This is a genomic window from Halomonas sp. LMYGS-3 (assembly GCF_059509875.1).
Genome location: NZ_JCAKFQ010000029.1, coordinates 1 through 56,650, shown reverse-complemented (window position 1 = coordinate 56,650; position 56,650 = coordinate 1). Strand labels below are relative to the sequence as shown.

At 65.5% G+C, this 56,650-nt stretch carries 47 protein-coding genes; 14 read left to right on the top strand and 33 right to left on the bottom strand.

The window, feature by feature from the left end; all coding sequences use genetic code 11:
- Positions 1-143: 143 nt before the first annotated feature.
- Positions 144-413 (bottom strand): hypothetical protein, encoded by a 270-nt coding sequence (locus AC5W54_RS19445; RefSeq protein WP_495963753.1) that lies wholly within the window; start codon positions 411-413, stop codon positions 144-146.
- Positions 414-839: 426 nt separating this feature from the next.
- Between AC5W54_RS19445 and AC5W54_RS19440 the strand changes: the two genes are divergently transcribed.
- Entirely contained in the window at positions 840-1,646 is an 807-nt protein-coding gene (locus tag AC5W54_RS19440) for a helix-turn-helix transcriptional regulator (RefSeq protein ID WP_495963755.1), read from the top strand.
- A 62-nt stretch (positions 1,647-1,708) separates the two neighbouring features.
- On the opposite strand, the gene AC5W54_RS19435 is transcribed toward AC5W54_RS19440, so the two are convergent.
- The 7 genes from AC5W54_RS19435 to gyrA form a co-directional block, all read right to left on the bottom strand.
- Positions 1,709-2,083: a histone-like nucleoid-structuring protein, MvaT/MvaU family gene (locus tag AC5W54_RS19435; RefSeq protein ID WP_495963752.1), complete on the bottom strand. Its 375-nt coding sequence runs from the start codon at positions 2,081-2,083 to the stop codon at positions 1,709-1,711.
- A gap of 346 nt (positions 2,084-2,429) precedes the next feature.
- Entirely contained in the window at positions 2,430-4,106 is a 1,677-nt protein-coding gene (rpsA, locus tag AC5W54_RS19430) for a 30S ribosomal protein S1 (RefSeq protein WP_495963751.1), read from the bottom strand.
- 182 nt (positions 4,107-4,288) lie between these two features.
- A complete protein-coding gene (gene cmk, locus AC5W54_RS19425; protein ID WP_495963750.1) occupies positions 4,289-4,993 on the bottom strand; it encodes a (d)CMP kinase in 705 nt (234 codons plus the stop codon).
- Positions 4,990-7,374 (bottom strand): bifunctional prephenate dehydrogenase/3-phosphoshikimate 1-carboxyvinyltransferase, encoded by a 2,385-nt coding sequence (locus tag AC5W54_RS19420; protein ID WP_495963749.1) that lies wholly within the window; start codon positions 7,372-7,374, stop codon positions 4,990-4,992. Before AC5W54_RS19420 ends, cmk begins: the two co-directional genes overlap by 4 nt.
- A 2-nt stretch (positions 7,375-7,376) precedes the next feature.
- Positions 7,377-8,468: a prephenate dehydratase gene (pheA, locus tag AC5W54_RS19415; RefSeq protein ID WP_495963748.1), complete on the bottom strand. Its 1,092-nt coding sequence runs from the start codon at positions 8,466-8,468 to the stop codon at positions 7,377-7,379.
- Positions 8,469-8,662: 194 nt separating this feature from the next.
- Positions 8,663-9,778: a 3-phosphoserine/phosphohydroxythreonine transaminase gene (gene serC, locus AC5W54_RS19410; protein ID WP_495963747.1), complete on the bottom strand. Its 1,116-nt coding sequence runs from the start codon at positions 9,776-9,778 to the stop codon at positions 8,663-8,665.
- A gap of 50 nt (positions 9,779-9,828) precedes the next feature.
- On the bottom strand, positions 9,829-12,504 hold the full coding sequence (gene gyrA, locus AC5W54_RS19405) for a DNA gyrase subunit A (RefSeq protein WP_495963746.1): 2,676 nt from the start codon (positions 12,502-12,504) through the stop codon (positions 9,829-9,831).
- Positions 12,505-12,870: 366 nt separating this feature from the next.
- Here gyrA and AC5W54_RS19400 point away from each other — a divergent pair, with 366 nt between their 5' ends.
- The 5 genes from AC5W54_RS19400 to AC5W54_RS19380 all read left to right on the top strand — a co-directional run bounded on the left by AC5W54_RS19400 (position 12,871) and on the right by AC5W54_RS19380 (position 19,243).
- The gene (locus tag AC5W54_RS19400; RefSeq protein WP_495963745.1) at positions 12,871-13,803 is read left to right on the top strand and encodes a recombination-associated protein RdgC; all 933 of its coding nucleotides are present in this window, start codon (positions 12,871-12,873) and stop codon (positions 13,801-13,803) included.
- Positions 13,804-13,859: 56 nt separating this feature from the next.
- Positions 13,860-15,032 (top strand): 1-acyl-sn-glycerol-3-phosphate acyltransferase, encoded by a 1,173-nt coding sequence (locus AC5W54_RS19395; RefSeq protein WP_495963754.1) that lies wholly within the window; start codon positions 13,860-13,862, stop codon positions 15,030-15,032.
- 274 nt (positions 15,033-15,306) lie between these two features.
- Positions 15,307-16,494: a cation diffusion facilitator family transporter gene (locus AC5W54_RS19390; protein ID WP_495963744.1), complete on the top strand. Its 1,188-nt coding sequence runs from the start codon at positions 15,307-15,309 to the stop codon at positions 16,492-16,494.
- 90 nt (positions 16,495-16,584) lie between these two features.
- The gene (locus AC5W54_RS19385) at positions 16,585-17,292 is read left to right on the top strand and encodes a transglutaminase-like cysteine peptidase (RefSeq protein WP_495963743.1); all 708 of its coding nucleotides are present in this window, start codon (positions 16,585-16,587) and stop codon (positions 17,290-17,292) included.
- 34 nt (positions 17,293-17,326) lie between these two features.
- On the top strand, positions 17,327-19,243 hold the full coding sequence (locus AC5W54_RS19380) for an EAL domain-containing protein (protein ID WP_495963742.1): 1,917 nt from the start codon (positions 17,327-17,329) through the stop codon (positions 19,241-19,243).
- A 64-nt stretch (positions 19,244-19,307) separates the two neighbouring features.
- On the opposite strand, the gene AC5W54_RS19375 is transcribed toward AC5W54_RS19380, so the two are convergent.
- The 6 genes from AC5W54_RS19375 to AC5W54_RS19350 form a co-directional block, all read right to left on the bottom strand.
- The gene (locus AC5W54_RS19375; protein ID WP_495963741.1) at positions 19,308-19,649 is read right to left on the bottom strand and encodes a tryptophan synthase subunit beta like protein; all 342 of its coding nucleotides are present in this window, start codon (positions 19,647-19,649) and stop codon (positions 19,308-19,310) included.
- A gap of 96 nt (positions 19,650-19,745) precedes the next feature.
- Complete coding sequence (locus tag AC5W54_RS19370) at positions 19,746-22,814, bottom strand: retention module-containing protein (RefSeq protein ID WP_495963740.1); 3,069 nt, start codon at positions 22,812-22,814, stop codon at positions 19,746-19,748.
- 255 nt (positions 22,815-23,069) lie between these two features.
- Positions 23,070-23,693, bottom strand: a complete 624-nt coding sequence (locus AC5W54_RS19365) for a response regulator transcription factor (RefSeq protein WP_495963739.1) — start codon at positions 23,691-23,693, stop codon at positions 23,070-23,072.
- Positions 23,693-25,120, bottom strand: coding sequence for an HlyD family type I secretion periplasmic adaptor subunit (locus tag AC5W54_RS19360; RefSeq protein WP_495963738.1), 1,428 nt, complete (start codon positions 25,118-25,120; stop codon positions 23,693-23,695). The genes AC5W54_RS19365 and AC5W54_RS19360 overlap by 1 nt, the downstream gene beginning before the upstream one ends.
- Complete coding sequence (locus tag AC5W54_RS19355; protein WP_495963737.1) at positions 25,120-27,291, bottom strand: type I secretion system permease/ATPase; 2,172 nt, start codon at positions 27,289-27,291, stop codon at positions 25,120-25,122. Before AC5W54_RS19355 ends, AC5W54_RS19360 begins: the two co-directional genes overlap by 1 nt.
- Positions 27,292-27,293: 2 nt before the next feature.
- Complete coding sequence (locus tag AC5W54_RS19350; RefSeq protein ID WP_495963736.1) at positions 27,294-29,234, bottom strand: TolC family outer membrane protein; 1,941 nt, start codon at positions 29,232-29,234, stop codon at positions 27,294-27,296.
- A 423-nt stretch (positions 29,235-29,657) separates the two neighbouring features.
- Between AC5W54_RS19350 and AC5W54_RS19345 the strand changes: the two genes are divergently transcribed.
- From AC5W54_RS19345 to AC5W54_RS19335, 3 genes are all read left to right on the top strand, one after another.
- Complete coding sequence (locus tag AC5W54_RS19345; RefSeq protein WP_495963735.1) at positions 29,658-29,939, top strand: hypothetical protein; 282 nt, start codon at positions 29,658-29,660, stop codon at positions 29,937-29,939.
- A 189-nt stretch (positions 29,940-30,128) separates the two neighbouring features.
- Entirely contained in the window at positions 30,129-31,601 is a 1,473-nt protein-coding gene (thiI, locus tag AC5W54_RS19340; RefSeq protein ID WP_495963734.1) for a tRNA uracil 4-sulfurtransferase ThiI, read from the top strand.
- A 108-nt stretch (positions 31,602-31,709) separates the two neighbouring features.
- The gene (locus AC5W54_RS19335) at positions 31,710-34,877 is read left to right on the top strand and encodes a transglycosylase domain-containing protein (protein ID WP_495963733.1); all 3,168 of its coding nucleotides are present in this window, start codon (positions 31,710-31,712) and stop codon (positions 34,875-34,877) included.
- A gap of 101 nt (positions 34,878-34,978) precedes the next feature.
- On the opposite strand, the gene AC5W54_RS19330 is transcribed toward AC5W54_RS19335, so the two are convergent.
- Positions 34,979-35,395 (bottom strand): hypothetical protein, encoded by a 417-nt coding sequence (locus AC5W54_RS19330; protein ID WP_495963732.1) that lies wholly within the window; start codon positions 35,393-35,395, stop codon positions 34,979-34,981.
- Between the two features lie 256 nt (positions 35,396-35,651).
- Between AC5W54_RS19330 and AC5W54_RS19325 the strand changes: the two genes are divergently transcribed.
- Complete coding sequence (locus tag AC5W54_RS19325; protein ID WP_495963731.1) at positions 35,652-36,965, top strand: glycerophosphodiester phosphodiesterase family protein; 1,314 nt, start codon at positions 35,652-35,654, stop codon at positions 36,963-36,965.
- A 99-nt stretch (positions 36,966-37,064) separates the two neighbouring features.
- On the opposite strand, the gene AC5W54_RS19320 is transcribed toward AC5W54_RS19325, so the two are convergent.
- Positions 37,065-37,193: a hypothetical protein gene (locus AC5W54_RS19320; protein ID WP_495963730.1), complete on the bottom strand. Its 129-nt coding sequence runs from the start codon at positions 37,191-37,193 to the stop codon at positions 37,065-37,067.
- Positions 37,194-37,209: 16 nt separating this feature from the next.
- Positions 37,210-37,698 (bottom strand): VOC family protein, encoded by a 489-nt coding sequence (locus AC5W54_RS19315; protein ID WP_495963729.1) that lies wholly within the window; start codon positions 37,696-37,698, stop codon positions 37,210-37,212.
- A gap of 145 nt (positions 37,699-37,843) precedes the next feature.
- Here AC5W54_RS19315 and AC5W54_RS19310 point away from each other — a divergent pair, with 145 nt between their 5' ends.
- The gene (locus AC5W54_RS19310; RefSeq protein ID WP_495963728.1) at positions 37,844-38,515 is read left to right on the top strand and encodes a glutathione S-transferase family protein; all 672 of its coding nucleotides are present in this window, start codon (positions 37,844-37,846) and stop codon (positions 38,513-38,515) included.
- Positions 38,516-38,595: 80 nt separating this feature from the next.
- Positions 38,596-39,417: an alpha/beta hydrolase gene (locus AC5W54_RS19305; protein WP_495963727.1), complete on the top strand. Its 822-nt coding sequence runs from the start codon at positions 38,596-38,598 to the stop codon at positions 39,415-39,417.
- On the opposite strand, the gene AC5W54_RS19300 is transcribed toward AC5W54_RS19305, so the two are convergent.
- The 8 genes from AC5W54_RS19300 to AC5W54_RS19265 form a co-directional block, all read right to left on the bottom strand.
- Complete coding sequence (locus tag AC5W54_RS19300; protein ID WP_495963726.1) at positions 39,414-41,804, bottom strand: DNA polymerase II; 2,391 nt, start codon at positions 41,802-41,804, stop codon at positions 39,414-39,416. The two genes, AC5W54_RS19305 and AC5W54_RS19300, sit on opposite strands and share 4 nt — an antisense overlap.
- A 96-nt stretch (positions 41,805-41,900) precedes the next feature.
- A complete protein-coding gene (locus tag AC5W54_RS19295; RefSeq protein WP_495963725.1) occupies positions 41,901-42,140 on the bottom strand; it encodes a CDGSH iron-sulfur domain-containing protein in 240 nt (79 codons plus the stop codon).
- A gap of 101 nt (positions 42,141-42,241) precedes the next feature.
- On the bottom strand, positions 42,242-44,338 hold the full coding sequence (locus AC5W54_RS19290) for a putative bifunctional diguanylate cyclase/phosphodiesterase (RefSeq protein WP_495963724.1): 2,097 nt from the start codon (positions 44,336-44,338) through the stop codon (positions 42,242-42,244).
- Between the two features lie 318 nt (positions 44,339-44,656).
- A complete protein-coding gene (locus AC5W54_RS19285) occupies positions 44,657-45,388 on the bottom strand; it encodes an NYN domain-containing protein (RefSeq protein WP_495963723.1) in 732 nt (243 codons plus the stop codon).
- 62 nt (positions 45,389-45,450) lie between these two features.
- Positions 45,451-45,732, bottom strand: coding sequence for a DUF503 domain-containing protein (locus tag AC5W54_RS19280; protein WP_495963722.1), 282 nt, complete (start codon positions 45,730-45,732; stop codon positions 45,451-45,453).
- Positions 45,733-45,813: 81 nt separating this feature from the next.
- Complete coding sequence (locus tag AC5W54_RS19275; RefSeq protein ID WP_495963721.1) at positions 45,814-46,371, bottom strand: sugar O-acetyltransferase; 558 nt, start codon at positions 46,369-46,371, stop codon at positions 45,814-45,816.
- A 162-nt stretch (positions 46,372-46,533) separates the two neighbouring features.
- Positions 46,534-46,908, bottom strand: a complete 375-nt coding sequence (locus AC5W54_RS19270; protein WP_495963720.1) for a hypothetical protein — start codon at positions 46,906-46,908, stop codon at positions 46,534-46,536.
- Positions 46,909-46,944: 36 nt separating this feature from the next.
- Entirely contained in the window at positions 46,945-48,207 is a 1,263-nt protein-coding gene (locus AC5W54_RS19265; RefSeq protein ID WP_495963719.1) for a hypothetical protein, read from the bottom strand.
- A 243-nt stretch (positions 48,208-48,450) separates the two neighbouring features.
- On the opposite strand from AC5W54_RS19265, the gene AC5W54_RS19260 reads away from it, so the two are divergent.
- Positions 48,451-49,596, top strand: coding sequence for a phosphorylase family protein (locus AC5W54_RS19260; RefSeq protein ID WP_495963718.1), 1,146 nt, complete (start codon positions 48,451-48,453; stop codon positions 49,594-49,596).
- Entirely contained in the window at positions 49,589-50,479 is an 891-nt protein-coding gene (locus AC5W54_RS19255) for a hypothetical protein (protein ID WP_495963717.1), read from the top strand. Before AC5W54_RS19260 ends, AC5W54_RS19255 begins: the two co-directional genes overlap by 8 nt.
- A gap of 1 nt (position 50,480) precedes the next feature.
- Here AC5W54_RS19255 and AC5W54_RS19250 read toward each other — a convergent pair whose 3' ends face one another.
- The 8 genes from AC5W54_RS19250 to AC5W54_RS19215 form a co-directional block, all read right to left on the bottom strand.
- Positions 50,481-51,404: a LysR family transcriptional regulator gene (locus AC5W54_RS19250; RefSeq protein WP_495963716.1), complete on the bottom strand. Its 924-nt coding sequence runs from the start codon at positions 51,402-51,404 to the stop codon at positions 50,481-50,483.
- Positions 51,404-52,183 (bottom strand): hypothetical protein, encoded by a 780-nt coding sequence (locus tag AC5W54_RS19245; protein ID WP_495963715.1) that lies wholly within the window; start codon positions 52,181-52,183, stop codon positions 51,404-51,406. Before AC5W54_RS19245 ends, AC5W54_RS19250 begins: the two co-directional genes overlap by 1 nt.
- A gap of 474 nt (positions 52,184-52,657) precedes the next feature.
- The gene (locus AC5W54_RS19240; protein ID WP_495963714.1) at positions 52,658-53,143 is read right to left on the bottom strand and encodes a DUF1264 domain-containing protein; all 486 of its coding nucleotides are present in this window, start codon (positions 53,141-53,143) and stop codon (positions 52,658-52,660) included.
- 595 nt (positions 53,144-53,738) lie between these two features.
- The gene (locus AC5W54_RS19235) at positions 53,739-54,059 is read right to left on the bottom strand and encodes a DUF1801 domain-containing protein (protein WP_495963713.1); all 321 of its coding nucleotides are present in this window, start codon (positions 54,057-54,059) and stop codon (positions 53,739-53,741) included.
- 13 nt (positions 54,060-54,072) lie between these two features.
- Positions 54,073-54,375, bottom strand: a complete 303-nt coding sequence (locus AC5W54_RS19230) for a type II toxin-antitoxin system RelE/ParE family toxin (RefSeq protein WP_495963712.1) — start codon at positions 54,373-54,375, stop codon at positions 54,073-54,075.
- On the bottom strand, positions 54,363-54,620 hold the full coding sequence (locus AC5W54_RS19225; protein ID WP_495963711.1) for a type II toxin-antitoxin system Phd/YefM family antitoxin: 258 nt from the start codon (positions 54,618-54,620) through the stop codon (positions 54,363-54,365). The genes AC5W54_RS19230 and AC5W54_RS19225 overlap by 13 nt, the downstream gene beginning before the upstream one ends.
- Positions 54,621-54,742: 122 nt before the next feature.
- The gene (locus tag AC5W54_RS19220) at positions 54,743-55,255 is read right to left on the bottom strand and encodes an OsmC family protein (RefSeq protein ID WP_495963710.1); all 513 of its coding nucleotides are present in this window, start codon (positions 55,253-55,255) and stop codon (positions 54,743-54,745) included.
- Positions 55,256-55,914: 659 nt separating this feature from the next.
- On the bottom strand, positions 55,915-56,220 hold the full coding sequence (locus AC5W54_RS19215; RefSeq protein WP_495963709.1) for a hypothetical protein: 306 nt from the start codon (positions 56,218-56,220) through the stop codon (positions 55,915-55,917).
- Positions 56,221-56,650 lie beyond the last annotated feature (430 nt).

Here is a 56,650-nt window from a genome sequence, read left to right as displayed (position 1 = left end):
GGCGGAGCCAGGCTCCAGCCTTCGCCAAATGCCTTCGCCAACGCCTCCTCATGTCCTCCAGATCCGCGGTACGCAGGCCTCGCGGCCGACCAGCCTCGGCCGCAACACCTTCCAGGCCGCCTCGCGTGGCCAGCGAACACGCATCAGGCGATGCGCCCGAGGTCCTTGAGGGTCTGCAGCAGGTGGCTGACGCTCTCGGCGGGCTGGGCGTACTCGCTCATCAGCGTCTTGAGGCGTTGCTCGAAGGCCTGTTGACGGGCTTCTTCGTCCTGCTGCTCCTGGGCTTCCAGGGAACGCACGGGCGGCCCGGTGGGGATGTCGAGCTTGCTGTCGGGACTTTCGAGTTCGCGCAGGGCTTCGGCGAAGGCGTCGTCGAGTTCGCGAAACTTGCGCAGTTTCTCGCGCTCGTCCATGGGTTTTCGAGAAGTCTGATGTTTCATTCGCTACCAGTGGTGTCAGGAGGTCGACGGGGAGGGAAAGCAAACAGGGTCGACGCTCACGCTTGATGTCCTACCCTGAGTATACCGCCAATGGTGCCCATGGCGAAGGGCATTCTCCGCTCGCCCCGGGCCAGCTCCGCCGCACCGGGCCGTCGTTCCCGTCGAGAATGTGCCCAATCGATCATTATCCGGCAAGCAACTTGCCTTTGCTCGGTCATGGCAAGCATAAAGGCCTAATATAAAGGAACGGGACAATCGAACCGGTCGTTTCCCCGCAGGAGGTGTTCGGAGCGAGGCGCCCCCGAGCGGTGATGAGCACGGATTACCCGTCGGCGGGACCGGCAAGAGAGGCCGTCTCGTGAATGTACAGCAAGGATGAGGCCAGGCAGTGTGAACGACATGATGCGAGCCGAGATCTGGCTTCAGGAGACCCTCGAGAGCCAGCTTGGTATCGAGGACCTTACCACGCGACTGGGCTACTCCTCCTCCCAGATCCGGCGCCGCTTTCGTCAGTGCTTCGGCATGTCACCCGGGGCCTATCGCGACATGCTGCGCCTCGAGAAGGCCGCCCGCTTGCTGGTGCACACCCCTTACGGCATCAAGCAGATCGCCGAGCAGAGCGGGTATCGCAACCACTCGGCGTTCAGCCGCGCCTTCCTGCGACGCTACCAGTGCTCGCCGCGGGACTTTCGGCGTCGGGAGCGGCTGCAACTCCGCCGCGCCACCGCCGCCACGGAGGAGAGCTTTCGCGTCGAGCTGCACCGAACGCCGCCCCGGGAGGCGGTCGTGGCCCGGCTCTACGAGCCGAGCACGGCGATCGACGACCCGGCCCGGTGGCAACGCCAGCTGGAGGTCAGCGAGGCGCTGCCCAGCCGCCTGGGCGAGACCACGCCCATCGCCATCCTCTACGACCAGCCCCTGGCCAGCGACCTGCCGCGCACCGATCTCGGCGTCCAGGTAGCGCACGGCACCACCAACGACCTGGCCCTGCCCCTGCCCTTCCGGGTGATCGACCTGCCCCCCAGGCGCTGTGCCTGCGTCGCCTTCGACGACATGACGCAGTTGCCTTCGGCGATACGCTTCCTGGTCGGCCGGGCACTGCCCGAACAGGGCGAGCACATCAGCGGCGAGCCGGCCCGGCTGGTGCGATCGGCATCGGGCCTGCAGCTGCAGCAACCCCTGCTGGCGCAGAGCGCGCGCCCTTGACGCCCTTTACGACAGCGCCGCCTCGAGGGCGGCGCTTGACGTGTCACGGGTGAAACGGAGGATCACTCCTCGACGCGCACCAACCAGGACTCGACGGTGTCGTTACCGTACTCGTCCTTCCACGCCTTGAGCGTCTTCTGGTTGCCACCGCGAGTCTCGACCACTTCGCCGGTATTGGGGTTCTTGTAGATCTTCAGCTTGCGCTTGCGACGGCCAGCGGCGGCGGCAGACTTCGGCGCGGCGGCAGCGGTGGTCTTGGGGTCGAGCAGCGCGATGACATCGGCGGCACTCTTGTCGAACTCACGCATCAGCGACTCGAGTTTTTCCTTGAACTCGAGCTCGGCCTTCAGACGCTTGTCGTTCTGCAGCTTCTCCATATTCTCCTGGAGTTTCTTGAGCTGCTGTTCCATCTGCATGTATTCGCTGAGCAGTGACATGAATAGTTCCTTCTTTCGGGTTTCAGGATGCGGGTGTGATTATGAACTGTCGATTGCCGGATGACAACAGTGTGGATATAGACTTGTTTCATTTCAAGCGCCAGGTTTTCCAGGGCGGAAAACATATTGGCAGACGCTTGCTAGAAGTTATACCCGGCTTACCATCAGGACAAACGTAATGCTGGCCTGGATAACCCGCCTCGATAACCGGCACCGATAACGGTATTGGCGAACCGGGCAAACAAGTTTCAAGTCGAAAAAAAAACGCCGCCCTTGCGGGCGGCGTCTTTCATGGCTGGCGAGAGAACCGGAAGCGGGCCGTGGCCGGCTTTCCCGTTCCCGTGGCTCAGTCCTGACCCATCTGCTGCTTGATGAGGTCGCCGATGGTGGTCGGGCCACCGCTCTCGGAACTTTCTTCGCGCAGCTTCTTGAGGTTCTGGCGGGTGTCGTCCTGCTCCTTGGCCTTGATGGAGAGGTTGATCGCGCGGTTCTTGCGATCGACACCGATGATGCGAGCCTCGACGCTGTCGCCTTCGCTCAGGACGTTACGGGCGTCCTCGACGCGGTCGGCGCTGATCTCGGAGGCCTTGAGCACGGCGACGACATCGGTCGCCAGCTCGACGTGGGCTTCCTTGGCATCGACCTCGACCACGCGGCCGGTGACGATGGAGCCCTTGTCGTTGACGGCCAGGAACTCGGCGACCGGGTCGGTATCGAGTTGCTTGATGCCCAGCGAGATGCGCTCACGCTCCGGATCGATGGAGAGGATCACGGCCTCGGCCTCGTCGCCCTTCTTGAAGCCGCGCACGGCCTCTTCGCCGGTCTCGGTCCAGGAGATGTCGGAGAGGTGCACCAGGCCGTCGATACCGCCTTCGAGGCCGATGAAGATGCCGAAGTCGGTGATCGACTTGATGGTACCGGAGACGCGGTCGCCCTTGTTGTACTCGGCGTTGAAGGTCTCCCAGGGGTTGGCGGTGCACTGCTTGATGCCCAGGGAGATACGACGACGCTCCTCGTCGATGTCGAGGATCATGACGTCGACGTCGTCACCGACCTGCACGACCTTGGACGGGTGGATGTTCTTGTTGGTCCAGTCCATCTCGGAGACGTGGACCAGGCCCTCGACACCCTCTTCCAGCTCGGCGAAGCAGCCGTAGTCGGTGAGGTTGGTGACGGTGGCATGCACCTTGGTGCCTTCCGGGTAGCGATCCTTGATGTTGACCCAGGGATCCTCGCCCAGCTGCTTCAGGCCCAGGGAGACGCGATTGCGCTCGCGGTCGAACTTCAGCACCTTGACGTTGATCTCGTCGCCGACGGCGACGATCTCGCTCGGATGCTTGATGCGCTTCCAGGCCATGTCGGTGATGTGCAGCAGGCCATCGACGCCACCGAGGTCGACGAAGGCGCCGTAGTCGGTGAGGTTCTTGACGATACCGGTGATCTGCTGGCCTTCCTGCAGGGTGGCGAGCAGGGCCTCACGCTCGGCGCTGTTCTCGGCCTCGAGCACGGCACGACGGGACACGACGACGTTGTTGCGCTTCGGGTCGAGCTTGATGACCTTGAAGTCGAGTTCCTTGTTCTCGAGGTGCGTGGTGTCGCGCACCGGACGCACGTCGACCAGCGAGCCCGGAAGGAAGGCACGGATGGAGTCGACGTCGACGGTGAAGCCGCCCTTGACCTTGCCGTTGATCACGCCCTTGACGATCTCGTCCTTCTCGAAGGCCGCTTCCAGGATCTTCCACGCTTCGGCACGCTTGGCCTTCTCGCGGGAGAGGCGGGTCTCGCCGAAACCGTCCTCGACGGCTTCCAGGGCGACGTGGACCTCGTCGCCGACGGCGATGTTGAGTTCGCCGTTGTCGTCGCGGAACTGCGCCGCGGGGATCTGACCTTCAGACTTCAGGCCGGCATTGACGGTGACCCAGTCACCATCGATGTCGACGACGGTAGCCGCGACGATGGCGCCCGGCTCCATGTTGATGTCCTGGAGAGATTGTTCAAACAGTTCAGCAAAGCTTTCGCTCATGATGTTCCTACGTGATCAACGTTGAGTACGGCGTTGCCGCCTTCTCCGCACCACCAGCGAGTGCGGGCCTTATTCACCATGCCTCCGGAGATGTTAACGCTGGTTCGACCTGGCCAGGCTCACGGAAAGTCGAAATGCCGGACCACGTCATCACATCCTGCCGAAGGCGCCGCAAGGGAGTGTCAGGTGTCGGTAGCCAAACCCCGTTCGGTCAGCAGTTCCGTCAGCCGATCCACCACTTCCGGTATCGTCAGGCGCGTGGTGTCAAGCGTGATGGCGTCATCGGCCGGCTTGAGCGGTGCCACGCTGCGCTGCATGTCGCGCGCATCGCGTGCCTGAATCTCCTTTAAAAGACTCGATAGACTAGCATTCACGCCGCTCTCCTGCAACTGGAGGTGGCGCCGCCGGGCGCGCTCCTCGGCACTGGCGGTGAGGAAGACCTTGAGCGGCGCATCGGTGAAGACCACGGTCCCCATGTCGCGGCCGTCGGCCACCAGGCCGGGCGCCTTCTGGAAGTCGCGCTGGCGCGTGAGCAGCGCCTGGCGCACGGCGGGCAGCGCGGCGACCTGGGAGGCCGCGTCGCCGATCTGCTCGGTGCGAATGGTGGTGGTGGCGTCACACCCTTCCAGCAGCACGGTGGTGGCATCGCCCTCGGCGCGAAACACCACGTCGAGCTCGCGCGCCACCTCGGCCAGGCCGGCCTCGTCGTCCAGGGGCACCTCGTGCTTGGCGGCGGCCAGGGCCGTGAGGCGATAGAGGGCCCCGGAGTCGAGCAGGTGCCAGCCGAGCCGCTCGGCGATCAACCGGCTGATGGTGCCCTTGCCGGCCCCGCCGGGGCCGTCGATGGCGATCACGGGGGCTGCGTGTTGACGCGGCGTCGTGCTCATGGCACCTCCTCGCCCACTTCCTCGACCGGGCGCATGCCGACCTTGCGCGCCAGCTCCAGGAAGCCGGGGAAGGAGGTGGCGACGTTGGCGCAGTCGTCGATGACGATCTCGCCGCCGGCGCGCAACGCGGCCACGGCGAAGGCCATGGCGATGCGGTGATCGCCCAGGCTGTCGATGCGACCGCCGCCGTAGCTCGGGCCCTTGGCCTTGCCGCTGCCGACGATATCGATGCCGTCCGGGTAGAGGGTGTTCTCGACACCCAGCACGGTGAGGCCGTCGGCCATGGCCTGCAGGCGGTCGGACTCCTTGACCCGCAGCTCATCGGCGCCGCGCAGCCGGGTCGTGCCCTCGGCGTTGGCGGCGGCGACGAACAGCGCCGGGAACTCGTCGATGGCCAGCGGCACCTGCTCGACGGGGATCTCGATGCCGTGGAGCGGCGCGTGGCGGATGTGCAGGTCGGCCACCGGCTCGCCGCCCACCTCGCGCTCGTTCTCGAGGCGCAGGTCGGCGCCCATCAGCGTGAGGATGTTGATCACCCCGATGCGGGTCGGGTTGATGCCGACGTGCTCGAGCACCAGGTCCGAGCCCGGGGTGATCGCCGCAGCGACCAGGAAGAAGGTGGCCGAGGAGATGTCGGAGGGCACGTCGATGGGCGCGCTGGTGAGCCTGCCGCCGCCGCTGAGCCAGCAGGTGTCGCCCTCGCGGCCGACGTCATAGCCGAAGCCGGCGAGCATGCGCTCGGTGTGGTCACGGGTCGGCGCCGGCTCGCGCACCCGGGTCTCGCCCTCGGCGTAGAGCCCGGCGAGCAGCAGGCAGGACTTCACCTGGGCGCTGGCCATGGGCATGTCGTAGGTGATGCCCTGCAGCTGGCGTCCGCCCTTGATCTTCAGCGGCGGCCGGCCACCCTCGGCGGTGTCGATCTCGGCGCCCATGAGGCGCAGCGGGTCGGCCACCCGCCCCATGGGGCGCTTGGTCAGGGAGGCGTCGCCGGTGAGCTCGGTGTCGAACGCCTGGCCCGCCAGCAAGCCGGCGAACAGGCGCATGGCGGTGCCGGCGTTGCCCACGTAGAGCGGCCCGGCGGGCGCCTGGAGGCCGTGCATGCCGACCCCGTGGATGGTCACGCGGCCCTGGTGGGGCCCCTCGATGGCCACGCCCATCTCGCGGAAGGCCTGGAGGGTGGCCAGGCTGTCCTCGCCCTCGAGGAAGCCCTTGACCTCGGTGACGCCCTCGGCCAGCGCCCCGAGCATGATCGAGCGATGGGAGATCGACTTGTCGCCGGGCACGCGGATGCGGCCGGTGACGCCGCCACCGGGGGCGACCCGGTAGCGCAGCTTGCCTTGTGCTTGCATCTGGTATTCCGCCTGATAGCTGGTCTGGTTGAGCAGGGATTCGAAATAGTGTCGCGCATGGCTGGCGCGGTCGAAGATCGCCAGCATGGCGTCGCCGTCGCCAGCCTCCACCGCGCGCCGCAGCCGGGCCACGCCGGCCTCGAAGTCGTCGAGCGAGGCGAGCACGGCGTCGCGGTTGGCGACGAAGATGTCGCGCCACATCACCGGGTCGCTGCCGGCGATGCGGGTGAAGTCGCGAAAGCCGCCGGCCGCGTAGCGGAAGATGTCGAGGCGCTCGTCCTGGCGCGCCAGGGTATCGACCAGCGAGAAGGCCAGCAGGTGAGGCAGGTGGCTGGTGCGGGCGAGCACCTGGTCGTGGCGCTCGACGCCCATCTCCAGCACCTCGGCGTCGCACGCCTCCCACAGCGCGCGCACCCGGGCGAGCGCCGCGGGGTCGGTGTCCGGCTCGGGGGTCAGGATCACCTTGTGGTGGGCATAGAGGCGCGGGTTGGCGGCGGCCACGCCGCTCTTCTCGGAGCCGGCGATGGGGTGGCCGAGCACCAGGTTGGCCGGCACGCGACCGAAGGCGTCGACCGCGCAGTCGCGGATGGTGGCCTTGGTGCTGCCCACGTCGGTGATCACCACGTCCGGCGCGGCGTGCCCGAGGCACCCGGCCAGCTCGCGCATCACGCCCGCCATGGCCAGCACCGGCACCGCCAGCACGATCAGCGAGGCGTCCTCGACCAGCGGTGCGAGCCGAGTGTCGCCGCGGTCGATCAGCCCCCTCTCGATGCCCAGCGCGATCTCGTCGGGATCGGGGTCGCAGGCGAGGATGGCCCCCCCCTCTTTTTCCGCCCCGAACCCGGCGGCGCGCTCTTTAGCCGCCCCGAACCCGGCGGCGCGCTCTTTAGCCGCCCCGAACCCGGCGGCGCGCTCTTTAGCCGCCCCGAACCCGGCGGCGCGCAGGGCCGCGGCCAGCGAGCCGCCGATCAGCCCCAGGCCGACGATCAGGATCCGCGACTCCTCGACCTGCCTGTGCGATGTCTGCCCCATGCCTAGAGCACGCCCACCGGGTAGGAGCCGAGCACCTTGAGCTCGGCGGCACGCAGCTGGACTTCCTCCAGCACCGCGGCGACCCGGGGCTCCTCGCGGTGCCCCTTGAAGTCGATGAAGAAGACGTAGTTCCACACCCCGGTACGCGACGGCCGGGTCTCCAGGCGCGTCAGGTCGATCTGGTGGCGGTGGAAGGGCTCGAGCAGGTCGTGCAGGGCACCGGGCTGGTTGCGCATGGCGACGACGATGGAGGTCTTGTCCTCGCCGGACATGGGCACGTCCTGGTAGCCGATGATCAAGAAGCGCGTGGAGTTGTCCGGGCTATCCTCGATCTTCTCGGCAAGCCGGGTCAGGCCGTAGAGCTTGGCGGCCATGTCGCCGGCGATGGCCGCGCTGTGCCACTCGGTCTTGACCAGGCGCGCGGCCTCGGCATTGGACGACACCGGCACCCGCTCGGCGTGGGGGAAGTGGGCGTCGAGCCACTTGCGGCACTGGGCGAAGGACTGCGGATGCGAGTAGATCCGCGAGACCTTGTCCTGGCGGGTGGTCTCGGCCACCAGCAGGTGCTGGTGAATGCGCAGCACCACCTCGCCGCAGATACGCATCGAGGAGTCCATGAAGGAGTCGAGGGTGTGGTTGACCACCCCCTCGGTGGAGTTCTCGACCGGCACCACGCCGTAGTTGACGGCACCGGCCTCGACCTCGCGGAACACCTCGTCGATGGCGGCCATCGGCATGCTCGTCGCGCTCTCGCCGAAATGCTTGAGGGCGGCCTGCTGGGTGAAGGTGCCCTCGGGGCCGAGATAGGCCACCTTGATCGGTTGCTCCAGCGCCAGGCAGGCGGACATGATCTCGCGGAACAGCCGGGCCATCTCCTCGCTGTCGAGCGGCCCCTTGTTCAGCGCCATGATCCGGCGCAATACCTGGGCCTCGCGCTCGGGACGGTAGAAGACCGCCTGGGGATCCTCGGCGGTCTTGATCTCGGCGACCCGCTGGGCGCAGGTCGCACGCTCGCTAATCAGGCGCAGGATATCGCCGTCCAGCTCGTCGATGCGCTGCCTCAGCGCCTCGAGATCCTTGGGGGTGTCGGTCATGCGTTGTCCCCTGGTCTAAGGTCTAATGGGGGACAGACCCCCATTTCTCTCTATGTCGGCGACATGGCCCCTATGGGGTCAGACCCCGGCCAAATCGCCATGCCTGTCATCGTGCACCTTACTCCAGCCAAACCGGCATCCGCCGGGGTCTGACCCCATAGGGACCGCCAGCGCTGGCTGAGCGCTCGGCGCTTCTACCCCCGCCGCTGCTCGAAATCTGCCATGAACTCGATCAGGGCGTCCACGGCGGCCTCGGGCACGGCGTTGTAGAGGCTGGCACGCATGCCGCCGACGCTGCGGTGGCCCTTGAGGTTGAGCAGCCCGGCCGCCTCGGCCTCGGCCAGGAACGGCTTGTCGAGGCGCTCGTCGGCGAGCACGAAGGGCACGTTCATCCGCGAGCGGTTGCGCAGCACGATCGGGTTGGCGTAGAGCTCGCTGCCGTCGATGGCCGCGTAGAGCTTCTCGGCCTTGCGGGCGTTGATGGCGTCCATCGCGGCCAGGCCGCCGATGTCCTCCTTGAGCCACTGGAACACCAGGCCGGCCAGGTACCAGCTGTAGGTGGCCGGGGTGTTGATCATCGAGCCGGCATCGCTCAGCGCCTTGTAGCCGAACAGTGACGGCATGTCATGGCGGGCGCGGTCGAGCAGGTCGTCGCGCACGATCACCACCACCAGGCCGGCGGGGCCGATGTTCTTCTGGGCGCCGGCGTAGATGACGCCGAACTTCGACACGTCCAGCGGCCCCGAGAGAATACTGGAGGACATGTCGCAGACCAGCGGCACCTCGGTGCCATCGGCACGGCGCAGCTCGCCCTCGGCACCCGGCACATAGTCGAACTCCAGCCCGCCGATGGTCTCGTTGGCGGTGTAGTGCAGGTAGCCGGCGTCATCCGAGAGGGCGATGTCCGACGGTCGCGGCACGGCGCTGTGGCCGTTCCCCTCGCTGCTGGCGGCGACATGGGCGGTGCCGAACAGGTGGCGCGCCTCGGCCATGGCCTTGTTGCCCCAGATGCCGGTGTGGAGGAAGTTGGCCGTGCCGCCGCCACCCAGCAGGTTGTAGGGCACCGCGGCGAACTGCAGGGTGGCCCCGCCCTGGGTGAAGAGCACCTTGTAGTTCCCGGGGATGGCCAGCAGCTCGCGCAGGTCGGCCTCGGCCTGCTCGGCGATGGCGACGTACTCCGCGGCGCGGTGGCTCATCTCCATCACCGAGAGCCCGCGGCCCCGGTAGTCGAGCAGCTCCTCTCGAGCCCGTTCCAGCACCGTGGTGGGCAGCGCGGCCGGGCCGGCGCAGAAGTTGTAGTGGCGTGTCATCGGCGTCTAATGGGGGACAGACCCCCATTTCCTTTTCCAGTTATCTAGAATCAAGCCTCTGTCGACGGCGGGAAATGGGGGTCTGTCCCCAATTCCTCGGGGTCTGTCCCCAATTCCTCCGGCTCGTCGACGCGCACCGTCTTGACCAGCTTCTCGTCGTTGCCCAGGCGGATCAGCATCACGCCCTGGGTGTTGCGCGAGGTGATCGAGACCTCGTCGACCCGGGTGCGCACCAGGGTGCCGCGGTCGGTGATCAGCATCATCTCGTCGCTGGCGTAGACCTGCATGGCGGCGACGAGGGAGCCGTTGCGGTCGCTGGTCTGCATCGCGATGACACCCTGCCCGCCGCGGCCGCGCAGCGGGAACTCCTCGAGGCGGGTACGCTTGCCGTAGCCGTTCTCGCTGGCGGTGAGGATGTAGATCTGGCCGCCGTTGCCGTTCTCGATGACCACACCGTTCTCGTCCTCGCTCTCGATGTCGGCCTCGGCGTCGATCTGCTGGCTCTGGGGGATGATCAGGCTGATCACCTCGGCGCCACCGAGCAGGCGCATGCCGCGCACGCCGCGGGCGGTACGGCCCATGGCCCGCACGTTGCCCTCCTCGAAGCGGATCGCCTTGCCGTTGGACGAGAGCAGCATGGCGTGATCACTGCCGGAGGTGATGGCCGCCCCCACCAGGCGGTCGCCCTCCTCCAGGTCGATGGCGATCAGGCCGACGCTGCGCGGCCGCGAGAACTGGTCGAGGCTGGTGCGCTTGACGGTGCCCTTGGCGGTGGCGAAGAAGATGTAGCTGTCCTGGCGATACTCGCGCACCGGCAGGATGGCGTTGATCGCCTCGCCCTCGTCGAGCGGCAACAGGTTGACCAGCGGCTTGCCGCGGGAGCCACGGCTGGCGTTGGGCATTTCGTAGACCTTGAGCCAGTACACCTTGCCCCGGTTGGAGAACAGCAGCACGGTATCGTGGGTCGAGGCCACCAGCAGGTGCTCGATGACGTCCTCGTCCTTCATGGCGGTGGCCGACTTGCCGCGGCCGCCGCGGCGCTGGGCCTGGTAGTCGGAGAGCGGCTGGGTCTTGGCGTAGCCGGAGCGGGACACGGTGACCACCATGTCCTCCTCGGCGATCAGGTCCTCGAGACGCAGGTCGAGGTGGCTGGCCTGGATCTCGGTGCGGCGCGGGTCACCGAACTGGTCACGCACGCCGATCAGCTCCTCGCGGATCACCTCGAGCAGGCGCTCGGCGGAGGCCAGGATGGCGGAGAGCTCGGCGATCTTCTCGAGGATGGAGAGGTACTCGTCGAGCAGCTTCTCGGTCTCGAGCCCGGTCAGGCGGTGCAGGCGCAGCTCGAGGATGGCCTGGGCCTGGGCCGGCGAGAGGCGGTACTCGGTACCGGCCTGGTTGAGGCCGAAGCCCTCCTCCAGGTCCTCGGGCTTGCAGGAGGTGGCGCCGGCGCGCTCGAGCATGGCGGTGACCTGCCCCGGCGGCCAGGTCTTGGCCAGCAGCTTCTCCTTGGCCTCGCTGGCGTTCGGCGAGGCCTTGATCAGTTCGATCACCTCGTCGATGTTGGAGATCGCCACGGCCAGGCCTTCGAGGATGTGGCCGCGCTCGCGGGCCTTCTTGAGCTCGAACAGGGTGCGGCGGGTGACCACTTCGCGGCGGTGGCGAATGAAGGCCTCGAGCACCTCCTTGAGGTTGAGGATCTTCGGCTGCCCGTCCTCGATGGCGACCATGTTGATGCCGAAGACGTTCTGCAGCTGGGTCTGGGCGAAGAGGTTGTTGACCACCACCTCGCCGCTCTCGCCGCGCTTGACCTCGATCACCACGCGCAGGCCTTCCTTGTCGGATTCGTCGCGCAGCTCGGCGATGCCGTCGATCTTCTTGTCCTTGACCAGCTCGGCGATCTTTTCGATCAGCCGCGCCTTGTTCACCTGATAGGGCAGCTCGTGGACGATGATATGGTCGCGGCCGGTCTTCTCGTCGTGCTCGATGGTGTGCTGGGCCCGCACATAGACCCGCCCCCGCCCGGTGCGGTAGGCCTCGAGGATCCCGGCGCGGCCGTTGATGATGCCGCCGGTGGGGAAATCGGGCCCGGGGATGTACTCCATCAGGTCGTCGACGGAGAGGGTGTAGTCGTCGATCAGCGCCAGGCAGCCGTTGATCACCTCGACCATGTTGTGGGGCGGGATGTTGGTCGCCATGCCCACGGCGATGCCCGAGGAGCCGTTGATCAGCAGGTTGGGCACCTTGGTCGGCAGCACGTCGGGGATGCGTTCGGTGCCGTCGTAGTTGTCGACCCAGTCGACGGTGTCCTTCTCGAGGTCGGCGAGCAGCTCGTGGGCGAGCCGGGCCATGCGCACCTCGGTGTAACGCATGGCGGCGGCGTTGTCGCCGTCGATGGAGCCGAAGTTGCCCTGGCCGTCGACCAGCACGTGGCGCATGGAGAAGTCCTGGGCCATGCGCACGATGGTGTCGTAGACGGCGCTGTCACCATGGGGGTGATACTTACCGATGACATCGCCCACCACGCGCGCCGACTTCTTGTAGGCCTTGTTCCAATCGTTGCCGAGCTCGTGCATGGCGAACAGCACGCGCCGGTGTACGGGCTTGAGGCCGTCGCGCACATCGGGCAACGCCCGGCCGATGATCACGCTCATCGCGTAATCGAGGTACGACTGCTTGAGCTCGTCCTCGATGTTGACTGGCAGAATCTCTCTGGCGATGTCACCCATGGGTCGTCGAATCCTTTGCACTGCAACGGGTTGGCGCCCGCACCCGCCTCGGCGGAGGGCACCACAACAGCCTCACATCATACCACCGTGGACCGCGCAAAGGCAGCGCCTCACTCGCCGCGATGGGCCAGGCGCATCAGGTAGAAGGCGCCGGCACCGAGCGCGCCAGGCGGGAGGGTCTCGAAGGCTCGCCGCCGAGCAAAGTTAACTTAAGGGTCAGACCCCTAAGCAAAATTAAGGGTCTGACCCTTAAGTGAACCTGGCCTGCGAACGAGCGTTTGCTCGAATAACGCAAGCCACAACGCCACTGGCACCCCCGCTCCCCCTTGTCCATAATGTGCCTCCTTTTCGCTCGAGAAATGCTTCATGTGGTTCAAGCACTTGCACCTGTATCGTCTGCACGGCGCGCCGGCGCTCGACGCGGCCGCCCTGGAAACCGCCCTGTCCGAACAGGCGTTTCGCCCCCTGGGCGGCAACGAGCCACGCCGCCTGGGCTGGTGTGCCCCGGCCGGCCGCGCCGGCACCCAGCTGCTCCACGAGTTGCAGGGCCAGCGCCTGATCACCGCCCTGCGCCAGGAACGCCTGCTGCCCGCCTCGGTGGTGCGCGAGGAGGTCGAGGAGCGTAGCGCCGACCTCGAGGCCCGCGAGGGGCGCAAGCTGCGCCGCCAGGAGAAGCTCGGCATCAAGGAGCAGGTCTACGAGGAGCTGCTGCCGCGGGCCTTCGTGCGCACCCAGAAGGTCGACCTGTGGTGGGACGTGCGCCGCGGCCTGATCGGGGTGAACACGAGCTCACGCAAGCGCGCCGAGGAGGTGCTGGACCTGCTGCGCGAGACCCTGGGCAGCCTCAAGGTCACCCCGCTGGCCAGCCAGACCCTGCCGATGCGGGCGATGACCGGCTGGCTGGTCGACCCCGGCGAGCGGCCGGCGGACATGGCGCTGGGCGACCAGGTGGAGCTCAAGGCCAAGGGCGACGACGGCGTGCTGCGCGCCCGCCAGGTCGACCTCGACAGCGACGAGATCCAGCAACTGCTGGCCAGCGGCCGCCAGGCGAGCAAGCTGGCGCTGGAGATCGAGGGCCGGTTAAGCTTCGTGCTGCATGACGACCTCGCCCTCAAGTCGCTGCGCTTCGGCGATGCGCTGATCGACGAGGCCGGCAACAGCGACGACGGCGACGATGCCCTGGTGCGTCTCGAGACCGATTTCCTGCTGATGGCGCAGGCGCTGGGCGAGAACATCGACCGCCTGGTCGACTGGCTGGGCGGCGAGGCCGGCGCATCGCGCGACCAGAACGTTGCATGAACGCTTCCGGCGACAAGACAACCGACAATGTTCCCGACAACCATCATCACAAGCGCATGAGCGAACCCCGAACCGACGAGCCGCAGGCCGATCCGTGGGCCGACATTCGCCCCTACCACGACGACGAGGTCGCCGAGGTACTGGCGCGCCTGGCGCACGACCCCGAGCTGCTCGACGCCCTGACCCGCTTTCGGCTGCCACGGCTGTCGCGCGTCATGCCGCGGCTGTCACGCACCCTGGCCAGCATCGTGATTCGCCGCGAGGTACGCGGCGTGGCCAGCGTGCGCGACTTCCAGATGCGCATCGCCGCCTACATGCAGCGCATGATCCGCACCACCACCGACGACTTCCGGGTCGACGGGCTGGAGGCGCTCGACGATGGCAGCGCCTACCTGTTCATCGGCAACCACCGCGACATCTCGCTCGACCCGGCCTTCGTCAACTACGCGCTGTACCTCGCCGGACGCGACACGGTACGCATCGCCATCGGCGACAACCTGCTCAAGAAGCCCTACGTCACCGACCTGATGCGGCTCAACAAGAGCTTCATCGTGCCGCGCAGCGCCCGCGGCAAGCGCGCCATGCTGGCGGCGTACAACAACCTTTCCGCCTATATCCGCCACTCCATCCTCGAGGACAACCACTCGATCTGGATGGCCCAGCGCGAGGGCCGCGCCAAGGACGGGATCGACCGTACCGACCCGGCGATCGTCAAGATGATGACCATGGCGCGACGCTCGCAGGATCGCGACCTGCCGATCGGCGAGGCGATCCGCGAGTTGCGCCTGGTGCCGGTGTCGATCAGCTACGAGTACGACCCCTGTGACGTCCAGAAGGCCAGGGAACTGCATGCGGTGCATTCCAGCGGCAACTACAAGAAGACCGAGTTCGAGGACATCATGTCGATCGTGGCCGGCATCACCGGCCACAAGGGCCGTGTCCACCTGCGCTTCGGTACGCCGCTGACGGCGGACTTCGACAGCGCCGACGAGGTGGCCGCCGAGATCGACCGCCAGGTGCTGGAGGGCTACCACCTCTTCCCCAGCCACTACCTGGCCCTCGAGACGCTGGGCGACGCCCCGGAACTGCTCGACCTCTCGGAAGTCACCGACGCCGACCGGGCGACCTTCCGGGCCCGGCTGCAGGAGGTGCCCGCCGAGCTGCGCGAGTGGTGGCTGGCCCAGTACGCCAACCCGGTGCGCAACCGGGCGGGCAGGATCGACGGCTAGCCGACACCCCCCTGTGGGAGCTTGGCTGCACAGGGGGTAGATGCCCGCCCCGGTAGAGGAGCTTGGCTCTACAGGGGGTAGATTCCCCGCCTGTGGGAGCTTGGCTCCGCCGAGCGATTGGCGCCGCAGGCGCCTTGGCGGTGCCGCCAGCGTGGCCGACAACCGCCCAGCGCCGCTACGCGCCGCATCGCCCCGCAAAGCGTGGCTCCCACAGGGTGGTAGATGCCTGGCTCGGCCGCTGCCGATCTCCCTTATCAACCGGATGATGACCACCATGGGCCATTCCCACATGCATCCCCACCCTCTGCCGCCCGATCGCGGCGCCCAGACCCGCGAAGCCCACAAGGTCACCCTGATCGGGGCGCTGGTCGACCTGGTGGTCGGAGTGGCCAAGATGGTCACCGGCTTCATCGTCGGCTCCGCGGCCCTGGTGGCCGATGGCATCCACTCCTTCTCGGACATCCTCACCGACGTCTTCGTGATCGCGGCGACCCACTTCGGCCGCCAGGAACCCGACAGCAACCATCCCTACGGCCACGGGCGCATCGAGACCCTGGCTACCCTGTGGCTGGGCAGCGTGCTGATCTTCGTTGCCGGCGGCATCGCCTGGGCCAGCCTGACCCGGCTGATCACCGGCGAGCCGATCCCCGCCCCCGGCCACTGGGCCATCGGCATCGCGGTGCTCGCGCTGGCCGCCAAGGAGTGGATCTTCCGTTACACCCTGCGCGTGGCCAAGCAGGTCAACTCCCGGTTGCTCGAGGCCAACGCCTGGCACTCCCGCTCGGACGCCCTCTCCACCGTGGTGGTGCTGATCGGCCTGGTCGCGGCCCAGTTCGGCGCCGGCTGGATGGACGCCCTGGCGGCGGTCGTGGTCGGGGTGATGGTCGGCCAGGTCGGCGGCCGGTTGCTGTGGGAGTCCAGCCAGGAGCTGATCGATACCGCCCTGCCCGCGGAGGAGCGCGACCGCATGCAGCAGGTCGCCGAGCGGGTCCCGGGGGTCAAGGGTGTGCACGACCTGCGCACCCGCACCCTCGGCAGCCAGGCACTGCTCGACCTGCATATCGTGGTGCCGCCGCGGGTCACGGTCTCCGAGGCCCACGAGATCGGCAACGCGGTCAGCCGTCGCCTGCGCGAGGCCTTCCCCACCCTCACCGACGTGACCTTCCACATCGACCCGGAGGACGATTCCGGCGAAACCGAGCACAGCCTGCGCCCCGGCATGCCGCTGCGCGGCGATGTCGAGGGGATGCTCGACGACATCTGGGGCGATCTTCGCGTCTGGAATGCCCGGGTCGCCCTCGACCTGCACTACCTGGACAACCAGGTGGACGTGTCGATCTACGTCAACGAACTGCCGAGCGGCCAGAGCCTCGACGAGGCGGCCGACGAGCTGCGGCTGGCCGCGCACGGTCTCGCCTGGGTCGGCCGGCTGCGGGTCTGGAAGGGACCGGGCAAGGGTTGAGCTTCGTTGGTATCAAGCTTCCCCTATCTCTCGCATTAGAGAAGCCATACCCCTAAACTTGAGCGATCGCTCATCCAGCCACGAGTCACGATGCCCGAGCCTCGCCACCGGACCCTCGCCTCGCCTGGTCGCCGCCGCTTTCTGGCCGGCCTGGGCAGCCTGGTGCTGGCCGCCGGCCTGGGGCTGCGCGCACCGGGCGTCGGTGCCAACCTGGATCCACCCCGGCTACGCGAGACCATGCGGCGCCTCTACGGCCAGCGTGGGCTGGCCGTGCTCGAGGAGTGGTTCGCGCTGCTCGATCGGCTCGGCGGGGCGGAACTCCGTACCCAGCTCCGCGAGGTCAACGACTTCTTCAACCGCCGCGTGCTCTGGGTCGACGATATCGACAACTGGGGGCACGAGGACTTCTGGGCGACGCCGCTGGAGACCATGGGCCAGGGCAAGGGCGACTGCGAGGACTACTCCATCGCCAAGTACGTGACCCTCAAGCAGCTCGGCGTGCCCGGCGCACAGCTGCGCATGATCTATGTCCGGGCGCGTATCGGTCGCAGCCGGATCACCCAGGCTCACATGGTGCTGGGCTACTACGAGACGCCTGCCGCCGAACCGCTGGTGCTCGACAACCTGGTGCCATCGATCACCCCGGCCTCGCAGCGTACCGACCTCGATCCCCTGTTCAGCTTCAACAGCAGCGGACTCTGGGCCGGTGGCTCCACCGAGTCGCGGGCCGACCCGCTGGCGCGGCTGTCACGCTGGCGCAACGTGATCGACCGCATGAAGCAGCAGGGATTCATCTGATTCGGGTCTTGAACCCTTGGGGGGGAACACCGAGATGTCGCTCATCAAGCAACTCTGGCTGACCATCGTGGCACTGCTGTTGCTGGCCTTCGTCGGCAGCCTGTTCGTCGGCGTGAGCACCAGTCGGCACTACACCGAGCAGGAAGTCCGCATCAAGAATGCCGACAACGCCAATGCCCTGGCGCTGTCGATGAGCCAGCTCGACAAGGATCCGGTCAACATCGAGCTGCTGATGGCGGCCCAGTTCGACACCGGCCACTACCGCCTGATCGAGTTGCGCGCCCCGGACGGCGAGATCCTCGAGCGCCGCGAAGGCGGTGAGCACATCGACGACGTTCCCGGCTGGTTCGTCGACCTGGTGCGCTTCGAGGTGCCGCCCGGCCAGGCGGTGGTTCAGGACGGCTGGCGCCAGTTCGGCACCCTGACCCTGCAGAGCCAGCACAGTTTCGCCTACCGCTCACTGTGGCAGAGCGCCCTGAACCTGGCGGGCTGGTTCGCCATCGCCGGTGCCATCAGCCTGCTGCTTGCCTGGTGGATCGTGCGCAGCATCCGCCGCCCGCTGCACTCGGTGATCGCCCAGGCCCGCGACATCGGCGTGCGCCGCTTCACCACCTCCCAAGAACCCCGCACCCGGGAACTGCGCGAGGTGGTGCAGGCCATGAACCAGCTTTCCGGCACGGTGCGCGAGATGCTGAGCCAGGAGAGCGAGAAGCTCGACCTGCTGCGCCGTCGCCTGCTGCACGACCCCGTGACCGGCGTGCTCGACCGCGACGCCTTCCTCAACCAGTTGCGGGCCAGCCTGCGGAGCGACGGCCACCGGGCCAGCGGTAGCCTGGCCATGGTGCGCTTCGCGCGGCTCGCCGAGGTGAACCAGCGACTGGGACACGCGCGCACCGATGAACTGCTCAAGAGCCTGGCCCATAGCCTCGACCAGCTCGGCAAGGTGCGTGGCGGAGGCCTGGTGGGACGCCTGAACGGCAGCGACTTCGCCCTGCTGATGCCGGGCAACAACGACCTCGACGGACTCGCCCACGAGTTGTCGCAACGGCTCCAGACCCTGCAGCAGGAGGAAAAATCGGTGATCCTCGGCCTGCCCTCGGCGTTGATCGACTATGCCCAGGGCGACCACCGCAACGAGCTGCTGGCGAATCTGGATGGCGCCCTGGCCGGCGCCGAGGCCAAGGGCGATCGTGGCCAGTCGATCGTCCAGGGCGCCGAACGCGACACGCTCTACGCCAGTCACGCCGATTGGCGCTCCGCCCTTCACCAGGCGATGGTGCAGGGCGTCTACCTGGCTCACTATCCGGTGCTCGATGCCCACGAAAAGCTGCTGCATCACGAGTGCCCCTCGCGGCTGCGGCTGAAGGGCGAATGGCGGCCGGCGGGGGTCTTCCTGCCCTGGATCTCGCGACTGGAGCTCGATACCGAACTGGACCTGGCGGTGGCGCGAGCGGCGATCAAGGACATTGCCCAGCGCGGCAAGGCGATCGGCATCAACCTGTCGCCGGCGTCGATTCGCGATTCGCGCTTCGTGATGGACCTGCGTGCCCTGCTGCGTTCGCACCCCGAGGCCGCCGAGAAGCTCTGGCTGGAACTGCCCGAGTCCATGGCCATCCACGACCTGGCCAGCTTCCGCAGCCTGTGCCGCGAGCTGCAACCGCTCGGCTGCCGGATCGGCCTGGAGCATGTGGGCGCCGAGTTCAACCGGATCGCCGACCTGCACGACCTGGGGCTCGCCTACCTCAAGCTCGACGACTCCCTGGTCAAGGGCGTCGATGCCAGCGCCGAGCAGCAGACCATCCTGCGCGGCATGGCCACGCTCTGTCATTCGCTGGGGATACTGGCGATCGCCGAGGGCGTCGACAACCTCACCGAGGCCAGGGTGCTGTTCGAGCTGGGCATCGACGGCGTCACCGGCCCGGGCGTACGCCAGCACGACAAGCCCGCCTGAGGTGGGCCGATAGCGAACTCGGTAAGCGCCCGGCGACGCCGGGCGCCAGGCTCGCGGCCTTCGCCTAGATCACCCCGCCACTCTCGTCGTCGGCGCCCGACACCAGGTTCAGGCCATTGAGCCGGCGACGCAGCGACTGACGCTCCATCACCTTCTGCTGCGCCGCCTCGGGCAGGTCGGTGAAGCTGATCACCCCCTTGTCCATCAGCAGCTCGATCACGTCCTCGAGCACGCGAACGAAGGCCAGATCCGAGGCCTGGAAGTGCGCCTCGCCCTGGCGGCTCTCCCCTTCCATCAGGAACGACAGCAGCTCCGGTGAGTCCGCAGCCAGGAACTCCTTGCAGTCGGGTGTCGCCTCCCGGCTGACCAGCTCGATGCGGTCGTCGTCGTCGCGCTTGATGTACATGGCAGTGGCCTCAAGAATCCCATGGCGTGCATGGGCATCAGAATAGCAAGCGCCCCACCCGGTGTCTCCAGGCGGGGCGCTCGGCGGGCCCGCGGGTTACTGGTCGATATTCAGCTGATCGTTGCTGAGCAGTTGCTGGATGAAGTCTTCGGACGTCATGCCACCCATGCCATGGTTCTCCAACACGATCTTCTGATCCGCATTGGCGCCTCCCGCGCCGAGGCCTCCATCGTGCTTGATGTAGAGCGTCGTGTGATCTCCCTCCTGCTCGGCGAAGATGAAGTCGTTGATATCACCGGACTCCTCACCCTGCAGGAGATCGGCGAGATCGAGAACGTTGTGGCCCTCGCCGAAGTCCTTGACGACGTCGGTGGCCGCGGCCTCCTCCTCGCCCTGGTCGCCGAAGTTCCACTGGAAGACATCATCGCCCAGACCGCCGTAGAGGATGTCGTTGCCGGCACCGCCGATGAGGATGTCGTTGCCGGCCCCGCCAACCAGGGTATCGCCGCCGGACGTGCCAGCGATGACATCGTCGCCTGTGGTGCCGTCGATTTGGGCATCGGACGATTCCGTACCGAGAAGCGTCACGCTCAGCGTCTGTGAGGGGGAAGCATCCCCATCGCCATCGGTGCCATGGATTTCAAACTCGAAGACCGTATCGTCGGGCAACAAGAGCTCGGCATACCCGACACCTTCGATCTTTGCCTTTCCTTGGTCGATCGTGAAAGTGATAGAGGTAAAATCCTGGGCTGGATCGATGGTGACCCAGCCATCCTGGGTCAGGGGATCAATAGTCCCTGTCTCCCCGCTATCGGTCACCCAGCTCATCTTGAAGGCCGTGGCGCCCTGTTGCTTGATCGATAAGCTCACGCTGTCGACTGATGTATCATTGGCGAAACTGATGGCGAATTGCTCACCGGGATCCACATTACCCTCTCCCACGCCGAAACCGGCGCTCGTGGGCTTGATCTTCTCATCGTTGCCGATACTGCCATTGCCATCGGTATCAACGGCACTGAAGGTGACATCTCCGATCACGAGATGCTCGACGGCCTTCTCCCCCTTCACGCCGCTGAAATCCACGGACTGGGAAATTGACGGCCGCGCCTCGTGCAACGTGAAGTCATAGGTACCGTCGGGATTGACAGTGAGGGTGAAGAAGTCCTCGCCATTGAGCTGCGCCAGCTTGGTTACCGAGCCGTCGAGATTGGTGGTCGTGGTATAGGTCACTGCACCATTGAGCGAGTCAGTGGTCGGATCGGCGACAGATATCGCCCCCAGTCCGTCAGCACCGAATGCAAGATCATGGAGCCCCGTTACCGTCGTACCACTCTCATTGGCAATGATCGCGTTCATGATGTTGGTGAAGGTCGGGACGTCGTCGATGATGTCGATGGTCAGGGTGCCTGTGGCGCTACTCCCGCCCACCCCGTCGACTTGCAACGCGACCGTGTCGGCCAGGCTCGTGTCATCGTCTGGTTGTTCGTGAGTCTGGGCGGCCTTCAGGGTATAGGTGTAGTCAATGGTTGCCGCCTTGTCGCCATCCGAGCTGTGATAGCCGGTCAACTGCAGCATCCCTTCTCCCGTATCGATCACAGCGGAAGGGGATGACGCTGACAGCGCCTGAAGCTGTGCCAGGGTGAAGGTCGTGCCACCCACGGTGACGCTGGCGATGGTGTCGGTGGCCGAGACCTGGAAGGTGCCGGTGACCGCGTCGCTGCCATCTCCCTCGTTCGTACCACCCGGCAGGCCGGCCTCGTAGACAGTGCTCGAAGCACTTACCGTGATATCGGCAGTATCGGTGGCACCATTGATGGTGATGGTCAGCGCGGCGGTGCTGGTGTCGCCGTCGGCGTCGGTGATGGTGTAGCCCAGCGTGAAGTCGAGGGTGTCGCCGTCGTCGAGCGCCTGCACCGCGGCCAGGCTGTTGTCGAGGGTGAAGCTCCAGCTGCCGTCGGCATCGAGCACCAGGGTGCCGTACTTGGACAGCTCGGCCATGGCATCGGCGTTGGCCGCGTCGTTCCAGGTCAGCGAGCCGGCGCCGTCGGCGCCGAAGCTGTCATTGGCGAGCACGTTGCCGCTGAGCACGTTGTCACTGGCATCCTCGGTGACGGTGCCACCGTCGACATCCCTGGCCTCGGGAGCGTCATCGAAGAAGGCAATGGTCAGGGACCCCGTGGCCTCGGTGCCATTGCCATCGATCACCGTGAAGGTCAGCTCGCTGCTGGCGTCGTCGGTTCCCTCGGCGTGCAGGACATTGTCGAGGAGCGTCAGGGTGTACTCGCCGGTGGTCGGGTTCACCTGGATAGTGAACAGGTCCCCACGCGGGCCGGTCGCGGTCAGGGTGTTGCTACCGGCATCCCAGCCGTAGGTGACGGTCTCGGTGCCCACGTCGCCCGTGGTGCCATCCATGCCGGCGAAGCCGATGCGACCCACGCCATCATCGCCGAAGTCGAAATCCAGAGTACCGGCTGACACCGAACCGCCCTCTTCCTGCAACTGCGCATCGAAGAGTTCCGCCGTAGAGGTCCCCGCCTCCGGAATGGCGTCGTCGACTGGCGGCTCTTCAATCGGCGGCTCCTCTACGGGAGTTTCGTCGACCGGCGGTTCCTCTACGGGAGTTTCGTCGACCGGTGGTTCCTCTACGGGAGTTTCATCGACCGGCGTCTCGTCTTCCTCCACCGCCTCCAGAACGGCCCCCTCCTCGATGTCCGGCGGCCCATCGAACTGGCCGACGCTGAAGTCGAAGGCCAGCGGGTCGGTATCCTCGGCGATCCGGGCCAGGCGCACGAAGTTGTGGCCGTCGCCACCGCCGCCACCCGCGCCGGCTCCGGCGGCGGTCGCATCGAACACGTCGAGCAGATCGACGTCATCGTCGTCCAGTGCCGCCAGCAGCGCCTCGAGATCCTCATCCAGGGCGCTGGCATCCTCCACGGCGACCGGCCGATCGGCATCGAGATCCGGGGTCATGGCGATTTCCTGGCCACCCTCGATCAGCGTGGGGTCGAGGTTGTCGCCGAAGTCGAGCTCGACCCGGGCGTTGTCGGCGGTGACGAGGGTCTCGCCCTCGAGGAGGGTATCGCCGACGTGCAGTTCGCGCAGGTTGCCGTCGGCGTCACGCGCCCAGGCCTGGCCGGAGAGGGAAACGACGGTTGCGATGCTCATGGAACGACTCCTGCGTAATTGATCGTGATCGGTCGCCGCATCCGGTTCCGCCCAGACAACGCGGGAACGGCACGAACACTGGGGCGGCTTATACCGTCACATTAAGTAACAGAGCCCCGGTTGCGTATTGGACCGATGGACAGGTAGGAGAAACAGCTCACCGCCATCAAGGATGGCGGCCGAGAAGAGTGCTGTGGGCTTGTCAGGGAAGGCGGCAAAAGCGAGTGCGTCGCCCTGCCTGATCGAAGTCGGCATTCATCGCCCCGAATCGGCTATGCTCGCGTCCTGATGCGAGAGCCGCAGGATCAGCTGCATGCGGTCCCGCACCCCGAGCTTGCGGAACACCGCGCCCAGGTGGGCCTTGACGGTGCGCTCGGTGATGTCGAGCCGCCGGGCGACCTCCTTGTTGCTTTGCCCCTCGGCCACCGCCAGGGCCACCGCCCGTTCCCGCTCGGTGAGCGCGGAGAGGGTCTCCTCCTGTAGCCGGGACTCGCCCCCCAGCGCCTTGAAGGTGCCGCCCACGACCTGGGCGAGCAGCTCGGGCCAGACCCAGATCCCCTGGTTGGTGGTCACCACCTCGACCTGGCGCAGCAGCTCCGGTGGCGAGAGCGCATGGGCGTAGCCCCGTGCGCCGGCATTCAACGCCTGGAAGGCTTCGAGGGAGTTCGGCGCATAGCTCAACACCGTCAGGGTGGCGCCTCGCCCGCTGAGGGTAGACACCAGGGCGGGCCAGTCCTGGAGGTTGCTCATCACCCAGGCCCGATCGCCGCGACCGGTCCGGGCCCGAGCCTGCTGCGGGCTCACCAGGCGCGCCTCGGGAAAGGCCGTTCGCCAGCGCGGGATCTCGTCATGCCCCTGACAGACGAAGAGATGGGCCATCATCGCTCTCCCATGGAGTCACTCCAGGCCCGCAGCACGGGCTTGAGCAGGTACTGCATCACGGTACGCTTGCCGGTCATGATGTCGACCTGGGCGGTCATGCCGGGGATCACCGCCAACTCGCCGGCAATGTCATCGCCCTCGCGGGTTCGCACACGCACCAGATAGAAGGTGTTGTCGTTGTCATCGGTGATGGTGTCGGCGCTGATGTGATCGAGCTCGGCCGACAGCCCGCCATAGATGGCGAAGTCGTAGGCGGTGAGCTTGATGGTGGCCGGCTGACCGGGGCGCAGGAAGGCGATGTCCTGCGGGGCGATGCGCGCCTCGACCAGCAGCTGGTCGTCGCTGGGGACGATCTCCACCACTTCCTGCCCGGGCTGGGCGACCCCGCCGATGGTATTGATGGCCAGGCGCTGCACCACGCCGCTCACCGGCGAGCGCACCTCGGCCAGGCGCACCCGGTCCTGCAGCCCGGCGCTGGATTCGTCCAGGGCGTTGAGGTCACCCAGGGTCTGGGCCAGATCGTTCTGCCAGTCGCTGCGCCGCTCGGTCCTGACCTCGCTCAGTTGGGTGCGCGCCTCCTCCACGGCGGCCTCCAGACGCGATACGGCCGCAGCGGCCTGGTCGCGTTCGCCGGTGGCGCGCGACACCTCCCGCTGCAGGCGCAGTACCTCGACCTCGGACACCGCACCGGACTGCAGCAGGGGGCGCGTCAGGTTGAGCTCCTGGCCGGCCATGTTGGCCTCACGCTGGGCGGTATCCCGCCTGGCTCGGGCCTCGCGCAGCTCCTCCTCGCGCTGTCGGATGCGATCGGCGAGGATGCTCTCCTGCTCGCGCAGCTCCTCGCGACGGCTCTCGTAGACCTCGCGCTCCTGGGCGACGATGCCGGGCGCCTCGACACGCAGCGTCTCGGAGGGGTCGAACGGTGTCTCGGTGATCAGTGCCCGCAGCCGCTCGGCGCGGGCTTCCAGCGACAGCGCCTGGGCGCGGTTCTCGCGGAAGCTGGAGACGAAGCGGGTCGGGTCGATGCTCATCAGCACCTGACCGGCCTCGACCCTTTCCCCCTCGCGCACCCGGATCTCCTGCACCACGCCGCCGTCGAAGGTCTGGACCCGTTGCAGCTGGCTGGAGGGAATCACCCGCCCAGTGCCGCGGGTCACCTCGTCGATGGAGGCGAAATACGACCAGGTGATCAACGCCGCCACCGCCAGCAGCACCACATACAGGAAGGCGCGGGCCCGGATCGGGTCCTGCTGGAGCCGTGCCCAGTCGGCATCGCTGGCCCAGTCGCGGTTGAGATGCGCGGCGGTGACGCGCCTGGCGAACAGCCGGTCGATGAAGGGCCGGAAGGGCTTGCCGCCCACCTCGGAGAAGCGCCCGATCGCCTCGAAGCCCTGCTGCTCGGCGGTGCTGTCTTTCTTCGCCATCAGCCGGCCCTCCCGATCTGCCCCTTGCGCAGGGCCTCCACCACCTTGTCGCGGGGGCCGTCGGCCACGACCTTGCCGGCGTCGATGACCACGATGCGGTCGACCAGCGACAGTAGCGAGGTGCGGTGGGTAACGACGACCAGGGTCTTGCCTTGGGCGTAGGCCTTGAGGTTGACCTTGAAAGTCTCCTCGCTGGCGTGGTCCATGGCGCTGGTCGGTTCGTCGAGCAACAGGATCTGGGGGTCGTGGACCAGGGCGCGCGCGATGGCCACCGCCTGACGCTGACCACCGGAGAGCGCCTGGCCCCGTTCGCCGACCTGCAGGTCGACGCCGTGGGGGTGCCCATTGACCAGGCTCTCCAGGCCGGCGAGTTCGATCGCCCGCAGCAGCGCCTCGTCGTCCACCCCGTCGCTGCCGCCACCGGCCACGATGTTGTCGCGCAGCGACCCGAAGAACAGGCTGACGTCCTGGGGCACATAGCCGATATGGCGACGCAGCTGGAGGGGATCGAACTGGCGGATGTCGACGCCGTCGACCATCACCGCCCCGGCACTGGGGGCATAGAGCCCGAGCATCAGCTTGTTGAGGGTCGACTTGCCGCAGCCCACCCGGCCGAGCAGGGCGACCTTCTCGCCGGGCTCGATCACGAGCGAGACGTCGCGCAGGGCGTCGCGCTCCTCGTCGGGATAGCGCAAGCTCACCTTGTCGAAGCGGATCTCGCCGCGTACCACCGGCCGGTTGACGAACTGCTTGCCGTCGGGGCGCTCCACCGGCCGCGCCATCACCGCGTCGAGCGACTGCAGTGCCGTGGAGGACTGGTGGTACTGGGCCAGCAGGACCGCGGCCTGGCTGACCGGGGCCATGGCGCGCGACGACAGCAGATAGGCGGCGATCAAGCCCCCCTGGCTCAGGCTGCCGTCGATGATCAGGTAGACACCGATGAGGATCACGCAGACGGCGACGCTGTGCTGGGCCCAGAGCGCCACGCTGGAGACCGAGGAACTGACCAGGCGCAGCTGGGCGGCGGTGCGCGACAGGTAGGCCGAGGCCTTCTCCCAGACGCCCTGGATGCGGCTCTCGGCGCGCAGCGCCTTGACCGTCTCCAGGTGCGAGATCGACTCGACCAGGGTGGCGTTGCGCTGGGCGCCCACCCGCCAGGTGGTCTCGGAGAGCTCATGGAGCTTGCCCTGGGCCGCCATGGCATAGAGCAGCACGACGACGATGCCCACCAGCACCGGCAGCACCAGCGGCGGGCCGATCAGCGCGATGATGCCGGCGAACAGCAGCACGAAGGGCAGGTCGACCAGCGCCACCACCGTGGCCGAGCCGATGAAGCCGCGCACCGACTCGAAGGACTGCAGGGTCGCGGCGAACGACCCGGTGGAGGCCGGCCGGGCCTCCATCCTCAGGCCCAGCACCCGGGCCATGATCGACGACGACAGCTTGACGTCGGCCCGACTCGCCGCCAGGTCGACGAAGGCGTTGCGCATCAGGCGCAGCGCCAGGTCGAAGCAGAGCACCACGAAGATGCCGACGGCCAGCACCCAGAGCGTCTCGGTGGCGTGGTTGGGCACCACCCGATCGTAGACGTTGAGCACGAACAGCGGCATCGCCACGGCAAACAGGTTGATCACCAGCGAACCGGCGATCACGTCCCGGTAGAGCTTGCGGTTCTCGCGGATCACCCCCCAGAACCAGTGACGCGCGCGCTGCTTGTTGACCTCGGGCCCGCGGGCATCGAAATGGAAGCGCGGGCGCACATAGATCGCCTGGCCACCGTAGCTCGACTGGAGGCCATCGAGGCCGACCTCGGTCTCGGCCTCGCCCAGTTCGGGGAAGACCACCCGGGCACGGCGTGCCTTGAGATCCAGCGCCACCAGCACGCAGGCGCGTCCCGGCTCGAGCAGCAAGACGGCGGGCAGCAGGGCGGGGTTGAGCTGCACCAGGCGGCTCTTGACGATCCGCGCGGTGAGCCCGGCCCGGGAGGCAGCGCGGGGAAAGATCGCCGGGGTCAGCCGCCCCTCCTCGAGGGGCAGACCCGCGGTGAGGGATTCCGCCGACGCCGCGTGGTCATGCACCAGGGCAATGGTCTGGAGGCATTCGAGAAGCTCATCCCTGACGGCGGCTCTCGATGGCCCCGGGGGCGGGTCCAGATGTTCTCGTTGCGTCACACCTACCTCTGATGTTGCCCCGCCACACCGCGGGAGAGCGCCTCGCCGCCGGCGGCGAGGCCGAGGGAGTGTTCCTGGACGGGCCGGAAGCTCATGTCGAGATTCTCGCCGACCCGCTCCAGGGTCACCTCGACCCGGCGGTTCTGGCGGCGGCCGGCGACGCTGTCGTTGCTCGCCACCGGCTGGCGGGAGCCGTACCCGCGGGTTTCGATCAGGCCGCGGCTGACTCCCTCGCCGACCAGGTGATCGGCGACGCTGTCGGCCCGCGCCTGGGAGAGCGGGTCGTTGATGGCGTCACTGCCGGTGCTGTCGGCATGGCCGGCGATGAAGACCCGCGCCAGGTCGGTGCGATCACGGATCTGCGAGGCCAGCCGGGAAAGCTCGCCGCGGGCATCGGCGGAGAGTTCAGCGCTGTTGACGGCAAACAAGGCGTCGGCGGAAAGGGTGACGTCCGGGGCCCGGGTCGGTGCCGGGGCACTGATGCCCCGCGTGAAATCATCGAGGGTGAAGCCGGTCGGCCCCTGGGCAGGACAGATCACGTCGGGGTTGATCTCCACCCCGTCGCTGCCCATTTCGGCCAGGGTCGGCATGTCGTCACGACGCACATTCAGGGCCTGCATCAACTGGCCCATGGCGGCCAGGGTACGCGCATCGGCCAGGATCACGTCGTACTGGGCGTTGACATGGGCACGGCTGGCCTCGAAGTACTCGTTCTCGCTGTCCAGCACGTCGAGCAGGGTCCGCTGGCCGATGTCGAACTGCTGCTGGTAGGCGCCCCGCACCCGGTCGATGGACTGGCGGTGCTGGTTCAGGTAGCTGAGCTGCTCGCGCAGGCGCTGGGTGTCGTTGTAGGCGATCTGGGTGGTCTGGCGCACGTTGGTGCAAGCCACTTCGCGCTGATCGATCGCCTGCTCGACCCGATCGGACGCGGCCCGGAACGACGCCAGGTCACTGCCGCCGCGGTAGAGGTTCATGCTGGCCACCAGCTCGATGCTGTGCCGGTCGCGACGCCCGTCGATGCCGCTCTCGTTGTTGGTGCCGGTGCGGCCACGCAGGTCGAGGCGCGGGTGGAAACCGGAGCGAGCCCCCTCGCGCTCGGCCCGCGATGCCTCGATGTTTTCGATGGCGGCGTGGAATTCCGGGTTGCCGGTGAAGGCCAGGTCGACGGCCTCGGCCACCGAGGGCGGCAGGCGATCGTCGAGCTCAGGAGCGGGGGCGAGGTTCTCCGCGGGCAACTCGCCGACGATGCGCTGATAGCGCGCCGTGACGTCATGCAGGTTGGAGGCCTCGGTCATCAGGTTCGACTCGGCGAGTGCCAGGCGGCCGCTGATCTGCTCCAGGTCGACGCCGCGACCGGCACCGGATCGCGCTCGCTCCTCGATCTGGTGATAGACCCGCAGGTGATCGGCATAGTTGTCCTGGGCCAGGCGCACCAGTTCGCGATAGCGGCTGACATCCAGATAGGCCCGGGCGGCTTCCAGGGCGACGTTCTCGCTCGCGCCCAGCAGTTCGTAGTAACGCACCAACTTGGCACGGTCGAGGCGCTCCACCTCGCTGCGCGTGGCGAAGCCATCGTAGAGCATCTGGGTGAGTGTCAGTTCGGCGAAGTCGGTATCGTAGCTGCCGCGTCCATCGCCCTCGAGATCCTCGCGCCCGATGCCGGCGGCGACATCGATGCTCGGCAGGTAGTTGCCACGTGCCACACCGACGTCATGACCGGAGGCGCGCAGGCCGTTCCAGGCCGCCTGAACCTCGGGGTTGGTGGTGATGGCACGCTGCACCACCTGCTGCAGGTCGGCCGAGCCGGGTGCCGCCAGGCCGGGTGGCAAGGATTGAGCCACGGCGGCGGCCAGCGGCAGCAGGGTGAGCGAGGCACCCACCACGATGGCCCGCGCCAGTCGGTGAGCGCCCCGGGCACGCAGAGAGTCGGTTGCGAATGTCATTTGAGTTCCCTTTCATGTTTAGCAGGCGTACGACACCCGATGCCGTGAGCCTGTCAGGAGGTTGAGCCTATGTTCTTGTTATTACGGGCCTCATCCGGCTAGAGCGGATGGCGCTTCCCTTCCCGTTTCCCTTACTCGACAGCGGCACCACACCCTGGGGAGGCCCCAGAAAGCTCAGCTGGACCAAGGTGAGGAGCACAGTACTTTTTTATGATCGTTAATCTTTGTAAGGTAGCGTAACCAAATTGGAGGGATTGTCCAATCGCTAATCGATGCTAAAAGCGAAGACATCGCCGACTCTTGATGTAAGACAAAACTTACAAAGCACTCCCGAGCACCACCCAGCCCTCTCTCCCGCCAGGGGCCAAACGTGCTATCGTCACGCCATCGCCGACACGGCAGCATGACGACAAGGAGAACGCCATGTCCTCATCGGAAATCCAGAAGACGCGGGTCATCAACGAACTGCGCGGCTTCATCAAGAAGCTGCTGCAGGACCCCAGGATCCTCGAGCAGTCGCTGGAGATCGCCCGCCGCCAGCTGTCGCAGGGCAGCAAGGCCGAGGCGATGGCACGTATCGCCAACGAGATATCGGACACCACCAGCGTGCATATCCCGGAAGACCCGGCGGAGCACTCCGAAGCCGACCGGCTCTTCCTGGAGGTCCTCAAGGAAGTCGTCGACGAGGAACAGGCCCTCTACTGAACGACTCCGCACCGAGCCAGTGGAACGCCCGGCCAAGGCCGGGCGTTCTGCTTCGGGGAATCCGCCGGCAGGGCAATCGCGGTTGGCGAGGGGCGCCGGGGTAGCCCCGACCCCGCCGGTCGAGGTCGTGCGCTGCCGCACCGGCCCTGATATCATGTCAACAGACTGTTTTTGAATCGCTTTTTACGCATGCACTATCTTGTCAAGCTGTTCCCAGAGATCACCATCAAGTCGCGCTCCGTCCGCCGGCACATGACCCGCTGCCTGGCTGGCAATGTGCGCACCATCCTGCGTCGGCTCGACGATCGGGTCAGCGTCAAGGACACCTGGGACGCTCTACACGTCACCCTCCCGGAAGCGCTTCCCGAACCGCTGGCCCGGGAGGCGGAGGAACGGCTGACACGCATTCCCGGCATCCACGAAGTGCTGGCCATCCACGAAGTGCCCTTCTCCGACCTGGCCGACATCGCCCGCCAGGTGGTGCCGCTGTGGCAGCAGGCCATCGCGGGTCGCCGCTTTCGGGTCAGCGCCCGCCGCCGGGGCGAACATGACTTCAGTTCCGAGGACATCGAACGCCTGATCGGTCGTCGATTGCTCGAGGCGAGCCCCGACGCCAGGGTCGACCTCACCCGCCCCGAGGTGGATGTGGCCGTGGAGGTCGTCCAGCGACGACTGCGACTGATCCACGCCCGCTGGCCCGGCCTCGGGGGCTATCCGCTTGGCCTGCAGGGACAGGCCCTGGCGCTGATCTCCGGGGGGTTCGACTCACCGGTGGCGGCCTGGCGCATGATGCGACGCGGCGTCAAGACACATTTCCTGTTCTTCAACCTGGGGGGGCCGGCCCACGAGGCCGGTGTCCGCGAGGTCACCCACCATCTCTGGCAGCGCTACGGCAGTTCTCATCGGGTGAAGTTCATCACGGTGCCCTTCGAGGGAGTGGTCGCCGAGATCCTGCGCAGCGTGCCGGATGGCGTGATGGGGGTGGTCCTCAAGCGCATGATGGTGCGTGCCGCCGACCGCATCGCCCACCGTGCGCGCATCCCGGCACTGGTCACCGGCGACGCCATTGCCCAGGTCTCGAGCCAGACCCTCACCAACCTGGCCCTGATCGACGAGGCCGGTACGCTGCCGATCCTGCGTCCGTTGCTCACCGAGGACAAGCAGGACATCATCGCCCAGGCGCGCCGCATCGACACCGCCCGCTTCGCCGAGACCATGCCCGAGTATTGCGGGGTGATCTCCCGTCGCCCCCATACCTGCGCCCGCGCCCGTGACGTCGAGCAGGCCGAGGCCGGGTTCGACTTCGCCGTGCTCGAGGCCGCCATCGAGGCCACCGAGACGACCCGCTCCGACCGCCTGATGGAACGCCGATACACCCCCGGCGAGGTGACGACAGTGGACTCCCCGCAGGCCCTCGAGCAACTGGGTGATGCCAGCGTGATCGACATCCGCCCCCCGGACGAGCGCGAGGCCGCGCCGCTGCGACTTCCCGGCGTCCCGTGCCTCGAGATCCCCTTCTACGAGCTCCAGGGACGAGCGGCGGACCTGCCGGGCGACCGCCACTACCTGCTCTATTGTGACCAGGGGGTGATGAGCCGGATGCAGGCCCTGCACCTGCACGACCGGGGGCTGACGCACTTCGGCGTCTATCGCGCTCCCTGACCCGCTCGAACGCTGTTTTTTTCTTTTCGTCCGATACACTTTCGCCTGCCCGCAGACTACGCTACAAAAAGGAACAATCAGTAATCGTAGGTTTCATGGGGGTGGTGCATGGGCGCGCGCGGGTCGTCGTCACACCGGAAGTCCTCTTCCTCCCTCTCATCGCCAGGGAACGGCGCAGCGCATTCCAGTGCCTCACTGCTCATTCTCCAGGAACCGTCGCTGGAGCCGGCGCATTCGCCCGAGAAGCCACGCCACCGGCTGCGCAACTGGGTCCTGTTACTGCTCGCCCTGCTCGCCGTCACCCTGGCCACCCTGCTGGTCGCCGAGGCGCGCACCTCGCACTTCCAGGCCCAGGAGCTGTCGCGCTATGCCGGCACGCTGGGCTACACCCTCGCTCCCGGGCAGAGCGATCGCATCCTCTTCCCCCGCCACGGGCCCTTCGACCAGCGCCTGGGCTATGCCCGGCTGTCACAGATCGAGGAACGCCTGCTCGGTCGCGGCTACGACATCGAACGCCAGGCACGCTTCTCGCCGGCGCTGCTGGAGTACACCCGTCGCGGCTTCTTCCCGCCCTACCCGGAGAAGACCCGCGCCGGCCTGACCCTGGAAGAGTGCCGTGGCGAGACGCTGTACGAATTCCGCCATCCCCAGCGTCACTATCCGCACTTCGATGCCATCCCGCCGCTGATGCTGCAGGTGCTGCTGTTCATCGAGAACCGCCAACTGCTCGATGAGAACACCCCCCACGCCAACCCGGCGGTGGACTGGCCACGCTTCACCAAGGCCGCCATGTCCCAGGTGGGTCGTGCGCTGGACATGTCCGGCCAGGCCTCCGGCGGGAGCACCCTGGCCACCCAGGTCGAGAAGTACCGGCACTCCCCGCGCGGGCTGACCGGTTCGCCGATGGAGAAGATGCGCCAGATGGTCTCGGCCAGCGTACGCGGCTACCAGCAAGGGCCACAGACGCTGGCCGCACGACAGGACGTGGCGCTGGACTACCTCAACTCGGTGCCGCTGTCGGCGGCACCCGGTTACGGCGAGGTACACGGGGTCGGCGACGGACTCTGGGTCTGGTTCGGCGCCGACTTCGACGAGCTGAACCGGCTGCTGGTCCCCGACTTCAACTCGTCCGCCACCCTCGAGGCCCAGGGCCTGGCGCTGCGCCAGGTGGTCGCCCTGATGATCGCCCAGCGCCGCCCCTCCTGGTACCTCACCACCGGCCGTCAGGCGCTCGAGCAACTCACCGACAGCCACCTGCGCCTGCTCGCCGCCGAGGGGCTGCTCAGCCCGGAGCTGCGCGATGCCGCCCTGGGCCAGCGCCTGCAGTTCCGCGACTTCGCCCGGGACCCGGTGCGCCTGCAGGTCGAGCTGGACAAGGGCCTGCAGATGGCCCGCAGCCGCCTCGGCGGCCTGGTCGGCCTGCCGTTCTACGACCTGGACCGTCTCGACCTGAGGGCTCGCACCACGCTCCACGGCGACCTGCAGCGTCAGGTCACCGATTACCTGCATCGCCTCGCCGACCCCGACTTCGCCCGCGAGATCGGGCTGTTCGGCGAACGCCTGCTGTCGCCGGAGAAGACCCACGAGGTTCGCTACAGTTTCACCCTCTTCGAGCGGGGCGACGACGGCTTCCGCGTGCGTGTGCAGACCGACAATACCGACCAACCCTTCGACATCAACGAGGGCAGCAAGCTGGAGCTCGGCTCGACCGCCAAGCTGCGGGTACTGGCGACCTACCTGGAGGTGATCGCCGAGCTGCACCAGCGCCATGCCGGCAAGTCCGTGGAGGCGCTGCGCGAGGTGGCGGTGGATCGTCAGGACGTGCTCAGCCGCTGGGTACTCGATACCTTGATCGCCCGCCCCGACATCGGCCTCGACGAGATCCTTGCGGCCGCCATGGAGCGGCGTTACTCGGCCAGCCCCCACGAGGCCTTCTTCACCGGCGGCGGGCGCCATACCTTCAGCAACTTCCGCCGCGAGGACAATGGCCGTAACCCGACCCTCTCCGAGGCCATGCGCGAATCGCTCAACCTCCCCTTCGTGCGCGTGCTGCGCGACCTGGTGCGCTACAGCACCCACCACAACGACCATCGCAGCCAACTGCTCGCGGACGACGGCGACCCACGCCGGCTGGAGTACCTGCAGCGCTTTGCCGACCGGGAGGGGCGTGTCTTCCTGCAGCGGTTCTGGCGCAAGTACCGTGCCCTGAGCAGCGACGAACGCCTCGACGCCTTCCTCGGGGGCCTGCGCATCACGGCCTCACGCCTCGCCGCGGTGCACCGCTACCTCTTCCCGGAGGCCGACCGCGACACCTTCGCCGCCTTCCTCGCCGAGCGGCTGCCCGGTGAGACGCTCGGCGATCGGCGCATCGACGAGCTCTACGAGGCCCATGCTCCCGGCAAGCATTCGCTGTCGGACCAGGGCTACATCGCCAAGGTGCACCCGCTGGAGCTGTGGTTGCTCGGCTACCTGCTGGACTATCCCGAGGCCTCCTTCTACGAGGCCGCCGCGGCCAGCCAGCTGGAACGCCAGGAGGTCTATGGCTGGCTGTTCAAGACCCGCCACCGCAGTGCCCGGGACGTGCGCATCCGCACCATGCTCGAGGTCGAGGCCTTCAGCGACATTCACCAGCGCTGGCAGCGCCTGGGCTACCCCTTCGAGCACCTGGTGCCGTCGCTCGCCACCGCGGTGGGCACCTCGGGCGACCGTCCGGCGGCCCTGGCCGAGTTGATCGGGATCATCCTCAACGACGGCGTACGCCTCCCGACCCTGCGCATCGACGACCTGCACTTCGCCGGTGCCACCCCCTACGAGACCCGCTTCGTGCCGGCCGAGGGCCGTGCACGACAGGTGATGGCCCCGGAAGTGGCCGCGGTGCTGCGCGAGACGCTCTCCCAGGTAGTGGATGGTGGCACCGCCCGTCGCCTACACGGCAGCTTCGCCCTGGACGACGGCACCGCCCTGACCCTGGGCGGCAAGACCGGTACCGGCAACAACCGCATCGAGACGGTGACCCGCGGCGGCCACGTCATCGACTCCCGGGCGCGCAATCGCACCGCGACCTTCGTCTTCTACCTCGGCGACGACCACTTCGGCACCCTCACCGCCTACGTGGCCGGCAGCGAATCGGACAACTTCCGCTTCACCTCGGCCCTGCCGGTCCAGGTGCTCAAGGGCATGGAGCCAATCCTCACGCCGCACCTCGATCCCACGGCCCACCGCCAGTGCCTGCCGCCGGCGACCCGGGAGATGCTGATGGCCCGGCGCTCGATGTGAGCTCTCCTCGTCCGAGCGTCGGCGGGCACACACGGCAAAACGGGAAGGGAGGGGGCACCCCCTCCCTTCCCGTTCATGGCAGTATCGGCTTGAGTGTCGGTTCAGCAGATCTCTTCCCAGAGCCGTTGGCGAAAGTCCTTGGGCAGCTCGGCCACCTTGCCGAGCCGCGAGAGATGGGCATCGGTCATGTCCCTGGCGACCTCGTGATAGCAGCTGCTCAGCAGAGTGGGATTGCGCAGCGTATCGGGGTCGGAGAAGCATTTCGACATCTTCTCGCCCGAGACGGCACAGGCGGTCAGGAACTCGGCCTCGACCTGGATCGTCTCGAGAATGGATTCCATCCAGGCCTGTTGCATCCTGACCAGCGGATGCGAGGCATCCATCCAGTGATGCATCCACCAGTCGAACATCGGCTGCGAGGCAATGGCGACGCTCTCCGGCAGGGCGACGAAGGTATCGAAGTTCGCTGCGGGAATCTCGTGAACCGTGGGCACTTGTGTAGCTTTGGCGGTTGACATGTTAAACGCCCCTCAAGAACGGAATGGTGGTGCGCCCTTGAGTGTAGCGAGGGTGATTCGAACCGATCAGACTTTTTTGTCACGAGGTTATCCTGTCTCGCTGTAGAACCCCGTCCCGGCGCCTGCCACGGTTCTCGGTGAAGCTTCTACGCTAGATGGGGGAGGTCAGTACACCGTGACGTCTCACGGTTGTCATGCGCCGCCGCCACAGTGGCCTCACCCCTCGACGCCAACAAGGAAGAGAGCGAGACACGACATGAACAAGAAATTCTTCACCATCCTGGGATGCCTGACGGTCCTGGCGCTCGGCCCTGTCGCCCACGCCGCCCCTCCTCCCCTCGCCGATGCCGACGACGCCCTGATCACCGCCGCCAGGAACGTGACCCTGGGCCCTCGCCCGCTGTTTCTGGTCAACGACATGAGCGAAGAGACCGCCCGTGAGGGTGAACTCAAGTCCACGCTGATGAACTGTGCCGCGGAACACCGTGACTGGCAGCCCTCCGAGCTGACCATCTCCCACCGTGGCGCCCCCCTGCAGTTTCCCGAGCACACCCTGGAGGCCTACCTGGCCGGCGCCCAGGGCGGTGCCGGCATCATCGAGTGCGACGTCACCTTCACCAGCGATCACGAGCTCGTCTGCCGCCACTCGCAGTGCGACCTGCACACCACCACCAACATCGTCGAGACCGATCTCGCCGAGAAGTGCAGCGTGCCGCCGGCGTTCGACCCCGACAGTGGCGAGCTCGTGAACGCCGCGGACATCCAGTGCTGCACCAGCGACATCACCCTCGCCGAGTTCCGCACGCTGGAGGGCAAGATGGAGGGCGCCAACGACGAGGCACGCAACATCGAGGCGTATCTCGCCGGCACCCCCGGGTGGCGTACCGACCTCTACGACACCCGCGGCACCCTGATGAGCCACGCCGACACCATCGAGCTGTTCAAGGCCCTGGGCGTGAAGATGACCCCGGAGCTCAAGGAGCCCAGCGTGGAGATGCCCTTCGATGGCTTCTCCCAGCAGGACTACGCCCAGAAGATGATCGACGAGTACAAGGCCGCCGGCGTGCCCGCCGGCGACGTCTACGCCCAGTCGTTCCTGCTCGACGACGTGCTCTACTGGATCGAGAACGAACCCGAGTTCGGCGAGCAGGCCGTCTACCTGGACGGCCGCTACGATGACGACGGCTTCGATCACACCGACCCCGCCACCTGGTCGCCGAGCATGCAGGAACTGGCCGATCAGGGCGTGAAGATCCTCGCCCCGCCGATGTGGATGCTGCTCGCCGCGAATCCGGAGTTCGGTGACGGCGACAGCCGCGTGGTGCCCTCGACCTATGCCGAGCACGCCAGGGAGGCCGGGCTCGAACTGATCACCTGGACCTTCGAGCGCTCCGGCCCGCTGGCCGAGGGCGGCCAGTGGTATCACAGCACCACCGAGGAGGTGATCCGCCGCGAGGGCGACAAGCTGATCTCGCTCGACGTGCTCGTCCAGGACGTCGGCGTGATCGGCATCTTCAGCGACTGGCCGGCGACCGTGGCCTTCTATGACAACTGCATGCAGCAGCGCTGACTGAGGCCGGCGCTCCGGGCCGTATGCCCCATGGCCCGGAGCGCCGCCCGACTATGCTCCGTCCTGTCGTTTACACCGCCGGGCAGCCTTGTCGCCAGCTCATGCCATCGCGGCCACCTGCCGCTCCCGGTAGGTGGCCATCTCCACCTTGCCGAGCCCGGCTGCTTGAAGGAGGTGTCCTTCAAGGTCGCCGAGGCGGGCCAGCATCTGGGGATCGTCGGCGAACAATAGCCCACCCTATCGCTCAACTGGCATCTAGCTTGGCAATGTCGATCTTCTTCATCCCCAGCATTGCCTGAAACACCTTTTGCGATTTCTCATGATCGGGATCGCTGAGCATTTCGATCAGCACCCTGGGAATCACCTGCCAGGAAAGGCCGTACTTATCCTTGAGCCAGCCGCACTGCTGGGCATTCGGGTCGCCACCTTCGGAAAGCTTCTCCCAGAAGTGATCCACCTCGTCCTGGGACTCGCAGTCGATCTGTAGTGAGATCGCCTCATTGAACTGGAAGGCCGGCCCACCATTGAGAGCGGTAAACGCCTGCCCTTCGAGCTCGAAGGCCACGACCATGACACTTCCCGGCGGCTTGCCATGGACCTCCTGCCCCGCCTCTCCATAGCGGGAAATATGCGTGATCCTGGAATGCTTGAAGATACCGGTATAAAACTCTGCCGCCTCTTCGGCTTGGTCGTCGAACCACAAGCATGGGGTGATCTTCTGGATTGTCGCCATGTCGCACCTCCTCCGTCAGGGCCAATGTCACTCGCGTGACTACCGGATGGTCGTCCGAGGAAGCCCAGGATCGACACATCCGGGCGGCGTGCCGGGGCGATAGCGACGGCGGCCGAGATGAAAAAGCCGGCAGGGGTGTGCGACCATGCCGGTATCCGCTCGCGCGCTCGCCGAGGACATCGCCGCCATGATCGATCTCTGGACCTGGACCACCCCCAACGGCCGCAAGGTCTCCATCATGCTCGAGGAGCTCGGGCTGCCCTACCGCAGCCACGCCGTGGATATCACCAACCGCGAGCAGTTCGCCGAGGCCTTCCTGGCCGTCAGCCCCAACCACAAGATCCCGGCGATTCGCGACAACGACACCGGCATGGTGCTGATGGAGTCCGGCGCGATCATGCTCTACCTGGCCGAGCAGACCGGCCGCTTCCTGCCCGAGGACGCCGAGGGCCGCTACCGCACCCTGGAATGGCTGATGTGGCAGATGGGCGGCGTGGGCCCGATGCTCGGCCAGGTCCACCACTTCCTGAAGTTCCACCCCGGCAAGGCGCCCTATGCCGAGCAGCGCTTCCACGCCGAGGCCGAGCGCCTCTACCGGGTGCTCGATGCCCGCCTGGCCGATCGCGCCTTCCTGGCCGGCGACTACACGATCGCCGACATGGCCACCTGGCCCTGGATCTCGCGCCACGAGTGGCAGCGCATCGACCTGAACGACTACCCCAACGTCAAGCGCTGGTATGTCGAGATCGCCAACCGCCCCGCCGTGCAGCGCGGCTACCACTGCCCGAAGCGGGTCAACGAGATCCCGATGCCGTGACCATGGCCCGTCACCCGGCACTGAAGGCCGTGGGCACGCTGCCATACTGTAGGCATCGCAAGCGAGTGGACCGGGTAACGATGCTGAGGATACTGCTGGCGATCATGATCACGGCCCTGGCGGGCCACTCCCAGGCCGTCGCACGCGAGACGACGGTGTGCGGTCCCGTCAAGGAGCGTTTCTTCTTCTGGCAATGGAGTCGCGTGGCGCCCTCTCCCGACCCCGCCCGCGTGGCCGGGCTCGAGCACGTGGAAGCCACGACCTTCGTCACCGGCGACGGCAAGCGCCTGGCCGGCTACCGGTATGCCGCCCATGGCAACCTGAGCGAAGCGGGCGAGCCGCGCGGCTATCTGCTGATGGCCATGGGCAATGCCATGGTCGCCGACATGATGATCCGGCACCTGGCCGACTTCGCCGCCGCCGGCTACGACAGCTATGTGTTCGACTATCGCGGCTATGGCGACTCGGAGGGACGGCGACGCATCAACGCCATCATCGAGGATTACCGGGAACTCGTCGACGCCATGAACGCCCGGTATCCCCATGGCCTGCTGTACGGCACCTCGCTGGGCGGCGCCGTGCTGATGAACGTGATCGGCCGGGGCGGCGCCTACGAGCGCGCAGTGATCGACTCCAGCCCCAGCCGCTTCTCTCCCTACGGCTGCCCACGCCGCATCGACCCGCTCGAGCACCTCCCCGATGACGCCAGCCGCCTGCTGGTGATCACCGGCCAGCGGGACTCGGTACTCGATGACGACATGACCCGCGACCTGCGCCTCGAGGCCGAACGGCGCGGCGCGACGGTCATCCACGGCGAGGCGTATGACCATCCGTTCATGGATCGCCACGAGGCGCATCAACAGCGCATGGCCCGCATCCACCGCTTCCTGCTGGGCGACTAGAACAGCCCCAGCTGGCGGTCGATCAGCGCCGTGAAGTCATCGCCCACGAACGGCAGGATGGCGTCGGCCACCGGCTGCAGCTGGCGGGTGAGGTAGTGGTGGTAGTCGATGGCCGAGCGGCGCGTTTCCAGTGGCTCCGGCCCCGCCACCGTGATCACGTAGCTGATCCAGCCGCCGCCCTGGTACTGCCGCGGCCGGCCCAGCTGGTCGTTGTAGTCGTCGGCGAGGCGCGCCGCGCGCACATGGGGTGGCACGTTGCGCCGATAGTCGTCGAGCCGCCGCCGCAGTCGCTTGCGGTAGATCAGGCGGTCGTCGAACTCGCCCGCGAGGGTGCGGCGCACGTAGTCGCGCACGAACTCGCGGTGTGGCTCGCCGGTGAAGATGCGCCGGTAGAGCTCCTGCTGGAAGACCTTGGCCAGCGGCGACCAGTCGGCGCGCACCGTCTCCAGCCCCTTGAAGACCACCCGCTCGCCGCCATCCGCCTCGCGCACCAGCCCGGCGTAGCGCTTCTTGCTGCCCTCCTCCGCGCCGCGGATGGTGGGCATCAAAAAGCGCCGGTAGTGGGTCTCGAACTGCAGCTCCAGGGCGCTTTCCAGGCCGTAGGCCTCGCGCAGGTGCTCGGCCCACCAGGCGTTGACCCGGGCCGCCAGGCGCCGACCGATGGCGTGGGCCTGCGTTTCATCGTGGGCGCCGCCCAGCCAGACGAAGGTGGAGTCGGTGTCGCCGTAGATAACGGTATACCCCTCGGCCTCGATCAGCTCGCGCGTGCGGCGCATGATCTCGTGGCCGCGCAGGGTGATCGACGAGGCGAGCCGCGGGTCGAAGAAGCGGCAGCCCCGGGAGCCCAGCACACCGTAGAAGGCGTTCATGATGATCTTCAGCGCCTGGGCGAGCGGCGCATTCCGCTCGCGCTTGGCGGCCTCGCGGCCCCGCCACACCCGGGCCACGATAGCGGGCAGCGCATGGCGGGTACGCGAGAAGCGCGCCCCCTTGAAGCCGGGCACCGCGTCGGCGTCGTCGGGGTGGCGCAGCCCCTCCACCAGCCCCACCGGGTCGATCAGGAAGGTGCGGATGATCGACGGGTACAGGCTCTTGAAGTCGAGCACCAGCACCGAGTCGTAGAGGCCGGGCCGCGAGTCCATCACGAAGCCGCCCGGGCTGTCCTCCCCCGGCCGCTCGCCATGGCGTTGCACGAGATTGGGCGCGACGAAGCCGAGCCGGTGCATGCGCGGCAGGTAGAGATGCGAGAAGGCCGCCACCGAGCCGCCCATGCGGTCGACGGGCAGCCCGGTGACGGTGGCACGCTCGAGCAGGAAGTCGATCAGCTCGGTCTTCGCGAAGATCCGCGTGACCAGCTCGCAGTCCTTGAGGTTGTAGCGGGCAAGCCGAGGCTTGTCCTCGGCGAACATCCGGTCGATGGCGTCCATGCGCTGGTAGGGGTTGTCGACGGCCTTGCCCTCGCCGAGCAGCGTCTGGGCGACGTTCTCCAGGCTGAACGACGGAAAGCTCCAGGTCGCCTGGCGCAGCGCCTCGATGCCGTCGATGATCAGCCGCCCAGGGGCCGAGGCGAAGAAATGGTTGGCATTGCCGGCGTGGGCGCGCCACCCCAGGGGCTCGCCGCCACGCCCAAGCAACAGCGGCACGCCGAGACGCTCGGCGTGCCGCTGTAGCATACGCAGATCGAACTGCACCAGATTCCAGCCGATGATGGCATCCGGGTCGTGCCGGGCGATCCAGCCGTTGAGACTCTCCAGCAGCGCCTCATGGCTGTCGCAGTAGGCGAGCGCGAAGTCCCGGGCGGCATCGGCCTCGCCACCCTGCCCGTTGGCCGGCCCCAGCATATAGACCTGGCGCTCGCCGCAGCCCTCGAGCGCGATGGAGTAGAGCGCGCCGCGGGCGTCGGTCTCGATGTCCAGCGAGGCCAGCCCGAGCCGGGGGCGATAGTCCGGTGCGGGCTTCAACTGGACATCGACCAGGGTGCCACCGGCCTCCACGCCATCCGTGAACCACACCGGCGCGGTGATGAAACGCTCCATCAGGTAGCGCTCCGGCGGACGGACATCTGCCTCGTAGACCTCGACACCGGCCTGTTTCAGCCGCCTGGCGAGGTTCATCGACTGGCGATGCTGGCGGCAGTAGAGGCCGAGCACAGGGCGATGGTGGAAGTCGCACAGGTTAAGCTCGCGCAGCTCGACGTCACGCTCGCCGCGCAGCAGCGCCTCGGCCTGCTCGCGCCGTTCGGCGGGCACGAAGGCCACCGAGGGTTGCACCGGCAGGCGCACATGCCGGGGGCCGTCATCGGTCGCCAGCCAGAACGACACCTCGGTACCCACCTGCGTATCCTGCCAGTGTCGAGTGAGTACGAATCCCTGCTGCTGTCGCGCCACCGACACCTCTCGACTGCCTGCTCCTGGGGCGAATGTTACCCGGTGTCATGGAGAAAGTCCCCGGATGGGCAAGCGCAGGCGGTTGTCAGGCAAGGCCTACAGCGTCTTGTGGGTGCCGTTGCACAGCGGCGGCGTGCCGGTCTGCTTGCAGCCGCAGAAGTAGAGCGTCTCGTCGCGTTGCGCCTTGTAGACCACCGGCCGCAGCTCGGTCACCTTGTGGGACCCGTCGCAGAACGGCTGGGTGGCGCTGCGACCGCAGGCGCACCACACATAGGTCTTGCCGGCGACCACGTCGACGGCATAGGGCGCCTTCTGGGCAATGCGGGCTTCGGTCATGGCGTTCTCCCCCGGTCGGGTGATGAGCCTGTTTCTACCCTACTGCACACATGGCAATGTCCGCCAACGCGCCATCGACGCTGCCCGGCCGGGCATTGGCTTCAGGCATCTTCCCACCGGGCCCAGTTGGGGGCCTCGGCAATCGCCTCGGCATCCGCAGGCAGGGCGAAGTGGAACCCCTGCCCCTGGCGGCAACCGAGCCGCAGCACGCAATGCCCCTGCTCCTCGCTTTCGATCCCTTCGGCGAGAACGGTGAAGCCCAGGCTGGCTCCCATATCGGCCACCGCGCGGATGATGGCCTGGTCCCGGGGGTCGTCGAGGACGCCATGGACGAAGCTGCGATCGATCTTCAACTTGTTGATCGGCAGATTCTTGAGATAGCTCAGCGCGGAGTAGCCCATCCCGAAATCATCGATCGCCAGGGATACCCCCATGCGCCGGAGTTCGTGCAGCCTCCCGATGGTGCCCTCGTCCGAGTGCATCAGGGATGACTCCGTGATCTCCAGCTCCAGGTATCGGGCGGGAAAATCGGCAGCTTCCAGGATACGGCGAAGCTGCGTGACGAACCCCGGGCGCGCCAGTTGGGGGGCCGTGACATTGACGGCGATGCGCCCGAACTCCAGGCCGGTATCCAGCCAGGTCCGCCCCTGGTGGCAGGCCCGCCGCAGGGCCCATTCGCCGAGCGACAATGCCAGGCCGGTGCGCTCCGCCAGGGGCACGAACGTGGTCGGCGGGATATCGCCTTCCCGGGGATGCGGCCAGCGTGCCAGGGCTTCCACCCCTGTCCACTGCCCGGTTTGCAGGTTGACCTGGGGCTGGTACTGGAGGAACAGCTGATCCTGCTTCAGGGCATCCCGCAGGTCGTTTCCCAGCCGCACCCGCAGCATCGCCCGGTCGGTCATGGCCTTGTCGAAGAAGTGATAGCCACAGTCATGGCGCTTCGCCCGGTACATGGCGGCATCGGCCTGCTGGATGAGTTCGTCGGCCTGTTCACTGTCATCCGGATAGATGCTGATGCCGATGCTGGCCCGGACATGCAGTTTCCAGTCATCGAACTCGATCGGCGCATCCATGGCCCGCAGCAAGCGCTCCGCGGTCTGGACCGCGTCCTCCGGCGTGGTCAGGTCCTGGACGAGAACGATGAACTCGTCGCCACCGAAGCGTGCCACCGTGTCGTCTACGCGAACGGGAGCGGTGAGTCGCCGCGCAAACTCCTGGATCACCCTGTCTCCCGTGGCATGGCCGAGACTGTCATTGATCGTCTTGAAATCATTCAGGTCCATGAACAACACGGCCAGGCGCGAACCATGCCGGTGGCTGAGGGAGAGCGCCATCCCAAGGCGTTGCCGAAAATGCGTCCGGTTCGGCAGGCCGGTCAGGGCGTCGGTGTTGGCGAGATGCGCCAGCATCCGCTGGAGCGCCTTCTGGCGGTCGACCCAGCTCGCCAGCAGACTCAGGCCCAGAATCAGGCCGGCGATGCCACCGATGGTCGCGGCCATGCCGCCATGGGACAGCAGGGAGTCATGGGCGGTGGTCACGGGAGTTCGATAGAAGCGAGAGGCCCCCATCGCCGTATAGTGCATGCCGGCCACCGCAAAGCCCATGAAGACCCCGGCCACCAGCGTCATGCCGCTCTCCGAGAACGCCGGCAGGCTGCGCACGCGGAAGTGCAGGTAGAGTGCCGCCAGGGCCAGCAGAAAGGCCACCACGATGGAGAGCGCGAAGAAGAGGACATCATAGCGCAGCCCCTCCATGCGCATGGCTTCCATGCCGGTATAGTGCATGCTGCCGATGCCGACGGCCATCAGCAGTGCCCCCACGAGAAACTGGTGCATCTCGGGCTTCGGGTGTGCCATGAAGTGCAGGGCCGCGCCGCTGCCCAGCATCGCCGGCACCAACGACAGCACCGTGAGGCTCAGGGCGTATTCCATGTGCTCGTGCCCTTCCACGGAGAAGGCGAGCATGGCACTGAAGTGCATCGCCCATATGCCACAACCCATGGCCACCGCACCGCCGATATGCCACCAGGTCTTGCTCCTGGCCGAGGGCGACGCGACCATGCGGTCGGCCAGCATCAACGCCGTGAGGCCCGCAAAGCAGGCGATAGCAATGGAAAGTGTCACCAGCGGGGGATCGTAGCTACCTTCCAACAGCGGGCCCAGCGAGGGGTCGGAGGTATCGAAACGCCAGAATTCCATCTTGACTCCTGATCGGCCATCTTGAGCCCTTCAACCGCACAGCGAATCCGCTCCATTTCCCTCACCCGTGGCTCCCCCCACGGTAAGTTGAAACGGCTCCACCGACATGCTCCAGGCATCATGCGATAGCGCACCAGCCCTGGATTTCCAACCCGAGTCGTCCTCCCCCTCCATCATTCATGCCAACCAAGCCCGGGCGCCACCTGAGCGACCGCACCGGGCCACCGGCTGCCCCCCTCTGGATCGAGCCTACTAGAGAACTCGTCGGCCTGCCCAGCAGGAACTCGAGTGCAGCCACTCGGCCCGGATGACGCGCTGTCACTTCTTTCGCTTGTCATGAACGTAGATGACCTTCGAGCTCTCGCCCCTCGAGGGTCGCTCCTCGATATCGAACAGCTCGGTGGCCGCCACCAGCTCCCCGAGCTTTCGATAGCCGTAATTGCGCGAATCGAAATCCGGAAACTGCTTCACGATATTGCTGCCGACCGCGGCGAGCGGCGCCCAGCCGCTGTCGTCCGACGACGACTCGACCGCGTTGCGCAGGGAGTTGACGAGCTTGGCATCCGACTTCAGCTCCCGGGTGGAGCGCCGGCTCGCCTCCGGCCCCTCCTCCTCGCCTTCGCGCAGCACCTCGGTATAGATGAACTTGTCGCAGGCCGCGACGAAGGGAAGAGGCGTCTTCTTCTCGCCGAAGCCGAAGACCGTCAGCCCCGACTCCCGCAGCCGGGACGCCAGGCGCGTGAAGTCGCTGTCGCTCGACACCAGGCAGAAGCCCGTGAAGTTGCCCGTATACAGCAGATCCATGGCATCGATGATCAAGGCACTGTCGGTGGCATTCTTGCCGGTCGTGTAGCCGAACTGCTGGACCGGCTGGATGGAGTGCCTCAGCAGGGTCTCCTTCCAGCCCTTCAGTTGCGGCCCGGTCCAGTCGCCATAGATCCGCTTCACGTTGGCGACACCGTACTTGGCGATTTCCGCCAGCAGGCCATCGACGATGCCCGGCTGGGCATTGTCGGCATCGATCAGCACGGCAAGGTTATTGTTTTCCATCACAGCCTCCTGTGTGACCCTGGCCCGGTTGTCGGGCGCCCAGGAGCGGCGCCGGCCATGGGTTACAGCAGCTCTCGCGCCACCTCGAGCACCCGCCCATCGACCGTGCGCTGCAGCTTGTCTTCGATCTGGCTGCAGACCGATTCCACCTTCTGGGGGGAAGTCGCGGCCACGACGAAGGTCCATTCGCTGGCGTCGAGCCGGTCATGTTCGGCGCTCTCGCAGACCGCCACCGCCGGGTTGCGCCCGAAGCGCTCGTGCAGGCCGCCCATGCGCTGGCGCTTCTCCTTGAGGGAACGGCACCCCGGCAGGGAAATCCTCACGGTCAGTACGCCGATGTGCATGCCCCTCTCCTTCTCGGCAGTCGTGCAGACTCATCGAGTGGGTTCATACCCCCTCGCCGAAATGGTACTTCGGGGCGATACTCACGTCTCGAGGTGGCGGACCACCCGGCACGGGTTGCCGGCGGCGAAGACGCCTGCGGGAAGGTCCCGGGTGACCACGCTGCCGGCGCCGATCACACTGCGCGCCCCGATGACGACGCCGGGATTGACCACCACCCCACCACCGATCCAGCAGTCGTCGCCGATGGTGATGGGCCTGCCGGCTTCCAGGCCACTGCGGCGCGCCTCGGCCGTCAGCGGATGGGTGGCAGTGTAGAGCTGCACGGCCGGGCCGAACAACACGTGGCTGCCTATGGTGACCGGCGCCACGTCCAGTACCACGCAGTTGAAGTTGAAGAAGACGTTGTCACCCAGGGTGAGATGGCAGCCGTAGTCGCAATAAAACGGCGGCTCGATCCATAGCCCCGGCCCTGCCCCGGGCAGCAACTCGTGCAGCAGGCCCGCGCGCTCCTCCTCGGCATCGTCGGAGCAGGCATTGAGCGCCTGGATCAGCAACCGGGCGCGGCGGCGCAGGGCCTGCAACTCCGGGTCGCGGGCATCGTAGAGCTTGCCCGCCAGCATCTTCTCGCGTTCGGTCATGGGGTTCTCCCAGCGGCAGCGCGCGTGTGCCGCACGTGTCGCGTGCTGAACATCCTGGTGTGGGCCTTCGGCGTGGAAGCGGCGCGACCGCCGGCCTTGCTTCTGGGCAAGGCCGGCGGTCGAGGTGACATCGACGGCTTCCCGGGAACCGCTGGGGCAGGCTCACACAGGAGTGCCGGATACCCGGTAGATAGAGCCGTCGTTCATGCTCTCGAAGAGCGCGTTCTTCAGCTTGCGGGTGGCATACACATGCTGTGCCTGGGTATTGGCCTCGGCCACGCTGGGCGCCACCAGACTGGCGGCCACCGTGCTGTTGCCGGTGACCCCGTTGATCTGAACCTGCAGGTTCAGATCGCCGGCGCCGGTGTAGCCCTGCACGTCGATGCGTACGCTGCCCTGGTCAATGATGGTGCGAGCCCCGCGCCAGATCGCAGTATCGGTCAGGCTGTTGATGGCCGCCACCGCGTCACTGTGCTGGTTCCGGTTCATATTGCCGTAGGCATTACGCATCGGGCCCTGCCGTTGTACCTGTAACATGGCTGTCTCCCTACTCGGACAAAGCGTAGCAAGGGGTTATCGCGGGTTGACTAGCCAATTGGTACCCAGCCCGACGATGGTGCCCCAGTTGCTGTTGGAGGTGCAGGTAATGGTCTGCCCGTCCACCTTGATGGTGCCCTTGTCCGAGTCGGAGCCACCGGTGCCGCCGAACTCGAACGGTCCGATGAAGAAGCCGCCCTCGCCACTGATTTTCTGTTTCACCTCCTCGGCGAAATCCGAGCCGGAATTGATGGTGATAGTAGGCCGGTAACCGACGATCATCTGCGAGACGATGCGCGCCAGGTTGCCGCCCTTGCCGAAGTAGTACACATCATTGCCATCCTTGAAACCCGAGTGGCCAGGCATGAAGGGACCATTCACGTAGTTGCTCGGCATCGACGAATCGAACCAGTTTTCCGGCGTCACGTTCACCACGGACACATCCTGGAAGGCGAAGGTGATATCGTACTCACTGGAGAAGTGCTCGGTGGACACTTTCTCCACCTTGCCGCCGGCCTCGAAGCCGAAGAAGTCGAACAACCCGCCCAGCTCCCCTTCGGCATAGACGGTGCTATCGGACCACTTCTGAGTGGACGAGCTGAAGGAGAAGGTGCGGGCTGAACCAGCAGAGGCATCGCCGCCGTAGTTGTCATTGGTGATGCGCTGGATGTAGCTCCAGGGGGTTTCACTGAGCTGGAACACCGGCTGGTCTTTCAGCGTCGTACCCGCCTGCCCCACTACCGTGGAGAGGTTGTCATTGTATTGCTTCACGGCATCGGTGATGGGCCCCTTCAACTTCTTCATGTACTCATCATAGGTCGACTGGGCAGTCTGGTACGCCGTTTTCGCCTGTTGAAGTTGCGCAGCCACGGCGATGCCTTCATTTTCCAACCAGCCCGCGAAGGACTCGGTGCTGCCGGTCTGTTGCTGGAAGTTCTGGTAGGCCACATTCACATTGGCCTGCACCTTCCCCATAGCCTGCATCGCGTTGATGACATCCTGCTGCAGCTTCTGTCCCTCATCTCCGCCATCCGTCACCATCAGGGAATTCAGGAACGCCTTGTACTGCTGCCCGAAATTCAGCTTCATGCCATAGGTGTTGGGATCCACCAGCGGACTGGCCGGCACGATATTGAGGAACTGCACCTGTTGGTAGGGAATGGAGCCGATCGGCGGGTTCTTGCCGCCCCAGTTCCAGGGCTGTGGCCCGGTCAGCATTTGCGGCACGCCTTCGATCTTCATCTGATCGTTGAAGGCGGTCATGAACTGGCCCCAAAGCGTTTTCGTCAAGTCGCTCATTGTCTTGCTCCTGATAAAGGGTAAGAGGCTTTTTACGCCCTTGTGGGTAGCCGATTCGTGAATCGGCGATATCAGTGTTGAACAAGAAAATGACCCAGTGAAATTATCACTGCTGATGGTTGCCATCATGAAAGATGAATCATCTACAGTGATGATCACCATTACCAACCATAATGGTTAATTCCTTTTCTGCATGGAAAAACCGATTAGTATGATTGCATAATCATTAAAAAGGATGCCGCCATGATCACCCCGGAGTTATTCGCCGCCACACCGGACACCCTGCTCAACGCCCAGCGCCTGGCCGCCCTGCCCGCCACCAGCGAGCACGCCTTGCCGCCCGTGGACTGGCAGACACTGGGCGTGGCGGACAACCGTATCCCCACCGTGATTCCTCTTACCGACTGGCAGGCCAATTCCCCCCTTCCCGAAGCGGATGTGGCGGTGATCACCTGGACCAGCGCCGAGTGGGCGGCCATGAACCAGGTGCTCACCAATCGCCGCGAACCGCTCACCCCGGAGCAGGCCAAGTGCCACGACTGGCGCCAGGGCTGGGAAAAGTACCAGCGCAATTACTGCCAGATTCATCAGTACATGGTGGACGTGTCGAAAACCTGCCAGGGCGGCGCCCCCTCCCTGTATGACCAGGCGTGGGGCAGCGTGCGGATGGTGACCCTCGGCGAGCTGAAGGTGTTGCTGGTGAAATCCGGCATGCACCTGGCCCAGGACGGCACCGACCTGCCCCTGATCCAGCTGGTCGACCAGCTGTGCCGGGAAGCCAAGCCGCGGCTGGTGCTATCGATCGGCACCGCCGGCGGCGTGCGCGAGGAGGATGCCCTGGGCTCGGCGCTGATTACCAACCAGGCCTACTTTCATTGCCTGAAGAATTTCGCCAACGCCGCCTTCAACCACAGCACCGTGCAATCGCACTGGCAACCCGGTGAGCACTACCTGCCCCAGGCCCAGGAAGGCGTGATCCAGGTCCCCGGCCCGGACATCCTGCCGGTGAGCCCGCAGTACCCCGCCGGCGCCCATATCAGCCCGGATGCGCCGAACAGCCGCATCAAGGTGGTCACCGGCCAGCCCATCATCACCACCGACACCTTCCTGTTCGGCACCACCACCAACGGCCTGCAAGAGTACGGCTGCATCGTGGAGATGGACGATGCCGTGGTCGGCATGGCCTGCGACAAGCATCGGGTGGCCTACGGCTTCGTACGCAACGTGTCCGACCCGGTCATCAATGGCCAGCTACCGGATTCCCTGCAGGACAGCTGGGCCGGCTACATCTATCAGGAGCAGGGGCTGTACACCAGCTACAACGGCGCCCTGGCCACCTGGGCCCTGCTGGCCGCCGAGGCGGACCGCCAGGAGGCGCACCATGACTAAGCCCAGCTGGTACCGGCTCAGCCCCGAGTCACAACGCAACCGGTATCGGCTGGCCCCGGTCAGCCCTACCGGGGCCGGCTTTCTCGATCAGGCCAGCGCCCTGGCCAGCCACGACGGCACGCTGTTCGTCAGCAGCCCCCAGGGCCAGCTGACGGCGTGGGCGCTGACCCCCGATGCCCTGACCTTCACCCAGGGGGCGGACCTCAACGCGAGCCTGGCCTACCAGGTCCTCAGCCCCTTCTGGCTGGGTGGGCAGCTGCACCTGCTGGCCTACGCCAGGGACGAGGGCATCCTCGATTTTTTCCGGATCACCGCCACCGATTTCGAGCACCTGTACCGCTATCAACGCACCTATGGCGACACCACCGCGGGCTTCACCACCGTGCATGCCTTCGGCTACCGCGATCGGTGCCTGTTCATGGGGTACAATGCCGACAGCGGCGCCAGCCGGCTCTATGGCATCCAGGTGCCCCCCCAGGCCCCGCTGAGCATCACCCCGCTATGGCAGAGTGAGTGGGCCAAGGGCTGGCAGGACTTCTGCTTCTTCCAACTCGGCGGCGAGAACTTTTTCTTCAAGCACAACCCCACCTACCAGGCGGTCAATATCGACCACTACATGGATGACCCCGCCCAGGGCTCTCACCCGGTAGGCACCGGCCTGCCGCTGCCCCAGGAGACCAGCGCGGCGGTGACCCTCGCCTTGCAGGAGGGCCCCGGCTTTGCCGGGTATCGGGCGGACAATGGCCAACTGACCGTCAACCGCTTCCACAGCGATTGCCGGGGCTGGCAACAGCAAGCCGAGGTGCCGGCCGGGCGGGGCTACTCGCAGCTGCTCGCCATCCCCTGCGGTGACGGCAAGTCGCTGCTGGCGCTGTACGACTGAGTCATTTATCGGCCACCATGTCGAAGAACCAGTCGATCACCTGCTCCACCCGGCGCGGGTACTCGTGGTCCTTGATGGTAATGATATGGATATCATTGAGCAGCGGCTGACTCGCCTGGTGGCGGTACAGCCGCTCCTGCTCCAGCAGGGGTGCCACGCAATGGCTGGGAATCACCGCCATCCCCAGCCCACCGGCCACCATGTCGATGGCGCCGTTGATGGAGTTGATTTCCCCGGCAAAGGTCAGCGAATAGGTGTTGAGATTACAGCGCTCGGGAAAGACATGCTTGAGCCAGCGATCATAGTAATAGCTGGAGCCGGGATACCAGATGAAGCGCTGCTCCAGAATGGAACTGTCGGTCAGGTCCTGCAGCGACGCCGGATCGCTGGATACCAGCACATACTCCTCCTGACAGAACAGCCGGTAACGCAACAGCGGATGGTTGTTGTTCTCGGTGACGAAACCGAAGTCCGCCTGATTCTCCAGCAGCATGCGCACCACCTCCTGGGTGGAGGTGAGGGTGATGTTCAGCTCGATATCCGGGTGTGCCCGGCGTCGCTCCAGCAGCATGGGAAAGTGCGGCGACATCAGGCAACTGGGCGGCATGGCATAGGACACCAGCCCCGCCACCCGCGTCTCCATGGCGTGCACCCGATCCATGAACTGCTGGGTGCTGTGCATCTGCTGGCGCACGTAACTCATCAAGGCCTTGCCCGCATCGGTGAGCACCACCTTCTTGCCGATGCGCTTGAACAGGGTGACGCCGATCTGCTCTTCCAGCTTGGCGATATGCTGGCTGACGCCGGACTGGGTCATGTGGGCACGGGTGGCCGCATGGGTAAAACTCTGGGTCTGCGCCGCCGCCATGAAGGCCTTGAACAGGCGCTGATCCAGCAGCATGAAGTCCCGGTTGGAAAAGGTCATCAGCGTGGCCCCTCACTGGCCGCCGGTGACAGCGGAAATTGCAGATTGAAGGCCTGCCCCGGCCCCACCGCCAGGCCGGCATAGTCGGCGAAGGGCGACGACGGCACCGCCACCGCTTCGGCACTGCCGGCCCACACCCGTTCGCCAAGGGTGTCAGGCTGCAACACCTGGCCCTGCCGTTGCCAGTGGGACCAGGCCACCAACAGGTCGTCATCCAGATAGAAAACAACGCCCGTCAGCCCCTGCCGCGGCCGGGCACGCAAGTTCCTCATCGTCTCGCACACCCCCTGCCGGAAGCCCGCCACGCCTTGCCCGCTGCGCAGCCAGACCTCGCTGAATACCGCCCCTTGCTGCCAGCTGCCCCCGGAATCGAATAACTGCACCGGTCCCGTCTGCTCCGGCTGGCCCTCGAAGGGCACGGGGAAATCACTGTGGCTGGCGGGCCGGCCCAGCCGGGGTTGAAAACTGAACACGGTCCCGTGCAAGGCCCCGTAGGCACGCCCTGCCACGCTGGCATGGCTGGCCTGCCGGTAACACTGCCGGCTGGGGTAAAACACCAGGGCGATTTCATCGGGCACCCTGGGATAGTCACTGGGCGGCAGTACCGTCGGCACATAGGCCTGCAGGCCCTGCGGGGCCATCGACTGTACGGTGGCGGGGATGAAAATCTCCCCCAGTTGTCGGTAAAAACGCTCCCGGCCGGCCCCCCTGACCAATTCCGGCAGGGCATAGCCCAGCCATACCCGCACCGCCCGCGTCGCCTGAACTTCTGTGGTCATTACACGTTCCCTGCTCACATGATGATAGCTCTACGGTTGAGATTGTTGCGACGATTCTTAACGCCGGATAGGCGAGCGCAGGCAGTTCAAGACAAAGCGTAGGAGCAGATAAGGTAGCAAGGGATAGAGGAGCCAACGCAGCGCGCCCCCTTCTCGTAGACTCACCGGTCACGGGTCTGCTGTCACAGGGCGGCATGGTGTCAACGCCAATGAAGGGAGATCTGGAACGAACGTGAGGTACTGGCCAGGTGCCACGCGGATGTCTCCTTGCCAAGAAAGAAAGCCGCTGTGACGACCAAATATAGCGATGCGCCAGCGACTGCATAGCCACTGTCGCCAAATAACCGAATGCGGGCATCGCCCTCCTCGTGCGGCAGTGACGAACGCAGGAAGAGTAGCGTATGCAAAGACCAAGATGGTCGATAGCGGCACTATTGCCAAAAAAAGATCAGACTGACCGTGTGTATTATATTCTCAGCGCTTCGCGTTATCCGCTATATCGTACGCCTGTGGTTGGCCGACCGGCAGCTCGTCTTTCGGGCTATCCCAAAGCAAAAAGATTTTACCGTAGGTTTCTTCAATGCTCTTCACGAATTCCTCAGCTTCTTCCTCTGTCATATCTGGCAAGGAAGGATCCACCTGCCCTATCTCCTCTTTGTGATAATGCCAAAGTGCCTGTTCGGACTCTGGCAAGGCCGCGTAGGCATCTGCACTAATAATATATTCCACCCCAATCAAGCGAGCATTTTTTTCATCGCTGTCATATAGCTGGCATGCCGTCACGCCGCCAGGAAGTCCACCCTTACAATAGTGATGCGCAATGGCATCAAGATCGCCGGCGATATGGCGTTTCGCATCAATGTGGATCGTCCAGCCTACCGTAGGGGGCTCGTGGGCGGCGGCCGCGCCTGCGCCGGCCAAACATGCGATGCCGAAAGCGATTGACGAGATCTTGTACATGACGACCTCCCTCCGAGGCTTTTTGGAAGTGCCGCGGTGGCTAATTTTACAGTGATGGCTACATTATCATAGGGCACGACGCCAAGGCTCACCAATAGTAATTTTGTCGTACTGCGTATCAGCTTGAGTCATACGATTTTGTGCGAGCGAAGCCAACTTATTCCTGTACATGGCCTGCATCATGGCTACCGGTACGGGCCTTAAAGAGCTGGAGCAAGTTCAACATCCTTTGGAGCCCCTTGTTAGCATTCACTCGTTCTTTCAAGAAATACAATAGATAGCCGTGCAGCAAAAAAAGTCGCTCCAGCACCAATATTCAGGCCAGCGATAGCGTGCGGACGGCCCTCCACCCACCGCGCCAAGGTTGATAAAAAAGCGCCCAACACTGCGAAATTACTGAATGCAAGAAAAGCAAGACAGGCACACAATACAAGCGCTTCATCTCAACTCGCGCAGCGGTTTTACGACCGATTAGGGCACCTTGTTGGGCGGCACTTTCTTGCAATCCCAAGGTGATCCATTCATCATTCGTTAGAATAGCTTTTCGCCAGGCAGCTCCGAAGCCTGCCTGATCCCTTTCGCCATGAGCTCTTCGTCAATCTGGTCGTCCTCGTGGATATGGAAGTAGCGCGTATTCGGGACTTTGGAAATAGCCATGGCCCTCGATGCCATAAAACGGGGTGTTCCACCTCACGGCCTTGCGCACACTGGGTACGGTGCGCACGATGAGCGCGTCGAGGCGGCGACCCACGTCGCTTTTCCAGCCCGGCATGGCGGCGATGTAGGCTTGAACAGGGGCATCGCCATCGGCCTTCGCGATCTGAGGATTACCGCCCGAGAGAAGAACAGGTTTCGTGCTGGATGCTTTCGTAGACGTGGGCGTCTCCGCGCCGGCTGGTTTGGGTTTTTTCGGCATGCTCTCCTCCTTGTTAGCTGGTCTCCAACATGAAAGCACGTAGCTGCCGCTCCTCTCTCATGACGTAGAGTATAAGCACCAGATCCTCATCTTCCCGGTAAAAAATACGGCAAGGCGGCATCACCACTTCTCTGTATATGGAATTGGGAAGCTCGGGAGGAATGCGCCCGGATTGGAGAAAGTCTTCCAGTCGATCCGTTGTGTCGAAAACCTGCTCGACCAGGTGGCTAGCGGCAGCTGGATTATCCAGAGCTATGTACTCGGCAATAGCATCCAGTTGTTGAAGAGCTGGCTCCGTCCAGGCTACTTCAGCCATTTACGCATCTTCTCCCTGGCCTCTGTTTGGCTGTACATCCTTCCTTCGAGCACAGCCCGCTCTCCCCGTGAGAGACCTTCCAGCAACTCGAGGCGGCGCTGCATGAATTCATAGTCCTGAACATCGACGAGATACGCCGATGGCTGACCATGCTCCGTAATCAACACCGGTTCTTTCGACGCGTGTAGGTCTGCCAGGATTTTGGTAGCCTGCCGCTTGAGGTTTGTAACAAGCTCAACTTTCATGGATACGACCCTGAATCTATTCACCAGTGACACTATAGTATCACTTTTTCGCCCAGCGCAATCTCAACCGATGCCCCATGAGGCTTATCGGGGTGTCCGCTCCAATTGGACCACTTCAGAACTCAGTCTGCCGCGGGTTTGCGAGCAACCGACAATACCGGTGGGTGTGCCAGAGTTTGGTACACAACACAGTACCGTTCCGTCAAGCGCAAGAGAGTGGCAAGTTGCTCTTCCGTGGCATCGGTGTCGAGGGTGACTTGCAGCCGAATATTCTGGAAGCCGACGGGAACTTCCTTTGACATGCCAAGAGTTCCCCGGAAATCGAGATCACCTTCCGCCTGGAGCGAGGCATCTCGCAACTCAATGCCGAGTGCCGTGGCGACGGCATTCAGCGTCACCCCCGCGCAGGCCACTAACGCTTCGAGCAGCATGTCGCCCGAGCACGCGCTCTGCCCACTCCCGCCCGTGGCGGGATGCAGCCCGGCGACAACGAGCGCTTTGCCTGTCTCGATGCTGCAACTAACGCCTTCACCGAGACGCCCTTGCGCGCGCAGGGTGATTAGCGCGGCATCCGGCGCCTCGCGATAACGCTCTTTCAGAGGCGTCTGGACGGACCGCAACTCATCAGCCTTCATGAAACACTCTCCTCATGATTGTCCTTGTAACGCCCAACAGCCATTGGACAGCACGCCGGTGGGGCGCGCAGCGAGTCTAAGCTTTGTCCGAAAAGTCGCCGAGCGATGGTCAGACAAGGCAAAAATCGGCGTGAAGACGGACCGGGCTCGCGTGCGAGTTTACGCGGTGTAAATGAGTACTTTGAGCTGATTTTTAACGCCGTATGGCCGAGCGCAGGCAGTTTTCAGACAAAGCGTAAGGGGCGGCGTGTCGCTGCCGCTCCCCCAGGCCGTTGGTCAGGACCGAGGCCGTTGGTGTCGGCGGTATCGCCCCCTCGACAGTCGCAGGGCGCCCTTGCGAAGTCTACGCCACGCACCACCAAACAGCCTGGCAAACAGATCGGCCCGCAATCGGGCATTGCGCTGCTCCAGTGCCCGCATTTTCGGATCCGGATTGTGGAAGGCCATTGTCTCCTCCGCTGTCGCGATCACACTAGGTTCATAGCATAATAGGGGCACCGCGCAAGCTTTTCATGGTTGCCCGAAGGTCAAAAATCGGACAACAGAGGCCCTTCATCATATGCTGATATAATGCTTGAGTTAAGGGGCGCCGGGGAGTGTGCTCCGGATGAACGCGGGTCCGGTCTCGGCGTCCCCTTGAACAAATGGTTAGGCGGATATCACGCCCACTTCTGGCCGAGCTCCTCCAACCCAGCTTTTTGTAAATCTTCCGGGCTCATCAGAATTCTGAATTTACAGGTGGCCTGGAAGTTGAGAAAGAAGGGCTCCGCAAAGAAGGGCACTTCTGATGGAGTTTTTACATCAACCACGAAGATTCCGCCGCGTTTCCCATCTTGCTCAGTGAAATAGGCTGTCTCTGGCTTAATTGATTCGAGTATTCTCCCAATGATCTCGCCAGCCTTGCCATTTCTGACGAGAGAGTTAAAAGGCTCAAGCGGGAATTCGACTGTAAGTAACATTTTCATATAACGGCCTCCATTTGTTGCGGCATTTGTAGGATGTGCCGCATGCGCCTAACTGTATTAGATAGCACGCTCTGATATGGGCTGAACGCACATGCACGTTCAATAATGTTATACTGCACACCACCCTGCATCTTAACCCATTGAAACACCGCAACATTAAGTATAGCTCGGCCACATAACACCTATCAGCACGCCTGCTGCCTTCGCCGGCATGGCCCCTCTGGGTCGTCAACTACTGTAACTTAACCACCCATCAGCATAGGCTAAGGTTCCTTACTCGGCCAGAAAGGTCTGCAACTTGGGGGTGATAGGGGTCGGGAAGGCTTAGCCTCCCCGCCCTCCGAACCGTGCGTGCGGTTCTCCCGCACACGGCTCTCCAGTCGATGGTTTCAGCATCGTGATTGGCTCGCCTTCCGCCAGGCTTCGGTCA

Excerpts from the sequence above, each read along its gene's own strand:
- AC5W54_RS19385 (WP_495963743.1), top strand. The coding sequence starts at position 16,585 with ATGCCCGAGCCTCGCCACCGGACCCTCGCCTCGCCTGGTCGCCGCCGC.
- AC5W54_RS19250 (WP_495963716.1), bottom strand. The coding sequence starts at position 51,404 with ATGACCTTTTCCAACCGGGACTTCATGCTGCTGGATCAGCGCCTGTTC.
- AC5W54_RS19335 (WP_495963733.1), top strand. The coding sequence starts at position 31,710 with ATGGGCGCGCGCGGGTCGTCGTCACACCGGAAGTCCTCTTCCTCCCTC.
- AC5W54_RS19265 (WP_495963719.1), bottom strand. The coding sequence starts at position 48,207 with ATGAGCGACTTGACGAAAACGCTTTGGGGCCAGTTCATGACCGCCTTC.
- AC5W54_RS19225 (WP_495963711.1), bottom strand. The coding sequence starts at position 54,620 with ATGAAAGTTGAGCTTGTTACAAACCTCAAGCGGCAGGCTACCAAAATC.
- AC5W54_RS19220 (WP_495963710.1), bottom strand. The coding sequence starts at position 55,255 with ATGAAGGCTGATGAGTTGCGGTCCGTCCAGACGCCTCTGAAAGAGCGT.
- serC (WP_495963747.1), bottom strand. The coding sequence starts at position 9,778 with ATGACACGCCACTACAACTTCTGCGCCGGCCCGGCCGCGCTGCCCACC.
- AC5W54_RS19280 (WP_495963722.1), bottom strand. The coding sequence starts at position 45,732 with ATGCACATCGGCGTACTGACCGTGAGGATTTCCCTGCCGGGGTGCCGT.
- AC5W54_RS19305 (WP_495963727.1), top strand. The coding sequence starts at position 38,596 with ATGCTGAGGATACTGCTGGCGATCATGATCACGGCCCTGGCGGGCCAC.
- AC5W54_RS19370 (WP_495963740.1), bottom strand. The coding sequence starts at position 22,814 with ATGAGCATCGCAACCGTCGTTTCCCTCTCCGGCCAGGCCTGGGCGCGT.
- AC5W54_RS19440 (WP_495963755.1), top strand. The coding sequence starts at position 840 with ATGATGCGAGCCGAGATCTGGCTTCAGGAGACCCTCGAGAGCCAGCTT.
- AC5W54_RS19230 (WP_495963712.1), bottom strand. The coding sequence starts at position 54,375 with ATGGCTGAAGTAGCCTGGACGGAGCCAGCTCTTCAACAACTGGATGCT.
- AC5W54_RS19360 (WP_495963738.1), bottom strand. The coding sequence starts at position 25,120 with ATGGCGAAGAAAGACAGCACCGCCGAGCAGCAGGGCTTCGAGGCGATC.
- AC5W54_RS19315 (WP_495963729.1), bottom strand. The coding sequence starts at position 37,698 with ATGGCGACAATCCAGAAGATCACCCCATGCTTGTGGTTCGACGACCAA.
- AC5W54_RS19290 (WP_495963724.1), bottom strand. The coding sequence starts at position 44,338 with ATGGAATTCTGGCGTTTCGATACCTCCGACCCCTCGCTGGGCCCGCTG.
- AC5W54_RS19435 (WP_495963752.1), bottom strand. The coding sequence starts at position 2,083 with ATGTCACTGCTCAGCGAATACATGCAGATGGAACAGCAGCTCAAGAAA.
- AC5W54_RS19310 (WP_495963728.1), top strand. The coding sequence starts at position 37,844 with ATGCCGGTATCCGCTCGCGCGCTCGCCGAGGACATCGCCGCCATGATC.
- AC5W54_RS19295 (WP_495963725.1), bottom strand. The coding sequence starts at position 42,140 with ATGACCGAAGCCCGCATTGCCCAGAAGGCGCCCTATGCCGTCGACGTG.
- AC5W54_RS19275 (WP_495963721.1), bottom strand. The coding sequence starts at position 46,371 with ATGACCGAACGCGAGAAGATGCTGGCGGGCAAGCTCTACGATGCCCGC.
- AC5W54_RS19235 (WP_495963713.1), bottom strand. The coding sequence starts at position 54,059 with ATGCCGAAAAAACCCAAACCAGCCGGCGCGGAGACGCCCACGTCTACG.
- AC5W54_RS19350 (WP_495963736.1), bottom strand. The coding sequence starts at position 29,234 with ATGACATTCGCAACCGACTCTCTGCGTGCCCGGGGCGCTCACCGACTG.
- AC5W54_RS19400 (WP_495963745.1), top strand. The coding sequence starts at position 12,871 with ATGTGGTTCAAGCACTTGCACCTGTATCGTCTGCACGGCGCGCCGGCG.
- AC5W54_RS19330 (WP_495963732.1), bottom strand. The coding sequence starts at position 35,395 with ATGTCAACCGCCAAAGCTACACAAGTGCCCACGGTTCACGAGATTCCC.
- AC5W54_RS19395 (WP_495963754.1), top strand. The coding sequence starts at position 13,860 with ATGAGCGAACCCCGAACCGACGAGCCGCAGGCCGATCCGTGGGCCGAC.
- AC5W54_RS19285 (WP_495963723.1), bottom strand. The coding sequence starts at position 45,388 with ATGGAAAACAATAACCTTGCCGTGCTGATCGATGCCGACAATGCCCAG.
- AC5W54_RS19345 (WP_495963735.1), top strand. The coding sequence starts at position 29,658 with ATGTCCTCATCGGAAATCCAGAAGACGCGGGTCATCAACGAACTGCGC.
- AC5W54_RS19255 (WP_495963717.1), top strand. The coding sequence starts at position 49,589 with ATGACTAAGCCCAGCTGGTACCGGCTCAGCCCCGAGTCACAACGCAAC.
- AC5W54_RS19420 (WP_495963749.1), bottom strand. The coding sequence starts at position 7,374 with ATGGGGCAGACATCGCACAGGCAGGTCGAGGAGTCGCGGATCCTGATC.
- AC5W54_RS19270 (WP_495963720.1), bottom strand. The coding sequence starts at position 46,908 with ATGTTACAGGTACAACGGCAGGGCCCGATGCGTAATGCCTACGGCAAT.
- cmk (WP_495963750.1), bottom strand. The coding sequence starts at position 4,993 with ATGAGCACGACGCCGCGTCAACACGCAGCCCCCGTGATCGCCATCGAC.
- rpsA (WP_495963751.1), bottom strand. The coding sequence starts at position 4,106 with ATGAGCGAAAGCTTTGCTGAACTGTTTGAACAATCTCTCCAGGACATC.
- AC5W54_RS19260 (WP_495963718.1), top strand. The coding sequence starts at position 48,451 with ATGATCACCCCGGAGTTATTCGCCGCCACACCGGACACCCTGCTCAAC.
- AC5W54_RS19365 (WP_495963739.1), bottom strand. The coding sequence starts at position 23,693 with ATGGCCCATCTCTTCGTCTGTCAGGGGCATGACGAGATCCCGCGCTGG.
- AC5W54_RS19390 (WP_495963744.1), top strand. The coding sequence starts at position 15,307 with ATGGGCCATTCCCACATGCATCCCCACCCTCTGCCGCCCGATCGCGGC.
- AC5W54_RS19215 (WP_495963709.1), bottom strand. The coding sequence starts at position 56,220 with ATGAAAATGTTACTTACAGTCGAATTCCCGCTTGAGCCTTTTAACTCT.
- AC5W54_RS19325 (WP_495963731.1), top strand. The coding sequence starts at position 35,652 with ATGAACAAGAAATTCTTCACCATCCTGGGATGCCTGACGGTCCTGGCG.
- AC5W54_RS19245 (WP_495963715.1), bottom strand. The coding sequence starts at position 52,183 with ATGACCACAGAAGTTCAGGCGACGCGGGCGGTGCGGGTATGGCTGGGC.
- thiI (WP_495963734.1), top strand. The coding sequence starts at position 30,129 with ATGCACTATCTTGTCAAGCTGTTCCCAGAGATCACCATCAAGTCGCGC.
- AC5W54_RS19445 (WP_495963753.1), bottom strand. The coding sequence starts at position 413 with ATGGACGAGCGCGAGAAACTGCGCAAGTTTCGCGAACTCGACGACGCC.
- gyrA (WP_495963746.1), bottom strand. The coding sequence starts at position 12,504 with ATGGGTGACATCGCCAGAGAGATTCTGCCAGTCAACATCGAGGACGAG.
- AC5W54_RS19240 (WP_495963714.1), bottom strand. The coding sequence starts at position 53,143 with ATGTACAAGATCTCGTCAATCGCTTTCGGCATCGCATGTTTGGCCGGC.
- AC5W54_RS19375 (WP_495963741.1), bottom strand. The coding sequence starts at position 19,649 with ATGTACATCAAGCGCGACGACGACGACCGCATCGAGCTGGTCAGCCGG.
- AC5W54_RS19380 (WP_495963742.1), top strand. The coding sequence starts at position 17,327 with ATGTCGCTCATCAAGCAACTCTGGCTGACCATCGTGGCACTGCTGTTG.
- pheA (WP_495963748.1), bottom strand. The coding sequence starts at position 8,468 with ATGACCGACACCCCCAAGGATCTCGAGGCGCTGAGGCAGCGCATCGAC.